Raw genomic sequence first — 57,671 nt, forward strand, 5'->3', positions numbered from 1 at the left:
TTCCTGTATCGATTAAATTAGTTTTTACAAAAGGAAAAATATGCGTTGCGAAATGTGCGCAATGTGAACAGGTTAAAGAAAACCACTCGTCTACAATCACTGGTGCTTTAGGATTTCCGAGCGTTCGAGGGGATAGGAGCTTATCATCTAAATGAGATGATGGGTGAGCCAAACTATGCTTAGCCATTGTTAAGATTACTGGTGATGCCAGCAGAAACAGACGGCGTTTTAAAAACATAGTTTGAACTCCTTATATTAATCGAAAATGATTATTAAGAATTATGGTCGTCATCTTGCTGGGAGTGTGGAAGGGACTTCTTCTCCCAGTTTTCAGGAACGCGCATGCGTAAAGCACGAATGTGACGTGCATCTGCATCCAGAACCCTAAACTCTAAACCACTTTCATGTGTCAGAACTTCGTCACGTGCTGGAACATGTTCTGCTAAGCGGAATACAAGACCACCAACCGTTTCTATCTCTGCTTCTCGCTCAGCATCCGTGAGGACAGCTCCTAAACGTTCTTCAAGTTGTTTAATGGGCAGGCGGGCATCTATATCTGAAGAGCCATCTGGCCTCTCGGTCCATAAGGCTGTAACGGGATCATCATGTTCGTCTGAAATATCACCAACGATGGTTTCAATCAGGTCTTCAATGGTCACCAGGCCGTCAATGCTGCCATATTCATCAATGACAAGTGCCATATGAATACGCCTTTGCCGCATCTGTAAAAGGAGATCTAGCACCGGGATGGTTGGCGCAATCATTAAGGGTTGGCGTAAGAGGTTCCGGATATCAAATGCTTCTGGGGAATCAACATAAGCGACTAGGTCTTTAACGTGAATCATCCCAGAAATTTCATCGAGCTGTTCACGGTACACCGGCATGCGTGAATGATTTTCGCGTCGCATGTGATTAAGCGCACTTTCAAGAGAGATATTTTCAGGCATGGCAATAATGTCTGCCCGGGGAATCATAACATCATCTGCTGTAATGTCCCGCAAGTTCAGGACATTCATGATAAGGGCGCTTTCTTGGCGGTCTAACTCGGGCGTATCTCCTGTTTCGTGAGCGAGTTGAGCAGAGTCCCGGACAAGAGTAGCAATGGAATCACGAAGCTTCTGATCTCGACCACGTCTATTGAAAAGACCAAAAAGCCCTCGTGAATTTTTTCGAGGTTCTTCAGAAGGCTCTAATATATCGTCACTCATGATCGTTTGATTCCCTGTTTCCATGGATCTCCAAAACCAAGCTGGCGCATTGTTCGTGTTTCAATGCCTTCCATTTCTCTTGCCTCTCCGGGGTGATGATGGTCATACCCGGAAAGGTGAAGGACACCATGAACGACAAGATGTGATAAATGAGCACGCATGCTACGCTGGGCAGAAACAGCTTCTTTATGAACTGTTTCATATCCCAAAATAATATCTCCTCCATGGAGAGGAGAAAGGGGCTCAAATGTTAATACATTTGTAGGTTTGTTTTTATTGCGAAAACGCGAATTGAGCCTCTTAACAACGCGATCTGTCGATAAAAGAACAGTCGGCATTGGAGTATTTTCAAAGTCTGCCCCTTTTTGACGGGTAACAGCTTGAAACGCACGATAAATGGCACGTTTAGTATTAGGTATAGAAAACCGCCATCGCGGGTCTTCTATAATAATATCAATATCGGCGCGAGTACTTGGAGGTTCCATTGTTTTCCTGGCGGGCTCGATCTCGATAAGAATCACGAGGGAGCGGCGCTCTCTGATCATAGGCATCAACAATACGGGCAACCAAAGGATGGCGGACCACATCGCTTGAATGAAAACGGGTGATGCCGATTCCCCGAATTCCGTCTAATGTTTCAACAGCTTCTCTTAATCCAGATGATACACCGTTTGGCAAGTCAATCTGGCTAAGATCTCCTGTAACAGCCATGCGCGTTCCTTCGCCCATACGGGTAAGAAACATTTTCATTTGTGCAGGAGTGGTATTTTGGGCTTCATCAAGAATAACATAGGAGTGTGCTAAAGTACGACCTCTCATAAAGGCAAGAGGCGCAACTTCAATTTCCCCAATTCCCATTCGACGAATAACCTGATCTCCCGGCATCATGTCATGGAGCGCATCATAGAGGGGACGCAGGTAGGGGTCAATTTTTTCTCGCATGTCTCCGGGAAGGAAGCCAAGCTTTTCTCCAGCTTCAACCGCCGGCCGAGAAAGGATAATACGATCCACTTGCCCTGCGAGCAGCATGGAAACAGCTTGCGCTACCGCAAGGTAAGTTTTTCCCGTCCCAGCTGGGCCAATCCCAAAGACCAGTTCTGTGCGTGCTAACATAGCCATATATTCTGCTTGGCCATGGGAGCGAGGCTCTATAATGCCACGCTTGGTTCTAATTGTAGGAAGATCGACTACTCCACGTGGTGAGGGAGGAGTATTCTTGGAGTGGGAGTTAGCAACGACCTCTCTGCGGGTGTTCTTTGCAGTATGATCCCGAGTGTAAGGGTGTTGGGGGAGAGGGGAGCGAGGCAGGGCCGTTAATCGAATAATCCCATCGATTTGGGAGCTATCAATAGAACGGCCTTCTTCAAGTTGATTATATAAAGAGACAATAGCCGCCTGAGCACGCCCTACGGCTTCATTCTCACCTGAAATGGCAATTTTATTGCCGCGGCACGATAGATGGACATCGAATCCGGCTTCAAGTTGAGCGAGGTGCCGGTCGTGGTCTCCAAGAAGGCGTTGGAGTAAAATGTTGTCATTAAAACGTAATGCAACAGTACGGTTTCCGTCTGGTCCTTTAGAGGAAGGAGCAGAACTATGCGGAGGCGTTGTTAGCAAGCGGCAGCTGTCTCCTGAACAATGACGCCGCCAAGTGAGTTTGTCCGGCGTGTTGTGATAGCAACTTTTACGATGGAACCGATCAGTTCTTCCGGGCCATCGAAGTGTACGGGTTGTAGATAAGGGGAACGACCGGAGAGCTGTCCAGGTTTCCGACCTTTTCCTGTTATCAAGACTTCTTGGGTTGTGCCCACAAGTTGTTCGTTAAAAGCGTCCTGCTGCTCGCGTAACAGAGCTTGCAATTGTGCAAGGCGTCGGTCTTTTACATCTTCTGCCACTTGAAGAGGCTGTCCAGCAGCAGGAGTGCCAGGGCGTGGAGAATATTTAAAGCTGTAAGCACTCGCAAAGCCAATATCTCTGACGAGTTGCATTGTGGCTTCAAAATCCTCCTCTGTTTCACCGGGATGTCCTACAATGAAGTCAGATGAAAGAGCTAGATCTGGTCTGACGTCTCGTAAACGGCGGACGATATTGCGGTATTCATCTGCGGTATGGCCACGGTTCATGGCTTTTAAAACATTGTCTGAACCACTTTGGACAGGTAAATGTAAAAAAGGCATCAAGGCAGAGTTTGTGTGGTGTGCATCAATAAGTGATTGATCCATATCTCTTGGGTGGGACGTCATATAACGAATACGAGCCAGACCAGGAATTTGGGAAAGCACTTCAGCGAGATACGCTAAGTTAGCGCTTTTCCCAGATCCATCATCTCCATGATATGCGTTTACGTTTTGCCCCAGTAAGGTAATCTCTTTTACACCACTTGCGACCATTCGCTCCGCCTCAGCGAGGATGGACAGAACCGGTCGGCTGGTTTCAGCGCCTCGTGTGTATGGAACGACACAGAACGAGCAAAATTTATCACACCCTTCTTGAACGGTAAGAAATGCGGTTAAATTACCGGCTGTTTGTGGCGCGGCCTCCGTAGGGAGGGCATCAAACTTTTCATCTGTAGGGAAGTCTGTTTCAATAACAGCTCCACCGGCACGTGCTGCACGTGCCACCATTTCTGGAAGTTTGTGATAGGTCTGAGGGCCTAAAACGAGATCGACATAAGGCGCTCTTGCCAGAATTTCTTTGCCCTCAGCTTGAGCAACACATCCTGCAACTGCAATGATTGTGCGTGGGTGACCTTGCTCAATACGTTCGTCTCTAATTTTACGAAGGCGCCCAAGCTCTGAAAAAACCTTTTCTGTCGCGCGTTCGCGGATATGGCAGGTGTTTAGAATAATCATATCGGCTTCTTCGGCCGTTTCTGCCGGTCCATAGCCTAATGGACGTAAAACATCAGCCATACGCGCGCTGTCATAAACATTCATTTGGCAACCCCATGTAATAACATGAAGGCCATGAGTGTTACGTGCGGGGGATGTTTTTGTAGATTCTGGCGAAGAAGCAGTCACAGTTTCGATCCGGGGTTGGCAAAATCACGGCTAGTCATCAAGGGAGTGGCTTGTAAGGTCAAGCCTATAATTGAATTGATGCAGTTAAACATGACTGTCCCATTCATGCTTAAGAAGACCCAAGGATGGGTTATCACACTCAATGTGATTGGTCATTATTAAAAGCAGAATATTCAAAGAACAAAAAATACGGGCAACTCCAAAACCTTACTCTGCTTTTAGAGTAAGGTCTTGTTGAGGGAGACCGCGGCGTAGGTCGATTGATCCTTGGCTAACGGCATCAAATGTTGCTTGAGAGAGTTCTTTGCGGGATAGAAAATCATCAGGGTTGAGAGGTGGGTGGAGGATCAGGGTTGCACGCATAGAGCGCCATTGACCAAGCGCCCACAGGTGGGGAGCAAACCCCATATCACCATACCACGCAAAAAGTTTACGTTGATTTCGGCCAACCGGTAACCCCTCTAATTCGTCATAAACAAGAGAGACAGGCTGAATTAAAACAGGAGGCGGTTTGGGGGTATTATCTTGTTCTCGTTTGCTCGGTTTAGCGATGGCAAAAAATGAAGACATGAAAGGGAGTACTTGTGCGCCATCAGAAGTGGTGCCTTCAGGGAAAAGAATAATGTTATCCCCGCTCCATAAGCGATCTGTCATGCTATGGAGTTCACGTCCGGTACTGCGTCGATTACGACTAACAAAAATGGTGCGTCCCAAGCGTGCGACCATACCAATCATAGGCCATGTGCCAACTTCGCCTTTTGAGATGAATACGGCCTCAAGAACACTGCCAATGCTTAGGATATCTAACCAAGAGGTATGGTTTGAAACGTAAATAACTGGCCTTTGGCCCTCTTTCACGTTTTGAGGTGAGAGCATTTTGCCCGCAGGCTTGCCAATAACTCGGATACGCAAACCAAAAATACGACTAACAACAGACCAGAAGACACGAGGAAATTTAACTTTTCCAGTCCCTGGGAGTTGGATCAAAATGTACTGAAAAATACTTGATCCCAAAGTCCAGAATACAATAACTCCGAGCCGGACAAGGAAGAAGCTCTTACTAAAAACAGAAGAAATTTGGTTTTCTTTTGTCGGGGGAGCAAAAGCATCACCGTCAAGCGCGGGTCTACTTTGGTTGCGGCGATTGGGAGCCTGAGAAGGAGTTCGGTAAGACATCGGATTTTAATGATACGAATTTTCATCATCAGAAACAATCTAGTTTCATCTTCTTACGTTAATAAAATCTAATGCTGCTCATAAAAGATACGCAGCTCTTTCTTAAAATTGGCGTTGTGGGTTTCTTGGTGAAAACAAGCCGTTACTTAATTATTTTTTGCTCTCTTGTTGTGAGTAGCCTGTCAGGCACTTGCTTTCCCTTCAGAGGTTACGCCGATTCTCTGAAGGAGGAGGGCACCGAAAAAACTAAAACCTTAGGATATAAGGTTGCAATTGAGCCAACTAAAGACAGTGCTTTAGATGCAGCGATTGCGGCCTCATCACAGCTTTCAACATTGCAGGAAACCCAAAAAGTGGGAGCGTATGCTCTTACAGGACGGATTAATGGTGATTACGATCGTGTAGATGCCGCTTTGCAGTCACAGGGGTATTATGCCGGGGCGGTAGCGATTAAGGTACAGGTTGATGGCCATGAATTGGACGGCAGAAGCCCACAGCTACCAGAAGCTCTTCAAGCTGCCCGGGATAATCAGAAAATAAAAATTTCAGTTTCTGTTGAGGCCGGCCAGAAGTTTCATTTAGGTCGTATTATTTTAACCACCCCTCCCAAGGTTTTAGAAAAATCGGGCACTAAAAACGATAAAGGGCAACAAGTCTCAGTAAAAACGTCTGATCAGGCTGAAAAACAAGGGGAGCCAGTCACTTTATCCTCAGAAGAACAAAAAGCATTTAATTTAGTATCTGGGCAACCTGCCGTGGCAGGAGATGTGTTAGCCGCACAAAATAATTTGCTTAATCAGCTGCAAGAAGAGGGGTACGCCGTTGCGTCTGTCTCAACTCCTTTGGCGTATCTAAAACCGGCTTCCCATAGTTTGGATGTTGTGTTTCGGGTAGGGCGCGGGCCAAAGGTCGTTATTGGACCGATGAGTATGAGTGGATTAAAGAAAGTCCATGAAACATATTTAAAGCGTCGTTTAACGTTACAAGAAGGACAGCTTTATCAACCGTCAAAAATTGAACAGGCGCGTCAGGATCTGACCTCAACGGGTGTCTTTTCAGCGGTTCAGGTGAAGAATGCTCCTCCTATTATTACGCTTGCATCAGGAAAATCTCTTGTTCCGGGGATAGTGCAGGCGATGCCTTTGGATTTTGATTTTCATGAGACCAAAAGACACACGCTAACAGCAGAAGCCGGATACTCAACAGATTTGGGTGGGCGTGCTGGCGTAAGTTGGACGCATCATAATTTATTTGGCAATGCGGAACAATTGAAACTAGCGGTTCTGGCAACGGGATTAGGTGGGTCGGCTCAGCAAGGCTTAGGGTATGATGCATATGCGGATTTCACGAAACCTGACTTTTTAAGAAAAGATCAAAGCCTCAATCTTCGTATCGAAGCCGTGCGGCAATTGCTTTATTCGTATCATCAGAATGCTATTTTGGCGCGAGGTGGTATAGGGCGGCATTTTGGTAAGTATTGGTATATTTCAGCGGGTTTGATGGGGATACAGGAACAGATCAAGCAGTTTGGTGATAAGAGAAATTATTTTATTGCTTCCATCCCCCTTGTCGCAACATATGATAGCACAGGTCTTTCTAACCCGATTGACCCTGCAACGCATGGGATACGTGCTTCTATTACAGCTAGCCCGTCTATGTCTTTTGAGCACAAAACATCGTTCTTTGCTCTTCTGACGGCGCAAGTTTCAACATATTATGACCTAGCCCGACTTGGATGGACGAAGCCGGGAAATAGTATCATAGCGGTGCGTGGAATTGTTGGATCAGTGCAGGGTGCATCAACCTATGACATTCCACCTGATCAGCGCTTATATGCGGGTGGTCCTGCGACTGTTCGTGGTTTCCGTTACCAAGGTGTCGGCCCCCAGTATGGGGATACGAAATACGCAATTGGCGGAACATCCATGGATGCAGGAACTCTTGAATTTCGTCAAAGGTTACCAAAAAATTTGGGGATGGCCGCTTTCGTTGACGCTGGCCAAGTAAGTACAAAATCAACGCCAGGGCATGGTACTGTTCGCGTCGGGTATGGAGCGGGTGTGCGTTATTATACCCCAATTGGCCCCGTACGTGTGGATGTGGCTCTTCCTGTTAACCGTCCTCCGCATGGTGGAAAATGGGAGCTTTATATTGGTTTGGGGGAGACATTCTAATGCATATTGTTAAGAAAATTCTCCGAATATTAGCAATTATTATTGCTGTTTTATTAGGCGTGCTGGGGCTGGCGATTGGTGTTGTTCTTATCGGCATTAATGTTGGAGCGGGGCAGCGCTACATAGAAGAAAAGATTGATCCATGGACAGGCGGAATGGTTCAAATATCAGGCCTGTCTGGAACCTTGCCTCAAAATCTAGGGCTAGATACTCTTAAAATTAAAGATGCCAAAGGCGTTTGGCTGGAAATAGATCACCTACATCTGAAGTGGTCCCCGCTTGCATTAATCGGCATGGACGCCAAAATCCACACGCTAAGTGCAGACCGTTTGGTTTTTTCGAGGCTGCCCTTTTCCTCACCTGAGCCACAAGCTCCGACAAGTTCTGCCCCTTCTGGGCCAACGAAATTAAAAATAAAAGTTGATCTAACGCATCTGCACATAGGACGTTTGGAAATAGGGGATGCCTTAATAGGTCAGTCAGCGGCATTTACTGCGGATGGGAATGCAAATATCTCATCCATTGCACCGTTTATCGATGGTGTGACGCTGAAAAACCTTCCGAAGATGAAGATTGATTTGCACATCAAACGTCTTGATGCTGACGGAGACCTTAATCTTTCTGCTGCTACCCCAAGTCAACAGGTTCATTTAGCTTTAGATTATCATGAAGGCATAAATGGCTTTGTCAGTTCGTTAGGAAAACTACCTCAGCTGGATCCGATAGACCTTCATTTGGCGATGCAGGGCCCTTGGACAGGCGCTGTTACAGAGTTTGGACTGCATTCTGGAGCAATACAAAGCCACTTAAATGGAACGATAAATCTTGTTTCGAATAAGGCTGACCTGCATGTAACTGCTCATGCCCCCACAATGACGTTACAACCGGGTATTGGATGGAATGATATTTCTCTTGAGACCGATTTGCATGGCCCCTTTATTGCTCCTGTAGGAACAGGGAGTTTAAATATTGATAGTCTAGCTATTAACGATATTTTGGTAGGCCATTTACATACTTCCTTTCAGGGAAGCGCTGGTAAGAAAGCAGAAGATACTGTTGCTTCGTTACAAACCGTTATTGATGGGTTAAGAATTCCGGGTAGTGCGCCCACTTTGTTGGCTGCTGCACCTATTAAAGTAAATGTTATATCTTATCCATTGCGAGATACGCAGCCCGTTGAGGCTGTTTTAGACCATCCATTGGTGCACTTAGGTGCTCAGGTTAATGTAAAACCTGCCGCGCATGGCCATGTGACCTTAGAACTACCTAATGTAAAGCCGCTGGCAGCATTAGGAAAAACGGATCTGCAAGGAAAAGTAGCGTTGAAGGCAGATTTTGCTTTGCCAGCAAAAGCGCAAGATGACTTAACGCTTACGACTACAGGAAAAATAGCAATTACAGGGGGGCAAGAGCAGGCAGTCCATTTGATAGGTAAAGAGGGAACCCTCTCTTTAGATTTAAAAAAATCAGCTAATAATATCATTACAGTCAAACGCTTGGCGCTGGATGGAAAAGCATTACATGTTTTAATGTCAACTATTGTCGATCTAGCACATCAAAACCGTATGCAGACCATTGCAAGTGTTGCTTTACCAGATTTGTCTCAGGTTGCACCAATGCTGTGTGGAAATATTAATCTAGACGCGCAGGCTAATGGTCCAACAGATGATCTTGCCGTAAAAACAGATATTAAAGGTGAGTTTGGAACCAAAGATGTTCCTAAAGGGCCATTGGCACTTAATGCTGATTTTCAACATTTACCTTCTGCACCTCAAGGAACGTTAAAGGTGCAGGGTGTATTGGATCGACGCCCTCTTATTTTAGCCACTCGTGTTGAGAAAGATCTAAAAGGTGTGATGCATGTTCAATTGGATCAGTTGTCTTGGAATAGTTTGCTAGGAAAAGGAGCGTTGCGCTTACCTGTAGGGGCGAAAGTGCCTCTGGGTGATCTTGATCTAAAAATTTCCAACTTGGCTGATTTTCAAAAGTTTGTTGGACAACCGGTAAAAGGACGGTTGGCATTAGCCATTCATACAACGGAGGTGCCATCCGCTCCTCCGGTCGTTGCTTTAGGGTTGGATGGTTCTTTGGGGACACAACAAGTTACGATCAGCTCTCTTAATTTAAAGGGGAAAGTAACAAACCCTCTTGATAACCCTACGCCTGATTTAAGTGTGGCTGTTGCTGGAATTCGAACTCAAGATATTTCTGGTCAAGCAAAGGCAACGGTTAAAGGCCCACAGTCTGCAATGGCCATTACTCTACAAGGCGCGTTTCAAAATGTGATGGGTTCGCCGGCGAATATAGATACTGCATTGCTGTTGGACCTCTTAAAAAAGACAGTCCGTATTGATCGTTTGGCAGCGCTTGCAAAAGAAGAGTCTATCCGGTTAGGAGCCCCTGCCAAGGTCTCTTTTGGGGATATTATGGGGGTAGACCGTCTGCGTTTAACCGTCGCGCCTCGTGGAGTAGCGCCTGCTACTTTTGATATTGGTGGAACGTTAAAACCACGATTAGCTTTGAATGCAACGATTGATCATGTCACGCCTGCAATAGCAAAGCCTTTTTCGCCTGAATTAGATGCTCTTGGTGTTATTTCTGCACAAGCAAATTTAACGGGAACGCTAAATAACCCAAGTGGGAAAGTGTCGCTTGTTGGCCGAGGCTTGCGTATGCGAAGGGGAGTGGCTGCGTCACTTCCTGCAGCAGAGATATTGGCCAATGTTGGATTGGCGGGGCAAACAGCTAGAGTTGATACAACCCTCAAGGCTGGCTCTAAAATTGCTTTAGCTGTGCGCGGTGTGGCTCCTTTATCAAAGGATGGAAATATCGCTTTAGATACAACGGGGCATGTAGATCTTTCTGTTGCCAATTCTGTTTTGGGCGCAAACGGGATGGAAACGCGTGGGCACATTGCTTTGAATATGCATGTGGGAGGGTCTGCTGCTCAGCCGCGGGCAACAGGACAGATTGGCCTTCATAACGTGGCATTCTCACAATATGCTCAAGGAGTGTATCTGACATCGATTAACGGAAATATTTCAGCCCATGGTGACAGCATAACTCTTGATCATATTTTAGCGCATGCAGGATCAGGCGATATAGCTTTAGACGGATATGTTGGTGTATTTCGCCCAGGTTTGCCCATGGATATTAAGGTTATATCCAAACAGGCACGCGTTCTGTCCAGTGATTTGATTACGGCTCTTATAGATACAGACCTGCATATTCATGGTCAGGCAACCACTCGTCTAGATGTTGACGGGAAAGTTGTTTTGCCAAGGGTTATGATTAATATTCCAAACTCAATGCCTGCGTCTGTTCCTCAGTTGGATGTTGTGCGTCCCGGACAAAGTGCTCCTGTTTCGAATGGGACAAATCTGGTTATTGGCTTGGGTTTAGATGTGATTTCCCCCGGACAGTTCTTCGTTCAAGGGCACGGTCTGGATGTTATTATGGGGGGAACATTGCATGTGAAGGGAACAAGCCAAGCACCAATTATGACCGGTGGATTTGAAATGAGAAGGGGTAATTTTAATCTGGCGGGCATTAACCTGAACTTCACACATGGAATAGTGTCTTTTAACGGAGCAGGGGTAAATCATCGGCTTGATCCAACTTTGGATTTTAGAGCTGATCGGAATGGCAAAGGCGGCTTGGCCAGTTTGTTGGTGCATGGGTATGCCAGCGCGCCTAAAATTGATTTTACGTCTGTTCCAAGCTTGCCCCGTGATGAAATTTTGTCCCTCTTGTTATTTGGGACAGATTCTCATTCACTATCTACGACACAGCTTGCGGAACTGGGGGTGGCTGTGGCTCAGCTCGCTGGAGGCTCAACGTTTGATCCATTGGGAAAAGTACGGAACGTTTTAGGGTTAGATCGTTTGGCCGTTGGTGGTGGCAGTGGGGTGAATAAGGGGGGAAGCAGCATTGAAGCCGGAAAATACGTTATGAAAGGCGTATATGTAGGGGCAAAACAAGCTATGTCTGGAACCGGAACGCAAGCCCAGGTTCAAATTGATTTAACGCAACGACTAAAGTTAAAAACAACGGTGGGGACAGGGGGGCAAGTGAATGGCTTTACCACGCCAGAAAATGACCCGGGCTCAAGTGTGGGCCTCTCCTATGGATTTGATTATTAGTGTTGTGCAGCTGCTTCTTGGAGAAGGTCTTTCACTTGAGAGATGACGTCTGACCAATCCCTAAAGTGAGTTTGCCTAACGATACGCATGAAAGGATACCAAGGGCTGTCCTCACGGCCTTGCTGCCAGCGCCAACAATTATTGAATCGATCCATCATGATGACAGGTTTTCCAAGACCGCCAGCGAGGTGCACCATGGAAGTGTCAACGGAAACGATAATGTCTAAACACGAGACCAAAGCCGCTGTGTCATCCATATCAAGGCATTGCGGCATATAGTCTATGAGGGGGCTTGGGAAATCTGATATCTGAGAAGCGGGCTCATCTTTTTGTAAAGAGTAAAAAGTTATTCCTTTAAGCTTTGCTAAAGGGGCGAGCAATGCAAGTGGCATCGATCGTTGGCGGTCGAGCATATAAGCGTTCGTGTGTTCTGGGCGTGCTCCACCCGCCCATACAAGCCCAACACGAAGTTGACGATCGGGGCGTAATATTTTCTTCCACTGAGCAACTTTATCTGGAGAAGGGATTAAGTAAGGAACGGGTACGCCCATAGGAGTTTGTGTTGCCGAAAACACTCTGGGAAGGCTAATGAAAGGGCAGTGGTAATCATACTCTGGTGTTTCTCCGCCATGTTGAACGACGGACACTCCTTCCATCCGTTGGCATAAATCAGCGAGCGTTGATGTTCCCCAAATATGTACGATTGCGCCTGTTCTTCCAAGAAGAGGAATATAGCGAAGGTACATAAGAGTATCCCCCAGTCCTTCTTCTTGAGTAACAAGTACACGTTTGCCTTTTAAATTAAGGTTAGGAGTTATGTTGGGAAGGAGAGTTGCTTTGGGTAGGCTGGTATGACCAGGGACACCGAAACGCCATTCATGCTCTGTCCATCCTTGAGCCATTCTACCGCTTTTCAGCATAGTGATGGAGTGGTTTAGCCTAAGAACGGGCTCATGGGGCGCTAAGGGGATTGTTTCTCTATAAACGTTTGCAGCCTCTTCTAAGCGGCCAATGTTATTGAGTATGCAGGCCATATTGCAACCAGGCCCCCATTCTTCTGGAGAAGCCGTGCGAAGATATTGCATGATTGATAAAGCCTCATCGAACCGTCCTGCTTCAGATAAGACCATGGCTAGAAAATTAAGTGTTTCTAGATTGTTGGGGCGAATGCCTAAGCTTTTTTTAAGTGCTATCTCTGCTTCTTGAAAGCGTCCCAAATGCATTAAAACCAGTCCTTGAGCGTCAAGTAAGCGAGGGTCTCTAGGGGTTAGTTTTTGCGCTTCTGATAGGACATGCAGGATATCTGGCCGACGACGCTGCAGGACGGCTTCGTCAATGAAGGTAGTAATGGCATGTCCGCCAACAGGAGGGCTGGCATTGTTAAGTTCTTGAGCTGTATCTGAGTATTGATTTAATTGAAAAAAGGCACGGCTGCGCATTAAATGTACAGCAGGAGAGTTCTTGAAATTTTTAAGGGTTTCAAGTGCTTGTGAGGCGTTACCCTGTTTGATGAGGGTTTGAATTTTATTTAATTCGTGGTCTGTTGGGGTGGATAAAGGCTCAGTATTGTGGTGAGCTAACATGAAAGCCTCTTTTTTGACCGCGTGTAAAATGTAAGCTTGATTTTAATAGATATTAAGAAATGGAATATTAAAAAACTTCACTCCCCCTTATTATTTGTAAAGGGGAGTGAATTTAAAACTGAAAAATAGATCTTAGACCTTACGAAGACCAGTTCTTTTCAAAGTCAGCATAAAGAGTTAGCCCACCGTCAACAAATAAGGTCTGTCCGGTAATATAGGTGCTGTCTTTTGCTGTTAAAAAAGCCACTGTATCAGCGATTTCACGGCTTTCACCTGGGCGTTTCATTGGAATGTGGCTCGCTACATTCTTGTATTGCTCAGGGTCATTGATCCAAGACATATTAATTGGCGTAACAATCGCTCCAGGAGCAACTGCGTTTACGCGAATGCCTCGGCTCGCATATTCTAGAGCTAGTGTGCGAACAATATTGCCTACAGCGCCTTTGGAGGCAGAGTAGCCAAGGTAGTGAGGTTTAGGAATAATTTGATGGACTGATGAGTTAACGACAATCGCAGCTTCCATCTTGTTTTCCAGCCAGTATTTAATGGCTTCACGACATGGCAGCATAACGCCTGTAACGTTAACAGATAAAACACCTTCAAAGTCTTCTGTTTTAATTTCTTCTGAAGGAGAGGGGATTTGATACCCTGCATTGCAGACAAGAATATCCAAGCCACCCATGCCATCAATGCTTTTTTGCATTAAGCGACGGACATCGTCTTCTTTAGAGATATCACCCGCTGCGATAACGTGTTCACCACCATCGACTTTTGGGAGTTTATCACGAACGGCAATCAGTTTCTTCTCATCACGTCCGTTTAAAGCAACTTGTGCGCCTTCTTCTGCATAAAGAAGAGCAATTGCTTCACCGATACCTTGAGAAGCTCCCGTAACGAGAACTTTTTTGCCAGCAAAACGGTTTTTATAAGGAGTAGTCATAGAGTTTTCTCCTTCACTAGAAAGTTACAGATCAACTAAATAAGCCAATACAGTGTGAACTGTATAGCCTCTCGTAGGAAATAATATCCATGATTTATTATTAAATTAAGGTAACCATGGATATTAATGGAACTTAAGCAGCTTTCATTGCTTCTGTTAGTTTTTGCAATACTTCGTTTGGATCAGTATTTTCTAAAACAGCAACTTCTGCAACAAAACGTTCTTGAGCCGCTTCAAAGAGTTTCCTTTCTGAGAAGCTTCCGTCTAAACTGTCAACGTTTCTACGGAGATCACGTAAAACTTCAGCAATCTGAATAAGGTCACCAGAGTTGATTTTCTCTTGATAAGCGATCGCACGACGAGCCCACATGCCTTTACTGACATGAGGCTTTCCTTTGATAACGGTCATGGCTTTGTCAACAATTTCCCGCGTGACAATTTTGCGCAGTCCAGCCTTGCGTGCTTTTGCAAGTGGGATACGCAATGTCATTTGATTGCCAGGGAAAGAAATTTGTACCATTTCGATCATGGTATCTGCGACTTCAACCATACCGATCTTATCAACACGGCCCACTCCATGAGCGGCATAGACAATTGAGTCTCCCTCACGGAATGGGTCTGAAGCTTGTTCTGGATCATTTTGACGGGCGGTATTTTTGGCTGCTTTACGCGCCATTTCATCAGTCATACCGCCCCGGGGAGGAGTCTTAAAGGTGTTCATGTACAGTATAGTAACATAAAAACCTTATCCTGTCCTGCTTTTATAATATTACGGTTGAACCCCTTTGGTCGGTTGAATAGCTGGGGGTGGCTCTATTCCAATCGGTTGAAGGAGATCGCGTTCGATCGTCCGTGCGATTGTTTTCATGGGAAGGGCATGCGGGCCGGGCTTGAAGGGTTCTTGAAGGTTGCGTCCACTCCGATCGAGTGTTTGAAAAAGAAGACCAATAACACTTGACCCAAGAGGAGTAATCCATCCAAGGGTTTGAACAGCTGAAAGAGGAAGTAAAATACAGAACAGATGGGTCGTGATTTCTGGTAAAATAGAATATTGTACTGGTAATGGTGTATTTTTAATACGTTCCAAGCCACCTTGTGCATTGGCAATATCAGATAAAATACGATCAACCGTTCCGTGAACGGCACCATCAATATTTTTTTCTTTTACTTCGCGGCTTACAGCAAGACCAATTTCATAGAGAAGGGCATTCGCTGGATTAGAGAAAGAATAAATTTTCTTTTGTAGGTCCTGCGATAATAAATGATTGAGGCTATCGGCTTGGAGAGGTTCGCCGCGCAGGGCTGCTCTTAGAACATGAGGGTATGCCGCCATTGATTGGACGATCGTGGGGGCTCCATCAAGAAGGGATGCGGCTTCTCGACCAAAAGAGCGGCAATTATTTGTGATGGCCCCCCATAGAGTGCGCCCCTCCCACCAACGAGCATAGGCTGCATTGTTGCGCATACCTAAGAAAAGCGCCAAGGCAGACCCCATCAGAGAAATAGGTAAAGCTGGCTGCTCCATCCATACTTGATGGTAAACTTGGAAAAGGACGACAACAAACACATCCCACAACGCTAGGATAATGAGAGGAGGAGCAGATTCCTGCAACAGAATGGCTAAGCCATGTTTGCGTTGAACGATCAAATTTGTAGTTCCTAAGGGTTAGAAGTTTAGAGGTTATGAGGTGAGATTTTTTTTACATATTACACCGTGATCGGCTATGTGTATGGATAAGAAGTTTTTATTACAGCTTGTAGGGTGAAGACGATGGATGTGATAGCAGCGCTTGCTATAGAATCAGGTAAACCATTGATTGTAGATAAAGTTCAACTCGAAGGGCCTAAAGCAGGGGAAGTTCTTGTTGAAATCAAAGCAACAGGCTTATGCCATACAGATAAATATACGTTATCTGGCAAAGATCCTGAAGGGTTGTTCCCAGCTATTTTGGGCCACGAAGGTGCAGGAATTGTGCGTGAGGTTGGGGCTGGTGTAAAGCATTTACGCCCTGGGGATCATGTTATTCCACTATATACGCCTGAATGTCGTGAATGCCCATCCTGCTTGTCGCGCAAAACCAATCTGTGCACCTCTATTCGGGCGACGCAGGGTAAAGGTCTTATGCCGGATGGAACGTCTCGTTTTTCCTATAAAGGGCAGCCAGTTCATCACTATATGGGATGTTCCACATTTGCGAACTTCACCGTTTTGCCAGAAATTGCTTTGGCAAAAATTCGTCCCGATGCTCCGTTTGATAAGGTTTGTTATATTGGCTGCGGCGTAACAACAGGCATTGGTGCCGTTTTATTTACGGCTAAAGTTGAAGCAGGTTCAACCGTTGCTGTTTTTGGACTTGGTGGCATTGGATTAAATGTCATTCAAGGGGCGAAGATGGTAGGCGCTAACCGTATTATCGGGATAGACCTTAATCCAGAGCGTGCAGAAATTGCCCGTAGTTTTGGCATGACGGATTTTGTTAATCCAAAAGACTTAGGACCTAATGGAGATCTTGTCGGTCATTTGATTGAGATGACTGGTGGTGGTGCAGACTATACTTTTGAATGTGTGGGTAATGTGACGTTAATGCGCCAAGCCCTTGAAAGCGCACATCGCGGTTGGGGTGTATCGTGTGTTATCGGCGTTGCCGGTGCCGGACAGGAAATTAGTACACGTCCATTTCAATTGGTGACAGGGCGCCGTTGGATAGGTTCAGCTTTCGGTGGGGCACGTGGTCGAACGGATGTGCCAAAAATTGTGGATTGGTATATGGAAGGCCGCGTAAATATTGATGCGTTGATTACACATAAATTACCTTTGTCAGAAATCAATTATGGTTTTGAGCTGATGGAGAAGGGTGAAAGCATTCGTACGGTTGTGGAGTTTTAAAATGACAGTCACAACATTAAGCGAACATGCTTGTTTTGATGGTGTCGTACGGTTTTTGGAGCATCAATCGTCGGAACTTGGGGTGGGTGCAAAATTGGGTGTTTTTCTCCCGCAAGAGGCTTTGTCAGGGAAAGTCGTTCCGGTCATTCATGTGCTTGCAGGGTTAACGGCAAATTACGAAACCTTCCTAATAAAATCGAACATTATCCGCTTTGCAGCTCAGCATGGTATTGGGGTCGTTGCCCCTGATACTTCCCCTCGAAATACGGGAATTGAGGGGGAAGATAAGGATTACGATTTGGGGAGCGGTGCTGGATTTTACGTGGATGCAACAGCAGAACCATGGTCCAAGCATTATCGTATGGAGAGCTATGTTGGAAAAGAGCTACCTCTTTTAACGGAGAGCCTTTTTCCTTTTGACGCAACGCGGCGGGGTATCATTGGGCATTCTATGGGTGGAATGGGCGCGCTTATTCAAGCTTTGCGCTACCCAGAGCGTTGGAAAACGGTCTCGGTTTTTGCGCCTATATGCGCTCCAAGCCGTATTCCATGGGGTAAAAAAGCTTTTGATGCTTATTTTGGAGGGGATCTACAAAAATGGGAAGAATATGACCCCACGATTTTATTGGAAAATGGGTATAAGCCCCCTTCGACAATCTTATTGGATCAGGGGTTGAAAGATCAATATTTAGCGGACTTAAAGCCGGATGCGTTAGTCGCCGCTGCCCAACAGACAGGGCAGCGTTTGCAGGTTCGTACACATGAGGCATATGATCATGGCTATTGGTTTATCCAAAGCTTTATTCATGACCATATTGAGCATCATGTAAAAGGTTTAAAAGGATAAAATCGTTAAGCTTTTTTATATAGCTCTTCTGCACTGATTTCTGGTTGAGAAGTGTCTTTTAAGCCGCTTGGGGTGACGCCGTGGTAAAAGCAGCTGCGGCGTCCAGTATGGCAGGCTACTCCTTTCTGATCTACAATGAGCAGGATTGCATCCATGTCACAATCTATACGTGCCTCAAGGAGGTGCTGTTGCTGGCCGGACGTTTCTCCTTTTCGCCAAAGCGTTTGGCGACTACGAGACCAGTAACATATTCGACCTGTTGATAGCGTTTCTTTTAATGCATCTGCATTCATCCATGCGAGCATTAAAATATCGCCATTAGGCGCTTGTGCGATAGCGCTAATTAAGCCTTTGTCATCAAATTTTGTTTGAGAAATGATGTTGTCAATTGTGTTGGATGAAGGGGCTGTATAAGTCATGAACGCATCTCCAAGGGGAACCATTCGGGCCATAAGACGGAAACAGGTGTTTCGTTATAAGTAAGGTTTGGGGCATCCCAAGCTTCTTTGCGAAGCAGGGCAAGAGCTTGGTTTCCGCTGCGTGTGCGAATATCTCCCACTTCTTTATCTGCGATCATCAGCGTTCCTCCCGCCTCAGGGAAATGGCCTTCAGTGAGTGTAACAGGTAGGAGGCGGCGTTTGAGTAGGCCACGATAGTGTGTGCGGGCTGTTAATTCTTGTCCCATATAACAGCCTTTAGACCAAGAAACTCCGTGCAACAGATCCATGTTAGCTTCTAAAGGAAGTGTTTTTTCACTTATGAAATCGACATAATCGGGCAAGCCTAGGTTTAGGCGATGTTTTATCCATTGTGTGGTGTTTGATGGAATGGAGGGGGATTGATCCTGAGGAAGAATTGCTCGCCAACCTGCGTTAGGTAATCGTGGGTCAGAAGCGGTTAAGATGATGTCTTTAGGAGGAGGGGCATCATGGCCAACGATAACCAGAAAGTCCGTTAATTTAATTTGAACATAAGCTCTTAAGCGGAACCGTGATAAGTGTTTTATCAGCATCTCTGCATGAGATGAGGGGCAGTCCATAAGAATTTCAGAAGATGTACTATAAAGGAAAAACTCACTAAGCCATCGCCCTTGGGCGGTGAGGAGTGCACTCCATATACAGCGATTTTCTGTAAGGGATGTGAGGTCGTTGGTGACTAACCCTTGTAGAAAAGAGGTTCGGTCTGTGCCTGTGATGGCTAGGACGGAGCGGTCGGGGAGGAGTTCAATCATAAATTTCTATATTAAGTTATTTAGAACATATTTTGGACGGTAAGATGATTTATGAAATATATCATAGATGGGGTATTTATTAAATGAGGAGAGAGAAAATTATGCATTGCGATCGCAGGAAGAGTAGAAGATAATAAAAAAATTACTTTATATCAGCCTTAAGAAATTGTTTGGGAGTTGATTGGCATTGTCTGGCTCAGAAATCATCGATCCGGCGCGTAGCCCAGCTAATATTCGTCGACGAATTTGGCAGTTTTTAGGGCCGGTTTTGGGGGTTGTCCTAGTCATTGCAACAATCAGCGCTATAAGTTTACATAATTATAGATCCACACGAAATGGGGTTATTTCGTTGTCATCTGATTTGCTTCGAAATTTGCAGCGTTATATTGCTCAGGAGCTGAATAATTATATTTCTCCGGCTATGGAAAGCGCTGGAATAGCGAATGATATGTTTCTGGATCCGATAACGGATCAAGTGCCACAAACATTTATGCTGTATGGGCGCTCCATGCTGGCCCATATGCCGCAAGTTGACAGCTTCTATCTTGCAAATGATCAGGGGCAGTTTTGGTTGGTCATTCGTCATGGCGACGGTTACGATCAAACACATTTGCAAAAAGAAAATGGTCAAATGGTCTACCGCCATGTGTACGTAGATCAAAAGGGCACTTTCAAAGGAACTGGGTTTGATCCTGCATCTGCTCCACCATCATCTAAGCCATGGTTTCGTGGAGCTGTTGAGCGTGCGGGAAAAGGGGACGAAGCCCTATATTGGACAGATCCTTACGCCTATATGGCCACACACCAGTTTATTATAACGGCATCCATAGCTTTCCGTACGAGCGATGGTCACCAAGCTGTTTTTGCAATTAATATTTCGTTGAATCGATTAACTGACTTTCTTAACCACTTGCAGGTGGGGCGTAGTGGGCAGGCCGTTATTGTTGACATGCAGGGCCATATTATTGCTGGCCATAATGCGGAAGCGTTGCGAAAAAGTGTTGGGTTTGATCCATCGAAGGTGAAGCTTGACCCTGACACACAGCCTGTTTTTGTAAGAGCGCTAAATGAATTTCGAATTAAGGGATCAGGCCCTGGTATCGTTAATTCTCGCGGCCGTAATTATGTAACAATCGCGACGGAAACAACGTCTATACATCGTCACTGGGTATTATTGATTAATGCTCCTGAAAGTGACTTTTCGGCTTTCGAAGTAAACGATCGTAAACAAACCATAATCTTCTCAGTTCTGGTTGTAAGCCTTGCGTGTGTGCTCGCGTTGGGGTTGATCCTTCGTGGGCGTCAAGTGGATGGTCTTAAAAAACTACTGGATCAGACGCGGGAACAAATCAGAGGAGAAGATGCGGCGATATATGAAATTGCAAATACGCCGGATCTTTTCGATAGCTCAACAGATGTTCCTATTTTAACTGAAACATTGACGTCCGCTACTGGCGCCCGCAGAGCAAGTTTGTGGCGGTTATTACCCGATGGCGAACGGTTGCTGTGTGAAGATATGTTTGACGCTGCTAAAGATGTTCATAGTACGGGTATAGAAATTCTTCAGCGGGATAATGCGCAGCTTTTTGATGTTTTGAAAGAAGGATATCCGCTTGTAATTGATGATGCGGCTTCAGATGAACGAACAATGCTCTTTCAGCGCGTTGTGATGAAACTAGCAGATACGAACAAGTTAGTATTTCACCCCATAATGCATGGGCATCAACCTGTTGGTGTCGTTATTTTGGAAGATCCAAGCCACATTAATTCCATGGATCATATTATAGCCATGGTGTCTTCTGTTGCGTTGGTACGTTTCTCTCACGCGATAGAAAAGACGAGCGCAATAGAAAATGATCGTGAGGATTTGCATCAAGATCTTCAAGAAACCCGTTATGACCAAGGTTTCTTGGTTCACATGCCAGAGGAAAATAATGACCAGTTTGTTCCGTCAGGTGTATATCCACAAGTGCCGGTAATGGTTATTATTTTTTCGGATCCTTATATTGTAACGCAAAAACAAGCCGTAGCCACGGGGATGTCTATTGTTTCAGCCTTGGCTGAAAAAGTGCAAGATATTGTTCGGGATGCGGGTCTATTTTCGGCACAAGTGATTAGCAATCGTTTGGTTCTTATTGGGGAATGTTCCATGGAACCAGATCCGAATATGGTGTTGCGCCTTGCAGATGTGGCGATTTCCATCCGAGAAGCTAGCCTTACCCTTTTGGCGAATGCAGATATGGCCCCAATATTTAGTATTGGTTTAGATATTGGTCCCGTAATGGCGGCAATGCTTGGAAAAGACCCTGCCGTTTTTAATATATGGGGAGAGGCCGTTAATACGGCTGAATTGTTGGCAAATAGCGTTCAAGATGCAGGAACAATTAAAGTTTCTGAACAGTTTTACATGAAATTAAGGGATCATTTCCTCTTTCGGTCTAGAGGAAATTTTTACTTGCCCGGAACAGGGGTAACGAGAAGCTTTATTTTGGCAGGGCGTCGATGAGTTTCTTAGACAAAATTCCTTTTGTAAGAAACTTTTTGCAGCGTTTGGGAGCCGTTTCCCGTTCGCAAATGCGATTTACGCTTATGTTGATCGGTGTTTCATGGGGGGTCATGCGTGAAGCAGCTTTTCCAACATCATGGCGAAGGACGGTAAGAATTGAGTTTTGGTCGACGCTTAAGCAAGCAATTGGCGGTGGTTTACTCAGTGTTCTAGTAACGGCAGGGTTAACGGGTTTTGGAATTGTTGCTCAAGCTGTTTATTGGCTTGGTTTTGCAGGGATGGCACAGCTTACAGGGTCTATTTTGTCGACTGTGCTCGTAAGAGAAATTGCACCTATTCTTGTGGGTGTTATTTTGCTCGGACGTTCGGGGATGTTGATTTTAACTGAGCTTGGTATGCTGAGTACTGGTGGTCAAATGAGGGTCTTAATGGGGATGGGGATAGATCCCTTTTTCGCTTTCATTTTACCCAGAAGCCTTGCAATGACAGTTGGAGGTTTTACTCTAGGGGTTATATTTAGTTCAGCAGCACTTTTAGTGGGATATGTTGTTTGTAGAGCTGAAGGCGTTATTACAATGTCGCTTTGGTCCTTTCTCGACCAAGTGACAAGTAGCATGCATTTAATTGATTATATTTCTATTTTTGCAAAATTTGTTTTTAGTGGATTTGCCGTTGGTATTTGTTGTTGTTTATCAGGGATTGATACGACAACAGATGATGATCTCGCTTCTTTGATGCCTCGAGGTTTTGCGCGTGGAATGTTATCGATTATGATTATCAATGTTGTTTTAAGCGTTTGGTTATAATCGGTTATGTCAGAGAATAACGACTACCAGAATGAACGACAGATTATAGATCCTATTCTAGAATTAATTGATGCGCGCCCTCAATTTGATGAGGGTGGCTTATCCTCTGTACGTTATAACTTACGTCTCAATCCGGGAGATTGTGTTTTAATTGAAAGCAAGGATGTTCAGCAGGCTGCTAAATTTACGGATATGTGTCTTGGGCTTGTTGACCTAACAGAAGGACAAATCCGGTGTATGGGTTTGGATTGGGCAGATTTGGATGAAAAAAGGCAAGCTGCGTTAAGAGGGCGAGTAGGCCGGATTGTTTCTAATGGCGGATGGATAGACCTTTATGGAACACACATGAACATTCTGTGGCCTCAATTATACCACACAAAAATACCGGAGAAGGTATTAATACAGCGTGCCGTGAAATTAGGGATAAAATTTGGTTTGCCGGGGCTCCCTGTTGATGTTCCTAATAAATTGACGGCATTAGATCGTTCTCGCGCAGATTGTGTGAGGGCTTTTCTGGGCAATCCTTCGCTTTTATTATTGGAAAACCCAATGGGGAATGCTTCAGAAGATTTGAATATAGCTTTTTTAGAGATGTTGACTGAAGTGCGTAATCAAGGATGTGCTGTTATTTGGTTAGCCCCTGATGACAAGGGGTGGAAAAACTATAAAAAGGATACAACTTTTCAGTTGCGTCTTATGGATGATGGATTGGTTTCTGCCAAGAAGAGGTCGTGATGTTTCGGATACGTCGTGTAGATAGTGCTCGTCCTCTTTTTAAAAATCGGTATGCAGATGAATGGGTAGGCCTTCTTGTTCTTGGTGCGCTCATTTTATTTGCAGGAGCTTTGACAGAAGCTGGTTTGCTCAAAAAATGGCTTACACCAGAAAAGAAGATTCATTTTGTTTTGCCAGAGAGTGGTGTAGCAGGCCTTGCGATTGGTAATGATATTGAAATTATGGGTGTCCATGCTGGAGAAATTCGTAATCTGGATTTGAACCAGGAAGGACATATGTATGCAGAAGGTGAGATAGAGCCTCAGTTTATTCCTTTCATTCGTCAAGATAGTTCTGCTGTAATTCGACACCGTTTTGTCGTTGCGGGTGCAAGTTACATTGAATTGAGCCGAGGTGCAGGCCAACCTCTTGATTGGGGGTATGCTGTTCTAAATGCGACGGTTGAACCTAACCCTGCCGATGTCATTACCAAAACAGTAATTGATCTTCGTGGTCTTTTGCTGCCTGCTATGAATAATGTTCAGCAAATGACGAAGCAGCTGAATGATATGCTGACAGATATGCACTCAGGGAAAGGAACTGTGGGTGGTCTTCTCTATAAAGATACGGTTCTTCAGCATGCGAACCAAGTTTTAGAAAATCTGAACGATACGATTGCGAAGTTGAAACCTGTAGAAAATCAATTAAACATCGTTATGAAGAATGCAAACGGCACCGTTGAGAATGTCCGTGCGACGACGGCATCCTTGCGGAAAGATATGCCACAAGTTCATCAGACGTTAAGTCATGTTAATGATGCTACAGCCCAGCTTCCTACTTTATTAACCCAAGCAGAAGCGAGTGCGAATAGCTTGCGGAAGTTAATGGATCAAATAAGAGGGCTTTGGATCCTTGGGGGAAGTGGAAGTGCAAAATCTTCGTCACAGCGTCTTCCAGCACAAGCGGTAAAACCATGAGATATACAGTTTGTGGAGCTTTTTTCTTGCTTCTTGCGAGTTGCTCATCTGGAAATTCCGGCAAACAGCCTGATTCTCAATATGAAGATGCAATGGAGACTGGCCGGAGTGTTTTTGATATGGGACACCCCGATCAGGCCGAAATGCAATATCGAGCAGCAATGAAGCGTGCTTTGCTGCGAGCCGATCCTCAGCAAATACATGATGCAGGGTTTAATTTGGCAACCTCTCTTGTCCGAGAGAAGAAACCGGCACAGGCCATACAAGAAGTAGATAAAACGTTAGCTACGCTTAGCTTGTATAATTATAATAATAATTTGGATTTTTATCTCATTAAAGCCGCCGCCGCCGCACAACAGAAAAATTGGGTGATGGCAGAAGGTTTTTCTTTAAAAGCTTTGAAATCATCGGATGGGTCAACGCACGATCAAGCGGCTTATCTCGCTGGAATAAGTGCTGATGCTCTAGGAGATAGAAATTTATTAGCCCAAATGAAAGAGGCGCTAAGTCCGGCTAAAGGAAAAACGACAATTAGTCTGGATTATCAAGAGTTGTCGGCTCGTCTGGATGTTAAAGATCATCATTATTCGCAGGCTTTAACGCAAGCTATGCAGCTGGTGCAGGAGCGACGAGATGCCTTGGATTATGACGGGATGCGCAATGCATTACTGATTGGGGCGTATGCAGCAGAAGGAATGGGTAATATGCAAGAAGCTGCAAATTTACGGCAACAGGAAAATTTAAGCGCGCAGAAATAAGAATTAGAAAAAGTTTTAGGGCATTTTATGATGATAAAATGCCCTAGGCTTTTTATGCGTGTAAAGCTTCCGTTGTGGTGTTTGTCGCCACTTGAGGGCGTAGAGATCCCATATCTTCTTCGGATTGAACCATTGGTGTCATTCCAAGAGAAGATAAAAGCTGTCTATCTCGATGCTCTGCCGGATTGGGTGTTGTGAGGAGTTTCTCTCCACAGAAAATAGAATTTGCTCCAGCAAGGAAACACAAAGCATGAGCTTCATCAGTCATGTTTTCACGGCCAGCAGCTAAGCGAACGTGGCTTTGAGGCATCATAATACGTGCAGTGGCAATCATTCGGACAAAAGTAATCGGATCAACTTCTTCCGCATCTCCTAGCGGGGTACCTTCAACTCTTACCAATAAGTTGATAGGAACGCTTTCTGGATGTTTAGGGAGGTTAGCAAGAGTGGCTAACAAGCCAGCACGATCTGAAAGATCCTCTCCCATCCCTACAATGCCACCACAACACACGTTAATTCCGGCATCGCGAACATTGGCGAGTGTATCTAACCGCTCTTGATAGGTCCGTGTTGAAATGATGGTGTCGTAAAATTCTTCAGACGTGTCGAGATTATGATTGTAATAATCAAGCCCAGCGTCTTTTAAGCGTTGCGTTTGATTTGTGTTAAGCATCCCTAACGTAACGCATGTTTCAAGCCCGAGGGATTTGACGCCTTTAATCATATCACACACAGCGTCTAAATCATGCTCTTTAGGTGAGCGCCACGCTGCTCCCATACAGAATCGACCTGCACCTGCAGCTTTGGCGGCGCGTGCTTCGGTTAAAACTTTTTCAACTGCCATGAGACGTTCAGCTTTGACGCCTTTTTCATGTCTTGCACTTTGAGGGCAATAGGCACAATCCTCAGGGCAACCACCTGTTTTGATTGAAAGGAGTGTAGAAATCTGCACTTTTGTCGGATCAAAATACCGATGATGTAAGGTTTGCGCTCGGAACATGAGTTCAGGGAAAGGGAGGCGAATCAAGGATTCGACTTCCTCTTTTGTCCAATCATGGCGGATGTCTGATTGTGTGACTTTTGGTGCCGTCATGTTGTAATCTCCAACGTTATTGCGTCACACCTACCCAAAATGGTTCTGACGTGCCATCTCATTATCACGCATATGAGCAGGGAAATGGACGAGGCAAAGTAATGAAACACTGGCGAATTGAGCAGATGGATTGGAATTCTTTTGATCCATCTAAGGTAGATCCGAATATTATTCCACTAGTAAAGTCAGCATCAGTGGTGGAAAAAAACGGTTTGGACTATGCAGAGTACCTCAAACATGTGTTTGTAGGGGACCCAGATTTTAGTGAGGCCGCAGCAAATTGGGCTGTTGAAGAGGTCCAGCATGGGGATGCTTTAGGGCGCTGGGCCATGCTTGCTGATCCTGAGTGGGATTATGAATCTGCTGTGACGCGGTATCGTGCTTCCTATACGATTGAAGCCGATGTGGACGCGTCTATTCGTGGCTCGCGGACAGGAGAATTGATCGCGCGCTGTATGGTGGAGACAGGGACATCGTCTTTTTATACGGCACTGGCTGATGCAACGGAGGAGCCGTTGTTAAAAGCAATTTGTAAGCAGATTGCCGCCGATGAATACAGACATTTTAAACTCTTTTATGACCATATGCACCGTTACTTAAAACGGGAGAAACTAAGCGTATGGGAAAGAACTCGTATTGCTTTGGGCCGTGTGACCGAAAGTGAAGATGATGAGCTTGCATCGGCTTATCATACGACGAACGAACCTGTTGGTGTGCCGTATGATCATAAACGGTGCATTGCGGCCTATATGTCAAAAGCGATGGGTTTTTATCAGCCGAAACATATTGATCGTGTGACGGCCATGATTTTTAAGACCATTGGTTTTACACCACATTCGCGTTGGCAAAAACTTGCCGCTAAGGGTGTGTATCGTTTGATTAAGTGGAGACAGAAAAGCTTTATCCGGCAGGCTGCGGTATAAGGGCGAGGGGCTGTAAATGATTATGCAAAAAAAGACATTTCGTCAGAGTTGGTTAAAGATTGTATTAGGAACGTCTTTATTGATTTTGGCGCAACACGGAGAGGCTTCGGCCGCTCCGTATTATTTGCCAATTGCTGGGTATGGCCCCACGGCACCGAATGCACTGAGTGCTGAAGGTTTGTCATTGCAGCAATATGCTCATCAAGTTGGATATGCAAAATTTACAGCCCCAGATTGGCAGGAGGGGAATGTTCGTCATGTGGTAATGCTTCGGTATAAAGAAGGCACCACAATGGACCAACGCAATGAAGTGACACGCCGCTTTTTACACTTGGCACAAGATAGTCGACGCCCGAACGGGAAGGCCGTCATTAAATCGATTGAATATGGTGATCAAAGTACGGGGTCTGGCTTAAGCTACGGGTTTCAACAAATTTTTGTTGTAAGCTTCAGGTCGGAAGGAGATCGGAATTATTTTATTGGAAAGCCTGTCGTCACCGATCCTCAGTATTTTGACCCTGCACATGAAGCTTTTGTGCAGTTTTCTGCACCTTATATCGAGAAAGTTTTAGTGTTTGATTATAATGTTCGTGCTGTGATGAATAAGGATGTTTCATCTAAAAAGCGGAAGCATTGAGGACGTGAAGAATAAAATAAACTTCATTTCATAAATGTCTCTTTGACGGAATGATCTTTTTGACCTCATGATGGAGCATTACTCAAGATCAAGAGGTCAAATGTGAGATTAAATTCATTCAAGAGAAAAAATCTTAAGCTGGGCGTAAGTAGTTTAGCGCTGGCTGTCAGTATGATCTCTTTTAGCGCTCAAGCAGCAGGTTATAATGCGGGGTGGGGCTTTGATGAAGCTGGAATGAATCGAGCTGTTAAACCGGGGAATAATTTCTTTGAATATGCGAATGGGACATATTTGAAAAATTTGCAGATCCCTTCGGACATGAGCAGTTATGGCCCTTTCCGTATTTTATATGAATTGTCTCTTGAGCGCCAAAAAGCGATATTGGAAGATGCTGAAAAACATACTTCTGAAAAACCAACAGATGATCTTTCAAAGATTGGTACATTTTACGCCAGTTATCTTGATCAGGGTGCTGTAGACCGGTTGGGCGCGAAGCCTCTGGCGCATGATCTTGCGGCTATTCGGGCCGTTAAAACACCGACTGATTTTGCAAAAGCCTTTGGATCTTCAGCGCATTCATTCGGTTTCAGCACGTTCCAGTTTGGTGTGGAACAGGACCAAAAAGATCCCTCTCGTTATATTTTAATGCTGGATCAAGGAATGAGTATTGGGGTGGAGGGAGGTTTAGAGCTTCCTGATATTAGTTATTATACAAACCCCAAATTGAGTGAAAAGAAAAAGGCGTATCAAGCTTATATTGCAAAGATACTTACGTTGGCAAAATGGCCAGATGCTGCACATAATGCACAGGCCATTGTTGATTTAGAAACGACTTTGGCAAAAGTGGAAGTGCCAAGGGATCAAACACGTGATCCGTTGAAGATGTATAATCCAATGTCGGTTGCGAAGTTAGGGAGCATTGCGCCTGATTTCGATTGGATGAGTTTTTTTGCAGCGGCAGGCTTACCTAAAGAAGGCTTATCTGAACGGCTGGTTGATGTAAGAGAGCCTCAGGGGATTGCAGCCATAGCGCGTGTTTTAAAACATACAGATAATAATGTGTTACAGGCGTGGCTTGCTTTTCGTTTAGTGGATAATGCTGCTGGCTTCCTTTCACATGATTTTTCAGATGCCGCATTTGATTTCCATGGAAAAACGCTATCTGGGATTACGCAGCAATCACCGCGTTGGAAACGCGCTGTAAATGCGACAAATAGTTCGATGGGGTGGGCGTTAGGGAAAATATATGTATCCCGCTATTTCCCGCCATCTGCGCAAGAGCAGATCACCGCTCTTGTCCAAGAGGTGAAAGCATCCTTCCACGAAAGATTAACGCATAATACGTGGATGGATGAACCGACCCGTAAAGCAGCGCTAAATAAGCTGGATCATTTTGCTATTCAGGTTGGGTATCCCAAAAAATGGTGGGATTATAGCCATTATGTGGTGCAAAAAGGCGATGTATATGGCAATGCCATTCGAGGGATCGCGTTTAACTGGCAGCATGAGTTAACGAAGCTTGATCATCCAGTTGATCGTGATGAGTGGGATATGACACCACAAACGGTCAATGCCTATAATGATCCAACCATGAATGAAATTGTTTTCCCCGCAGCAATTTTACAGGCTCCTTTCTTTGATCCTAAAGGAGATATGGCGGTTAATTACGGTGCGATTGGTGGCGTGATTGGTCATGAAATGAGCCATGGTTTTGATGATCAAGGCCGTCATTATGATGAGCATGGGCGTTTGCATGATTGGTGGTCAAAAGCATCCAGTGATGCTTTTCAAAAACTGGCCGATCGTCTTGGAGCGCAATATGACGCTCAGGAACCTTTACCGGGTGTTCATGTGAACGGTAAAATGACGATGGGTGAAAACATCGCTGATTTGGGAGGGATGAACTTAGGTCTACAAGCCTATCGTGACTCGCTGCATGGAAAACCAGAGACGACGGTTCATGGCTTAACAGGGGATCAGCGGGTATTTTTGGGATGGGCTCAGGTCTGGCGGGAGAAAGATCGTCCCGATGCGCTACGCCGACAGATGCTCTCAAATGAACATGCTCCCGCTGTAACACGGGTTAATATACCAGCGCATAACATTGATGCATGGTATGATGCTTTTGGCGTAAAAGCGGGTGATAAACTTTATCTCGCTCCTGATCAGCGCGTAAAAATCTGGTAAGGACGTGACAAAAGGTGGCGTGGGGCTTACGAAGGCCTCACGTTTTTCATTTATTAATTGGGTTTTTCATTATGACACAAATGACAATTGGACATCTGTATACGTCTCTTCATGCAGGGTGTGCGAGTGCCGTAGCCCGTGTGCTTGAGGCTCATGAGGTGGACGTGGAGTTTGTTGATTTAGATGAAGAAGACGTAATTGATTCGATTAAACAAAAAGAAGTTGATGTTCTTGTTTCAGCCTGGTTCCCGCGAGATGATAAATTGTCTCAGTTGAATACAAGGGTCATTGGAGATTTGTATCAACCTCAAGTCGTTTTTGCTGGTTTGTCAGATCTTCCTCCTGTGAAAGAAATCACAGAGAAGAATGTTGAACGTATTATTGTTACCGATGATAGCCATGATGTTCTTCAAGAAGCATTGAAGAAATTACCATTGTTGGCGGAACTTCCACTTGAAGTTGTCGGAGAGGCAGCATTAATCGATCGTTTGAGAGATGCGCAGGAGAGTAATGAAAAAGTACTTGTAGTGGTAACGCAACCGCACGCTGTTTTTCATACGTCCTTATTAACCCCTGTGGCAGATCCAGACTTTTTATTAGGGAAAGAAATGTCCGCTCGCATCGTTATCCGCGAGGAGGTTGCCCGTCACGCTGATAGTGATCTTTTGGATGAACTTTCTGAGATGATGTTGGGTAATAAGGTGATGAGCGCTTTGGATTATATTATTGGGGTTGAAGGGCAAGATCCTGATGATGCTGCAGAGGCGTGGCAAAGAGGAAGACTAATTCCACGTGATGCTTAAAAGAAAATAGACCTTTTTGTGTGTATTGTTTTAGAAAATTGATGGGGAGAGGGAAAATGAAAAAAAATATATCTTCAGGTTTAGTGGCTGGTGCTTTCTTTTTCTTAGCAGGCTGTGCAACCGAATCTTCTCGCTCTGTGGAGGTGCCACAGGTTGCTTCAGTAAACAGCGTTTATACCGGGGTTCGCCAACCTGTTTCTATCGGACAGTTTGATAATCGCTCAACATATATGCGCGGCATATTTTCTGGTGGAACAGATACATTAGGAAGCCAAGCCAAAACACTTTTGGAAACTGATCTACAGCAAACGAACCATTTTGATGTATTGGATCGGGATAATTTGGCCCAGCTTACTCAAGAAAATGGCTTCTCGCATACGAAGGCTCAAATCCACGGAGCTCGGTATGTTATTACCGGTGATGTAACAGAATTTGGCCGTAAAGAAGTAGGAGACCAAGAGTTATTCGGTCTTTTAGGGCGCGGAAAAGCTCAGGTCGCTTATGCCAAGGTTAATTTGAACATTGTTGATACGGCTACGTCTTCGGTTGTTTATTCAACGCAAGGGGCAGGTGAGTACCAGTTATCAAATCGAGAAGTTGTAGGGTTTGGTGGCTTTTCTACTTACGATTCAACATTGAATGGAAAAGTACTGGATTTAGCTATTCGTGAAGCCGTTAATCATCTGGTGAAAGCCATTGATGGTGGTGCTTGGACACCTTCTCGATGAAAATGTGTGCATTTAAATATCTCTTTTTCCCGTATTTCCTTATTGCGGGGTTAGTTTCTTTAACGGGGTGTTCTGGAGGGGAGCGCCCTTTGTATTATTGGGGGGATTATCAGAAACAACTTTATTCATACTTTGAGAAAAAGACCTCTCCTGAAGAACAGATTATTGATTTGGAAAAAAACATTCAAAAAGCTCAGAGTAAAAATTTGAGTTTACCTCCAGGGTATTATGCTCATTTGGGATTGTTATATTCTGAGACAGGGCAATACGAAAAAGCTCAAACAGCTTTTTTAACGGAAGAGAAGATTTTTCCAGAATCAAAAACATATATGGATTTTCTGTTAAAATCCTCTGCAAATCTGCCTCTATCGACCCAACCATCCGGGGCAAAAACACCTTCCTCTTTAAAGAGCGGGAGTTAAAACTTTGCGAAAACTAAATGGCTTTTTGTTACTTAGTGCTTTTCTGTCTGGATGCGCTGGGCAGGCTCCTTATGATTATACGGCCTATCATAGGAGCAATCCTTCATCGATTTTGATTATGCCTCCTGTTAATCATACCGTCGATATTAAAGCGCCTTATGGTGTGATGTCTCAGTTGAGCATGCCTTTAGCGGAAGCAGGATATTATGTATTTCCTGTGAGCGTTGTAGATGAGACGTTTAAGCGTAATGGTGTTACCACCCCGGATGATGCAGCCGGGATCCCGTATCAAAAATTACGTCAAATCTATGGAGCAGATGCCGCTTTATACACCTCAGTTGAGCGATATGGTACTTCTTACATGGTCGTTGCAAGTAATACGACTGTTGCGCTTAATGCACGGTTGGTTGATCTGCGGAATGGTGTAACGATTTGGGAAGGGAGCAGTAACTTCATTAATGAGAATAATGGTTTAATAGGGGCTCTTTTAAATCAAATTATTTCATCAGCCTCGGATGCTTCTTTTCCTGTCGCAGGTGCTGCAGCGAATCAATTGTTAGATGCCCATTCGGATAGAGGTATTTTGTTAGGGCCGAGGGCTCCTAATTATGGTCAACAAAAGTAAAATCAACTTTTTTTCTGTTTAAAAATGAAAAAAAGTTGATTTTATATTGGTTAATATTTGCCGCATAGAATGACTTAAGCAACACTGGGTATTTTATGCGTCATTTTCAACGATATTCTTTATTTGTATCAGCCTGTGCCTTTGTATCGTGTATCGGGTACCAGCCTGTATTTGCACAGGTTATGGATAGGAATATTGGTAGTGCACCAAGTATCTTGGTGGAAACTCCATTGACACATAGCGCTCCATGGAAAACGAGTGTTCCTGCGTTTTCTACGCCTGAAGAAATCTATTCCAATCCACTGTCGATTTGGCTTCGTGCAAGAGGAATAAATTTTCTTCTTGATAATACAAATGAATTTGCGGGCGCTATCACTTCCCCCACAAAAGGGAATACGCCGGGTTTTGAAAATTATAACCAAGGGGCAAGTGATGCTGGGCAATATGCTATGCAGCTTGATCTTAACTGGGAAAAATTAGCGGGTTTGCGTGGTTTTGCAACTCATATGATTACAGTGGGTCGTTACGGAACAACCGCTAACAGAATGTTTGGGGATTGGTTAAACCACGCATCAGAAGATTATGGCGGTGGTGGGAACGTTGTCGTTCACTTGGTATATATGTACGGAGAAGAGACTTTATTGGGTGGTCGTCTGGCGATTGCTGCTGGACGAATGGCTGAAATCTCCGATTTTGCAGCAAGTTCATTATTTTGTAACTTTCAAAATGGAAGTATGTGCGGGCGCCCTAAAGGTATAACAGACACGAATTACGCAGCAGGTTACCCAGCTTCAACGTGGGGGTTTCGTGTTCGTGGGCGTCCTGCACGGTCGCTTTATATTCAAACTGGTGTTTATCCGATTGAAAATGGCATTTATCAAAACTATCAACATAGAACAGGATTTAAATTTAATGGTGCGAATATTATTGGTTACACAGCACCATTGGAAGTAGGGTTTGAGCCTGTTTTAGGGCACGGTACTTTACCCGGGCATTATAAGTTTGGAGCGCAGCTTTTCAGCACTCCTCAAAGTGATAATTTTTATGATGAGGCAGGAATGCCTTATGTTTTAACAAAAGACAAACAAAAACAACACAGTGCATCTTGGTCAACGTGGGGAATGTTTGACCAAAGAATTATACATTATCGTGCAAAAGATTCAGGTTTAACGGCGCTTACTGGTGTGATCTATAATGATCCGCAGACATCTCTTCGAAAATATGAAGTTTATGCTGCGCTTATCAATCGTGGATTTATAGAATCAAGACCTTATGACAGCCTTAATCTATCATTTACATATACGAAAATAGCGAGTGGAGTGACGCGCTCAGAAGGGTATTTTTTAACAAAGGGAGAAAAATTACCAAACCATGCAACGGGTGTTCAACGCGATGCCATGGTTTTAGAGTTGAACTATGCTATTCACGTCATGCGAGGGGTTATTTTTACGCCACTATTTGAGTATTATATAAACCCGAATGCGCAGAATAATTTAAAAGATGCGGCATTGTTAGGCTTTAAAAGTCATATTCAGTTTATGTAAATATGTTTCGAAAATAGAATTAGATTGTAAATGGGATGGTATGAAACGACTTTATAAAGGGGCTTTGTTGATTGCAGCTTTGTCTTTTGCAAATGGCTCGTTTGCAAAAGATGAGGTTATTAATGTGGTTGGGGATAGGGCTATAAAAGTAGCCCAATATAGCGATATTGAGCATGTTTATGAAAAGTTTAATCAATTTCCGTTAAAAGATCGCGTAGGATTCTCTTTGCGGTTTATTGGTGACTTATTACCAAACCACGATATCCCTTCATTAGCCGATTTGGTTATTCATAGTCGCCATGGAGATATCCCATTATTTTTAGGAAAAGATAGAGACTTACATTTCCCTCGGAGTGCGGAGTTAAAACAAGAGAACCCACCTATTTTACAGAAAAAATACATTCATAATCGAGTTCGTATGGAACTTTCGATGGTAATAAAAAAGGCAGATATAAAAGAGTTCAGTGGTGCTGAAGCTAGGCGGTGGCTTGGGCAGGTTGATAATTGCATAGAAGATGTAACGGGCGTGGTTTTTTCTTGGTTTATGCCAGATGCTCATTACTTTAAAATAGATCTTGCCCCTAATTCTCAGCTTATTGCTCAAACTCAAGGGAAAACTCAAACGTTAGATGAAAACCGCAGTTTAGAACCCATAACGGTTTCTTTACGTCCACAATCATACCCTAAAGAGACAATCTTTTATTCGAACAAACCCTTCCGGCGGATAAGAGTGAAAATTCCAGGAGATGCGTACGTTACTTTTATTCCTCAAGAGTGAGTGAGGGTTTGACAGATTGGGTAGGAGCTAGCATCAAACAAAAGATTTTTTTAGGGTATTAGGGATATCCATGTCAGTTCATGCTTTTGTTTTTCCAGGTCAGGGTAGTCAATCTGTTGGAATGGGAAAATCTCTTTATGAGACGTTCTCTGCCTCACGAGCTGTTTTTCAGGAAGTTGATGATGCTCTAGGTCAACATCTTTCAAAGCTGATGTTTGAAGGAGATGCAGACGAGCTTACAAAAACAGAAAATACACAACCTGCCTTATTTGCCGTTTCTTTAGCCGTTGTGAGAGCGCTTGAAACAGAAGGTGGCTTCTCTTTACGAGAAAAAGCTCGCTTAGTAGCGGGTCACTCCTTGGGGGAGTACTCAGCATTAGCATCGGTAGGTACTTTAGGGGTTGCTGAAGGGGCGCGGTTACTGCGTTTGCGAGGGCAAGCGATGCAAAGAGCTGTTCCTGCGGGAGAAGGTGGGATGGCTGCTCTTTTGGGCGTAGATGCGGAGCAAGCTAAACTCATCTGTGAAGAAGCGGCTCAAGGACAGGTTTTAGAAATAGCGAACGATAATGGCGGGGGACAAATCGTTATTTCTGGGCAGATGGCTGCGATTGATCGTGCCGTTCAGCTTGCTAAAGATAAAGGAATCAAAAGAGCGCTAAAGCTTCCTGTGTCAGCGCCGTTCCACTCGTCGTTAATGGCACCTGCTGCACGGGAAATGGAAGAGGCTCTTGCTCAAGCAAAGCTAAAGAATCCAGAAGTTCCAGTCGTTGCGAATGTTACGGCACTCAAAGTAACAGACTTTAATACAATTCGTGAGTTATTGGTTCAGCAGGTGACAGGAAGCGTACGTTGGCGTGAAAGCGTTATGGCCATGGTTGAAGATGGTGTTGAGAAGATGCATGAGCTCGGTTCTGGGAAAGTGTTATCTGGTCTAGCTCGGCGTATTGCTCCTGATGTGGCGGTAGATAATGCAGGCAATCCAGCTGAATTAGAAGCTTTGTTGAAGGCACTTTAAGGAATAAAATGATGTTCTCTCTTTCTGGTAAATTAGCATTAGTAACAGGCGCGTCTGGAGGAATAGGCGCAGCAATTGTTCGGCATTTACATGCTCAAGGTGCTACGGTTGTTTTGAGTGGTACGCGTGAAAGTGCGTTAAAAGAGTTAGCGGATAGTTTAGGTGAACGTGTTCACATCGCTGTAGCTAATCTTTCAGATGCTTCTGAAGCGGATGGATTGGTCGCTAAAGCTGAAGAAATTGCGGGTATGCCTTTAGACATTCTTGTAAACAACGCTGGTTTGACGCGCGATACCCTTGCTATCCGCATGAAAGACAGTGACTGGTCTCAAGTGATGACAGTTGATTTAGAGAGTCCGTTCCGTCTCGCACGTTCTGCCTTAAAAGGAATGCTCCGTCGCCGTTCAGGGCGAATTATTTCAATTGCTTCTGTTGTCGGCACGACAGGAAATGCGGGGCAGGCGAATTACGCAGCTGCTAAAGCTGGAATCGTGGGCATGAGTAAATCTCTTGCTCAAGAAGCGGGGCCTAGAGGGGTTACCGTGAATGTCGTAGCGCCTGGTTTTATTGAAACACCAATGACGGATGTTTTGCCAGAAAATATCAAAGAAAAGCTGGTAGGCTCTATACCTCTTGGTCGAATGGGGAACCCAGAAGACGTAGCTTCAGCCGTGGTTTATTTGTCTTCTGAAGAAGCTGGATGGGTTACAGGAACGACGTTGCATGTGAATGGCGGAATGGCCATGGTGTAATGTTTAATAGTCAAGACTTGGCGTTTTAGGTAAAATTGTGCTAAGCGCCCCGTGCTTTGCTTGGCTGATGAATGTTTGATGTCTCCTTCGGTCGGCAGCAGCATTTCTCTGGAGAGAAATAGCCGACCGAAAATGGTTTGCAAAAGACCATCAAACTGGTAGGCAGCAGTTTAGTTTTACAACGCCCACTATGGGCAAAAGGAATGAACAGATGAGCGACATTGCTGATAAGGTGAAGAAAATCGTAGTTGAACACCTCGGCGTTGACGAAAGCAAGGTTACACCAGATGCATCATTTATCGATGATCTAGGTGCAGACAGCCTTGATACAGTTGAGTTGGTAATGGCTTTTGAAGAAGCTTTTTCTGTTGAAATTCCTGAAGATGCAGCAGAAAAAATTGCCACAGTAAAAGATGCTATTGATTATATCGAAAAACAAAAAGCTGCTTAAAGAATGAAAAAAGGGTCAGTCTTTACTGACCCTTTTTATTCTATTGTGAGATGAAGCTAAAAACGATATATTTCTTACAAAAGAATTAAAAATCGAAAAATAAAGCTATAATGTGAGGCTAGAAGCATCGATGAGCGGGACAACAACAAACGGAAGACGTGTCGTCGTCACGGGTATCGGTGTCGTGAGCCCATTAGCGGTAGGCGCAGAACGGACTTGGAAACGCCTAATTGAAGGCCAGTCTGGTATTCAGCGGATTACACATTTCGATCCTTCTGAGTTGCCTGCCCAAGTTGCAGGGCAAGTCCCTGAAGGCCCAACAGATGAAGGCGGTCTGACCTTATCAGATTGGATCCCCACTAAAGATCAGAAGAAGATGGATCGGTTTATCCATCTAGGATTGGTTGCTGCGATTCAAGCAGTTGAAGACTCGGGATGGAAACCAGAGAGCGAAGATGATCGCTGTGCTACAGGGGTTATGATTGGCTCTGGTATTGGCGGCCTTCAAACGATTTATGAAGGCTCGTTAACGGTTTCGAGTGGGAAAGCCCGTCGTTTATCACCATTTTTTATCCCTTCGGCATTAATTAATCTGATTTCTGGCCACCTTTCGATCCGGTATGGATTTAAAGGTCCCAACCATGCTGCTGTAACCGCTTGTGCAACAGGCGTACATGCGATTGGGGATGCTGCTCGTCTCATTCAGTATGGGGATGCAGATGTCATGATCGCTGGCGGTGCAGAAGCGGCTATCTGTGCTTTAGGAATTGCTGGTTTCTGTTCAGCAAGAGCCTTATCGACTGGCTCTAATGAGGACCCTACAAAAGCGTCTCGTCCATGGGATAAAGACCGTGATGGTTTTGTTATGGGTGAGGGAGCTGGCGTGGTCGTTTTAGAAGAATACGAACATGCTAAACGACGGGGCGCCAAAATTTATGGCGAAGTCGCCGGCTACGGTTTGTCAGGAGATGCTCATCATATTACGGCGCCAGCAGAAGGGCATGAAGGTGCTTTCCGCGCGATGAAGGCAGCTCTTAAAAACAGTCATATGGCTCCATCAGACATTGATTATGTGAATGCTCACGGGACATCAACGATGGCTGATGACCTTGAGTTAGAGGCTGTAGAGCGTTTCTTTGGTGATCATGCGAAGAATTTAGTGATGTCTTCTACAAAATCTTCTATCGGGCATCTTTTAGGCGCTGCTGGCGCGGTAGAGGCAATTTTCTGCTTACAAGCTATTCGTGATGGGGTCGTTCCTCCAACGTTAAATCTAGAGAACCCTGCCCGTGAGAGCGTGATTGACCGGGTTCCTCTGAAAGCGCAACAAAGAAAAATCAATGTTGCCTTATCAAATAGCTTTGGTTTTGGCGGGACGAACGCCAGTATTGTATTGAAACGTGTTGAAGATTAATGTGGGTGTATTAAACTAATGCCAGAAGACCAATTGGAAGAAGATGAAGAAGTAAAAAAGCCACTTCTTCCTCCTAAGTTTGGTCGTAAGGCATTATTTTTTTTAGCCCCAGTATTTGTAATTATCGCTGGTATGGCTGGTTATGGTCATTATACTGACCCCGGCCCATTACCAGAGAATAAAGTATTTGTTGTGCCTCACGGCAGTAATTTAACTGTTGTTGAGGCTCTGCAAGGGGCTGGAATAGTCTCTCCAACGTGGACATCGCGTGTTTTTTTTCGCGGCGCAGCTTTTATAACTCATAAAGAGGGGTCCATACACGCGGCGGAGTTTCAATTTCCTGCGCATGTTTCTATGGCGCATGTTTTAGAAATTTTGCGTCATGGAAAGCCTATCTCGCATCAATTAACTATTCCTGAAGGAATTACGTCTAAAAAAATTGTAGACATAATAAATAATGCGCCTTTTTTATCTGGAAAATTGACGGAAATTCAAGAAGGAACAGTTTTTCCTCAAACGCTAGCGTATGTTTTGGGAACACCCAGACAAAGCATTGTGGAGCGCTTGCATAGCATTATGGAGAAAAATCTTAATGATGCTTGGAATAAGCGAGATATGCTTGCGTTGGATGGATTAGTTCAAACACCACAAGATTTGTTAATTATTGCTTCGTTGATTGAGAAAGAAACAGCTCTGCCGAATGAAAGGCCAAGGGTTGCGCGTGTTTTTTTGAATCGTTTAAAACTTGGCATGCGGTTACAGACCGATCCAACTGTGATATATGGTTTAAGCGATGGGAGTGGGGTGTTAGATCATCCCCTTACGCATGCTGATCTGATGACCCCTAATCCTTATAATACATATTTAGAAACAGGATTACCGCCAGGGCCAATTTGTGCGCCCAGTAAAAGTTCTCTATTCGCAGCAGCCCACCCTGCTGATGGTAAGGAATTATATTTTGTTGCAAATGGGAATGGAGGACATAATTTTTCAGAAAATTTAAAAGAACAAAATAATAATATCCGAGCCTATCACCATAAAGTTTTGTCCTCAGGTAGTCATTAGCTTCTCCCCCAATCTATTAATTGGGAGAGAGCCCTATCAATCGCTTATCGGTGACGATGTTGAATAGGTGCTAAAGATTGACTGGTAATGCTTGATCTCTGCGTAGACGGCGCATTGTCTTGTACTGGGTCAATATTCGTTTCTGACGTGTTGGCGGAAGCCGTTGAAGCACTCGCATTGGATGCCGCAGGTAGTTTAGCGGCGTTCATCATAGCGCGGCGCAAAGGGTCTGCGGCAGGGTTATTCACCCTCATCGTTATAATAATATCTTCAGGGCCAACACTTTGGTTGTAGTAGGCACGGTTTGCACCACTATCCGATGTTAGCTTTGAACCACCTATCGCTGCACCTGCATACAGTCCTTGGGCTTTTTGAGCTGCGTAGATGTCTGTATTTTTTGCTCCAGCGGTACTGTCTTCAAGGCCTGTGCCAATGGATGCGAAAGAAGCAGAGGCCGAAGCATCAAACTTGAATTGGCTATCTAATAGAGCCTGAATGCCACGCTTGGACATAATGAAGAAGATGAGCTCTTCATTTTGAACCCCTAGTTGCAGGCCGAAAGAACCAGAGTGTAGGCGGTAAAAAGCAGGGTCTGACCAAGAACCACGAGCATCACGGCTCATAAGCACGCATCGACCGCCCGAACCACCAAAAGCGATAGACATATTAAAGATCGATGGGCAGATCATGACGGCTTTTGCTTGGGCCAACAGCTTCTGGGAGCGAGAGTTGGCGGTTGTCTTAGCAAATAGATCCTGCACAGCCAGCGTCGCATGATCAACTGTGATTTGCTGATCACTTGCTGTTGTTTGAGGTTCATTCGAGCAGGCGGTGAGTACTGACAATCCAACAGTTAGAAGAGTTGTTGAACGAAAAAGACCAGATAAGGTCATGGGATTACCTTTTAACATATTTAATTCATGCGAGTGTAACAGACATTCCAAGAATACGTATAATGTCGGAATGCGTTTAAAATTTAACGTTCACTGCTTGGGATAAGGCTTCAGAAATACCGGGTGCTGCAGCCAATATGGTAGCGCCTCCTGTTAATCCACCTGTCTGAAGGAAGGGTGAGGTACGTGCTCCTGCCTCTTCAAGGATAATGAGGGCAGCTGCAACATCCCATAGTTGAATAACGATTTCTAGGTATCCATCGCTTCTGCCACAGGCAACATCAGCCAGAGCGAGCGCGCCAGAACCACCGGAGCGAGGCATGGCACCTAACGACATGATTGCATTAATTTTTTCTTGAAATAACTCTGTTGAAACACGGCTCGACCATCCCATTTCAATCATGGATTCTTGTGGATTAGAAATAGGGGATGCTTGAATGCGTTTTCCATTAAGAAAAGCACCATAGCCTTTGCGGGCTGTAAAGACTTCTTGGAGAGCAGGAGCATTAATAACGCCGGCCACCGGGGTATCTTGTTCTAAAAGGCCAAGAGAGACACACCAGCGGTCTCTGCCTCGGGCAAAATTAGATGTTCCATCAATGGGGTCAATTACCCAGCGGAAACGACCTTGGCGTGTAAGGCCGCCTTCTTCTCCTTGAAAGCCATCCTCTGGAAAGAGCTCTTGAATACGTTGGCTCACTAAAGCTTCGACAGCACCATCTGCTTCTGTAAGATAGTCTTGTCTGCCTTTAAGTGTTCCAGTCGGGCCACCTGGAGGAGGACGCATGGATAGAGCGAGTGCTGCCGCATCACTGACAACACTTCGAGCGGCTTCTAAGCGAACAGCAATTGGGTCAAAACTCATATATATCCTATTTCGTATGATGAGTTGTTTGAGAGAACGTTATGATTGTCATAAGGTATTCTGCTGACAACTCCTTTAAGAAGAAGTAGCATAATTTCGTTAGCGATTGTGTATTAATACGCATCATTGCTTTTAAGTCTTCATCTTAAGCGTTATCTGCTGTGCTACGTTAAGTCTCATTTTTGGGATAAAGATCACAAAGTTATATGACGATATGTCATTTGGAGTGCATCTTTTCTTTGATATTGTGATGTTGTTTTATGCTTAGAGGAGGTCAGTATGCCGTTTTTGCGTACAGATCATTGGCGATGTGCTATTATCCATGCTCCATTAGCTGAGTTGCTTCGTGCGGGAAGCTTGAATGGATTTCAGGTCACAACTTTACCTGATATTGGCGACCATCGGTTTTTGGCTGATCCATTTGGTATTTGGCGTGATGGGCGGCTGTATATTTTTGCAGAAGCGTATGATTATCGGAACCCTAAAGGGGTTATAGAAGTACTGATTTATGATCGTGATGGCACTTTGTTAACACGTGAGGAAGTGCTGAGCGAAGAATGGCATTTGTCATATCCATATGTTTTTGAACATGATGGTGAAATTTTCTTATTACCAGAAGCACATGCCTCTGAGCGTTTATCCCTCTATCGGGCTAAAAATTTTCCGTTTGCTTGGGAACGTGTTGAGGAATTTAATTTTCCGATAGGGGCTGTGGATGCCACTCCGCTTCATTATGCAGGGCGCTGGTGGATGTTTTGGACACCTCCTGAAAAATCAAGCCGACAGGATACGTTGAATATTTCTGTAGCGGATAATTTGATGGGGCCTTGGAAATCATTAGGGCTTTTTTTGAAAGACCGAGCAGGGGCACGTCCTGGAGGATCCCCTGTTGTGGTTGATGGCGAAATCTTTTTGCCTACGCAGGATTGTCGGGAGACATATGGCCGGGGAATTCGTCTTTTGAAGGTCGAAGGGCTGGACGGGGACTATCCGAAGGTAACTCCGGATGTACCTTTAGAGCCCCCAGCTGTTTTACGTAATCGCTTTCCTGATGGTTTCCACACGCTTTCTGCTGCTGGTCAGGTGACGTTAATTGATGTTAAGCGGATTGGGATTGGTCCAAAACGGGACTTGATGAATATGAAGCGTCGTCTTTTAAAACGTTAAATCCCGGGATTTGATTAATGGCTTCGTGACCGTGTTTTATAAACGCTTCAGGGCCGAAGCGTTTAAAGACACGTTGTCTTGATTGCCTCCCCATCAACTGTAATTTTTCAGGTGTTTGGAGCAGTTTTGCAAGAGCGGCGGCTAAAGCCGGGGCGTTATTAAAAGGAACGATTATTCCTGAACGGCCATCATCGACAGTTTGTGGAATTTCTCCTGCAGGTGTTGCGATGATCGGTAAGGCACATGACATTGCTTCATGTGCTGCAACACACATTCCTTCCCAATGTGAAGGTTGTACATAGAGATGAAGGCTGGAGAGAAAAGAAAAAGGCTCATCACAATGCCCAACAAACTGCACGGGCAGTTTCTTTTCGGAGACTATTTTCTCTAGCTTTTCACGTTCGGGTCCATCTCCTGCGAAAAGTAGCTCAAACTTGGGGAGGTTGGGGTGGTCTTTGAGGAGATGAATGGCCTCACAGAGTATGTCATAGCCTTTAACGGGATGCAGCCTGCCTAAAGAACCGATGCGAATGGGTTCCTGATCGTTATATGGTTTGGCAATGGGGGCAGAGGGATCTGCTCTAAAAATGGGCCAATAGGTAAGGTTATTTTTTAGATTAAGGGCTTTGCGTGTAAAATCTTCTACACTGGGAGAGTCTGCTATCCATAGAGCCGTGCGCTTACATAAGAGTTTGAGTAAAAGCGCATTGCTTGGTTTGAGACGAGCCGAATGTTGCCAATGAACGATGGGCAGGTTCATTTTATTTGCGACTATTTGCCCCAATAAGGCGGCTCTCGTTAAAGAAGTCCAAATAAGATCAGGTTGAAATTCTTTTAATTCGTGCTTGAGCCACTGAAGGGCTGAGAAATGATCTTTAAGGGAACCTGTCCTTACTCGATAAGGAATATGATGGCGCTCAAGGTGCGGTATTGCTAGGCCATTTCGTTTCTCTAGTCCGAAAACGGTAACATCTCCGCCGCGTGCACGAATAAGAGAAACAATATTAGGGATTGGAAGTTGAGCTCCCCCACATTCAAGGGAGTTTATAATATAAGCTATTTTCATAAGGAACGCTGCGAAAGAATGTTTTGAACTAAATAAAAATCGGAAGGCTTATCAACGTCCACAGCAGCTCTACCATCAGAGAGTGGGACCAAGCGAATTTTTGCCCCGGTTAATTTTTCTATACGTCGATATAGGGACTGGCTATCAAGACGTCTAGTCAGAGCACGGAGAAGTGTTCCCCATCCCAATGTTTTTGCCATTTTCAAAGGGTGTTTTCGGTTTTTTTGCAAGTCTTTCCAAAGGGCAACAACAGCAGAAGCTTTGTCTGTTTTCATTAAAAAAAGATTACACCCTGAGAAAGTCATATCGGACAAATGGATATATGTTCTTTTGGTGTGTGGAACATCACGTTCGATCGTAGATTTGAGGGCGATTGCTGCAGCGAGATCACAATCAGGCGCGTTATTTATAAATTCTGAAATCCATTCAGAGCGTAATAAGGCGTGGTCTGCTGTTGTTATCAAGCATGGGGTGCCGAGGGTTTTTAACCCGTCATAGACGCTTTCGCTAGGGGATGGGAGTGAAGGTAAGATATGCAGAGCAGGGAAATCTGATTTTATAAGATCAGGCGCTTCGATGCTAACAGTAATAGACCCGAGTTCAGTTGCTGCCTGAAGGGCATTCAGAACGCGCGAAAGCATAGACTGCCCATGGATAGGCAGCAATGCTTTGTGGGAGACACCCCCTAATTTTGCTAAGGGGTCGTGTTCTCCATCACGGGAGCCAGCTAAAACGAGAACAGGAAGCTTCACGCTGCGTGGCTATTTTGATTTGCAGATTGTCGAGCTGAGTCAGGGCGGTCTTTCGGAGGAGCGCCAGTTAACTTCATGACCCAAGGAAAGCGTTTGGCCTCTTCGAGATCATAACCCAGATTAAAGACGTTTTTGCTACGCAGACGCTCCCGGGATTCTTTATAAAAGCTTCCAAAAATACGGTCAGGAACGTAGTTGGTAATACCATAATTACCGTTTTCATCATGAAAATGATGCAAGACATGAAGCTGTTTTATATGAGCAACCCATTTCCATTTGGGTTTATAAGCTAAATGTTGAATGCAATGGAAGAATTCGTAAATACAGGTCATAACGAGTGCTGTTGCAAAAGCAGATAATGCGCCTCCCCATCCATTAATCAGATATCCAACAGGCATTGTAATGATTGCCATTGTTGGAACGGTATTTAGGGGAGAACCAAACAGCACATCAAGCAGGTGAGGGTCTTGGTGGTGGTCAAAATGAATGCGTTTCCAGAGGCTTGCGGTCCAATGGTTCCGGTAAAGCCAACGGCCATGCAGAATGTAACGATGGATAAGGTACCAAGCGAGCGGGTAAATTGCGATAACCGTTGGGATGGTTAAGAAGCTTTTCCATAGAGGATGAGACAGATACACCCCGCTAATCGTTGAGGCGATAATGAGGGCGAAATAAAATAAAATAGTTGGATAAGTAAGGTAAGCGAACCACAATTGAGGGAGAGACATTTTCCCCAGATCAAAACTACGGCCCGTTCGAATAGCTGACATATTATGCCATGGTTTAGACTTGCTCATATTTCCTCCATTCGCAAAAGCCAGGTCATTCCTATAAGTGCGCCTAATAGCGGTTCCGAGCCAGCCGCTAAAGGTGCAGCAATTGTCCCGGCATTGCCAAGAGCAGAAATCATTCCTTGCAGGATTATCAAGCCCAGCCCTCCCGCCAGAACATAGATTGGAAGAGGGGTTCGTAAGCCTGCTCTTGGGGGAATATAGATCACTGGGAGGGCAAATAGAAGCATTACCGCAACCTGAAAAGGAAGAATTATGCCATTTAACACAGCCATTTTATAATTTGCCCGTGGAAGACTGGCTGGAGCACCTTGATGAATAATAGCGAAAAGCTGTTTAGGTGTAAGGATAGCGTTGTCTCTGCTTAGAGCCATAATCATGGTGGGTGTGAGCGGAATGATAAAATGATCGTTCCCGGGAGTTACGTTTGCAAAAGACTGATCGTCGGTGAGACTTAAGTTTTGTGTTCCAGTAGGAACCCAAGCTTTATCTTTATAAAAAAGCGTATCTGCATGTTCTGTCTGGGTAAGAAGACCGTTTTCATCGCGGTGATAAATCGTAACGTTTCTTAGGAAAGCCCCCCCTTTGGCATATTGCCCAATACTGATAATGCGAAGGCCTGCGCGGAGCCATAAAGTATGTTGGTCAGGGTTGTTGGGGTTTTCTGCGTTAGGGTCTGTTTTGTTCCACCATGATGTGAGGGCTGTTTCACAAGGGGGAACAACCCAATAATTAATGATTGAGCCACTTAATCCAACGATGAGTATGGCGGGGATAAACTTTTTATAAAGCCCGCTGGTTGACAAGCCTGCTGCTCGCAGGGCTGATATTTCGCTTGAGAGTGTAATTTGAGTTAAAAAGAACAGTCCGCCGACAAGAAAAGAAAAAGGAATAACTTCTACATATAAGCTTGGCAGATGAAGAAAGAAGAAGGTCAGGATCCCTTTAAAGCCGAGATGCCTGTTTAAAATAGGAGTTGTTTGCTCGAGAAGGGCTAAAATTTCGAGCAACGAGATGAGCACACCTTCACAGATGAGAAAGCGCCCAAGCAAGGATCGATTAAGGTAATAATCAAGCACAGAGATGAAAGGGAATTTGTTCATGAACGGCGAACCACTTTTCTGCGAACCCATGACCCTCGGGAACGACGAAGCAATGTTGCAGGGCATCCAATACAGAAGATTGCAGTAGGAAGCCAGATCGCTACCCAGATAGGCAATCGACCTGTGGCGGCAAGGCTATGGCCAAAAAGAAGAATTTGGTCAAATCCGATGAGAATGCCAGCAACGGCAATTAAACCAAAAATAGACCGACGTCTGCGGGAACTAATCCCTAGAGCAACAGCAATTGCAGAGATAAAAGGGATGCTGATGGCATGGGCAATACGGAAATCCAGCTCAGCTCGGATGGTTCTATACTCAATTCCTGGGACACCATGGCGCAGATCATGTGCAAGCTCAAGAAGAGTTAATTCACGTTCATCTGCACCGCGTGAACGGAAATTTTGTTTTTGATCAGGGCGGTCGATAATACGCACAGCATGAGCAAAATGTGTAACCATTAATTTCCGAGAGCTGTTGGACGGGAAAGGGTCATCCACTATTTCTCCATCCCAAAGGTCCAGTTGCGTTGTGCGGGTTTTATTGGAGATAGTGAGCATTCCTCTTTGGGCAGTGATTAAACGAGCTGTTTCATTCGTTTTATTACTTACACGGAGGAAAACATGTTTCATCATTGTGCCAGCATGGCTGACATTATCTGCTGTGATGGTTGATGTATCAGATGTTGAAGCAAACATGCCCGCTTGAAGGTGTGGCGCCCAACCCGCATGGGCTGCAAAATAGAAACCTGCACGATAATCGTACCGTGCGACAGGTTGTACATAGCCATAAAGAAGAAAACTAATGGCTGACAGCAGGAAGCCCACAGCCATAAAAGGGCGGCTGATTTGTAAAAGAGAAATTCGTCCTGCTTGTAGAGCGTCTATTTCATGATGATCGCTCATACTGTGTATCGTCATGAAAACGGAAATGCACAGAGCGGCAGGGAGTGCGATACCGATATAGTGGGGTAACAGGTCTGTCAGTAGAGATAGAACAGTAGAGAGTGAGCTCCCAGCAGACGTCAGGTAGTCAAAAAGGACGAGAAGTCTTTCAAGAAGTAATGCGACCATCATGACAATCAGTGCAATGATGAAAGGCGGCATCATTTGGCGTAGAAGATATTTATCGAGAAGAGTAATGCGAAAATGTTTCATTTAACGTGTGCCTCGCGGCCTCTCCCATGAAGCACGCTCGGATATGCTTCCGTCGGCTTTATGCCGGCTGAGGTTTATCGTCCAAGTTTTGTGTTGAGGGGTAATTGTAATTTTATTCCAGCAGGCTTGGCGATACGCTTTGATATCTGAGAGAGACGCGGAAGCGACGCCAATTAAAGGAATATCGGTATCTTTAATGTGTGTCAGGGTTGCATTATGGGAATGGCCATGAAGGACAATTTCAGCACCAGCTTTTTGAATTACTTTTGCGGTTGCTCGGTGATCCAGAAGAGATTTCCGCCATGGGACAAGACCCTTTTTGGGGGGATGGTGGATCATAACAACCCGACAGAAGTCATATTTTTCAAGCCAGAGTAAAATTTTCTCAAGTGTATTTAACTGCCTTTTTCCAACACGTCCATAAGCCATAAAAGGGGCCGTCGGAAGGGCGGAGTTGATACCGATAATCGCTATTTTGTTAATGAATTTCACATAAGGGTAAACTTCTGAAGACCATGGGTGCCATTTTTTTAGAGTTTCATCGTAAGGGGCTTTTACCATGCAGTCATGGTTACCTGGGATAACAAAAGGTTGTGCTGGTAAATTATTGAACCACTGTATTGAAGATGAAAATTCTTGAGGCGTCCCAAAGTTAGTGACGTCTCCGCTGACGAGAAGAGCGTTCACAGAATGAAGAGTAATGTCGTTAATAAGAGCAGAGCAGGTCTCTTCTAGGTGGACTTTTTTACGGTGAATTTTCCATGACAATAGGCTAAGGGCACGTTTATTAATAATTTGGCGCCACTGAATAGGTGGGGGCGGTAAATGTGGATCTGAAATATGAGCTAAAACAGTTTCTTTTTCATTCTGCATTGGAGGCTTGTGGGTTGATGACAGATTAAACATGAGAAGAGTTAAGCCTTAATGCGGTATTTTACAAACAATGTGTGTTTTTAATGCTGCTGGTCGAATTAACATAGCCGTGCTAATCTCGCTAGCATAGCGCCGACCACCTGAATAAAGATTTTTTTTATAGTGTCTTTTGCTCTGATTCATAATTTTAGAAGCCGTAAAAACCGTCGTAATGGAGAAGCTTTTTCGAAAGAAGCTGCGCGTATTTTAAAAGATAATTTTGTTTTATCTGATAGTCGCGAATGTATGACAAAACGCGTTCAGCTTTTATATGAACGTGGCATTAAAACAATTGCTATTGATGGTGGGGATGGAACTGTTAGCACGGTGTTAACAGCGATTGAACGTATTTATCCTTCCAATGCATTGCCAGATATCGCAGTTCTGGCCTCGGGGAATACCAATTTAATTGCTGGAGATGTTGGCTTTGGTGTGCGTGGGATGGAGGCGATTCGTCGTTTGCAGAAGCGTGACATGATAAGATCCAGCATTCGCACCCCCATAAAATTGTCATGGCCTGATACCAATAGAGCGCCTGTTTTAGGTCTTTTTGGAGGGTGTGCCGGGTATGCACGAGCGGTTCAGATTGCGCATTCCCCCAATGTTTTAAAGTTTGCACCTCATGATTTGGCTGTTGGTTTTACATTGGCAAGTTCTATTACAAGTCTGATGTTTGAGAAAAGCCGTTATAAATGGTTGAAGGGAAATCCACTAAAGGTGGAGATTGATGGTCAACTGTATGATGGCAACAGTTTTATGTTTCTTGTGACAGGCTTATCACGTTTGTCTCAAGGGATATGGCCTTTTTGGGATGCAGAACCGAACATTAAAGGGCTAAGATATTTGGATGTTAGTGCATATCCACAAAACTTGATGCGCGCGACGAGTGCTCTGCTGCGTGGAAGAGCGCCTCGTTGGTTGCGGCTACATCCTGACTATTTGAGTGGTCGTGCTGACGATATTATGATTGAGACAGATAGTGAATTTATATTGGATGGAGAGGTTTTTGCTCCACCTGAGACAAAGCGTTTGCGGTTAGAGCGTGCTCCAGCTTTTCGTTTTTTACATGCGTGATTTTATATGACTGAATTGATTGAAGACATATTAATTAGTGAATTGACGACATCTGTTAGAAGTGAGGTCGTAGAGTTCGCAGCATCTTTAATCAATTCTTTTCCAAAGATGCCTTTAGGAGTTTTATTTTACGGCTCTGTTTTAAGAAAAGCAGATCCTGAAGGGATCTTGGATTTTTATATCATTACGGAGAGTAACAATGATTTTAAAGGCAATACATTTGCACGAGTAGGGAATGTTCTTTTACCACCTAATGTAAATTATGCTGAATTTAAAGCCGATGATGGTATTCTTTGGAGAGCTAAAATTGCAGTTATTTCTGCAGAGCAATTCAAGAAAAGAAATAGCCTTTCAAGTTTGGACTCAACTTTATGGGCACGTTTTTGTCAGCCTGTAAGGTTGGTTTGGGTGCGTGACGCATCCGCGGCAGATATTATTTTAAATTTAATTATTCAGTCCGTTACCACCGCTTCATGCTGGGCCGCATTATTGGGTTCTTCCGGTATGACTGCGATTCAATACTGGCAAAATCTGTTTGCCCACACATATGAATCTGAAGTTAGGGTAGAGCAAAAAGGGCGTGGTAACAGTTTAATAAAAGATAAAGAAGAACGGTTTTCTAAATTGCTGCTCTTGGGGTGGAAGCGGGCCCATTTAAACTATGCTCAACAAAAGGATTATTTGCAGCCGTTGATACCAAAGAGTTTGATAGAGCGTGCTTATAAACGATGGGGATTGATAAGAAGAACAGGAAAAACACGAAATATAGCGCGTCTCATCAAAGCATCATTTACGTTTGAAGGAGGCGGAGATTATTTGGCGTGGAAAATAAAGAGGCACGCAGGGATAGATCTAAAACTATCTTCTTTTGAAGCAAAACATCCTCTGATTATGCTGCCTTTTTTATTATGGCGTATGTATTCTTTACGGAAGGCAAAATAAAAGCCCGGCCTTTAATTAAAGAGCCGAGCTTTAGGGGCTGTTTATTTGAACATATTATAAACAGATTTAAATATTGAAATTGCTTTATCTATTTCTTGTGGTGAGTGTGCTGCCATGACCGAACAACGCAATAGTGGTCGCTCATCAGGGGTTGCTGGTGGTAGTGAAAGGTTAACGTACAGGCCGCTCTCTAAAAGTGCATTCCAGAATGTTAAGGCTTGCGCAATATTATCAAGCGTTACCGCAATAACTGGAGATATATGGCTTCCTGTGTTCAACCCGATATCTTGCAAGCCCGCGTGTAGTTGAGCCGCATTTTTCTGTAATTTAACCCGAAGTTCTGGATGTGCTTCCAAGTCTTCTAAGGCAGCAAGGGTCGCTGCAATAATTTCAGGAGGAAGGGAAGCTGTAAACATATATGGACGCGAAGCGAGACGCATCAGGTTGATGCCATCATTATCTGATATGCAATACCCGCCAACGGTACCAAGAGATTTAGAAAATGTACCGACGATAAAATCGATGTCATCTTCACAATTTTGAAGTTCAGCCACACCACGGCCATGCTCTCCAAGGACACCAAATGAGTGTGCCTCATCAGCCATGAGATAGGCACCATGACGTTTTTTGATGTCGACAAACTCTTTTAGAGGAGCAATATTTCCAGTCATGGAATAAATGCCCTCAGCAATAATGAGTTTAGCACCGGTATGGTTTTTTAAGCGTGCAAGCCTTTTTTCAAGATCCGCCGGATCATTATGTCGAAAGCGGATAACCTGCGCACCTGAGAGTTTAGCTCCATCGTAAATACTTGCGTGACTATCTGCATCAAGCAAAAGAACATCATCTTTATTTACGAGCGCAGAGATGGTTCCTAAATTAGCTTGATATCCTGTTGAAAATATCATGCAGTGTTTGCGGCGGAAAAAAGCAGCTAATTTTTTTTCTAAAGTTTGATGAAGGCCGAATGTCCCGTTTGCAATGCGGGAACCAGTCGTGCCAACGCCCATAGTTTGCGCTGTTTCAATCGCAGCTTGGGCTGCTTTTTGAGACTGGCTTAAACCGAGGTAGTTATTGGTCCCAAAGAGAAGGGTTTCTCTTCCTTCAATTATTCCAACAGTCGCAGAAAGGGGTCTTTCAATAACGACATGAAAAGGGTCACGAGGAGAGAGAGTGATGAGATTTTTATAAGCTTTTTGGAGAGCTTCGTGTTTCGCAAAAATATTATTCATGACTGTTCTGCTTTTAGGGAATGAAGGCATAACGTCAAATCATTGATCGTTCTAATATCTGCGAGTTTGTCTAAAGGAACAGAGACGTCCAATTCATCTTCAATTTCCATCACAAAGTTCATGACGGCTAAACTATCGAACGCAAGGTCTTCGACTATTTTACTGTCGCCATTAATGTCCCGAGGCACCTTTGGGTTCGCAAGAAGCTTCTCGATGATCATATTTGAAATATCGGCGACATTATCAGACATGCGTTTCACTCTCAGTTAATTTGAATTTTAAGGCCTTAAATACGCAGAGCGTATCATGCCTTCACTCTGTTCTATTCTGTGAAGAGAATAGAACAGAGTGATAAGAAAAAAAAGTCGTTATGCTACAGACAAATCGGCATTGTCAGACACATCAAATTCTCCAGAGAGTAACATGGCTTTTGCTTTAGCTCGTGTTAGTTTTCCAGAGGAGGTTTGAGGTAGGGTTTTGGGAGGAACCAGAATCACTCGAACGTCCACACCATGCTGACGCCTAAATAAACTGGCTATATCATCCTGTAATTGCTTACGGCTATCTTCTTCTGTTGCTCGACATTGAACAAGAGCAACGATGTTTTCGCCTGTTTGTGTTTCTAAAGAGAATACAGCAACATCATTCGAGCGAAGGCTAGTGATTTCACTTTCAGCCGACCACTCAAGGTCTTGCGGCCAAATATTGCGCCCATTAACAATGATAAGATCTTTAGCGCGCCCTGTAATAACAATCTGCCCATTGAGGAAGTAACCAAGATCACCCGTATCTAGCCAACCATGCTGATCGAGGACGGCGTCGGTTTCATCTTGGCGTTTGAAATAGCCTTTCATAAGGCTAGGGCCTTTAACAAATACTCTTCCAAGATGACGGTCGGATAAAACTGCGCCTTCTGGGTTGCGCACTTCAATTTGATGATCTGGCAAAACAGTTCCGCATAGAACAAAGGTCCGTAAAGCCTGAGATTGATCATCCGATTTTTGTGCTAACCCATCATGTTCAAGAGTGCGTAAATCAATGGTATCTGTTTGTATGCCTTCATTTAAAGGAGCAAAGCTAATTGCTAATGTTGCTTCAGCCATTCCATAGCTTGCAACAAACGCGCGCTGATCAAAATGGTTAGGGGCAAAGCGCTCAGCAAAACCCTCTAAAATATGATGGCGGATCATATCACCACCGATTCCAGCGATACGCCAACTTGATAGATCAATCTCTGGAGGGGCGTTGCGACGAGCGCATAACTCATAACCAAAAGAAGGGCTATAAGAGATCGTTCCTCGGTTGCGCGATATGAGATCCAGCCAAACATGTGGACGACGAGCAAACTCGCGTGTTGGAAGAAGGTCAACGCTAAGTTGGCATGTGAGAGGGGTTAAGAAAAACCCAACTAGCCCCATATCATGATAGAGAGGAAGCCAAGAGACACAACGATCATCACGTGTATCTTCAGATGGGAAAACCTTTAACCCGTCTTTTGCAATGGCTTTAGCGTTGGCAAGCCCTGCTTCTTGTGTAACGGCGACCCCGACAGGAAAGCGTGTACTGCCTGATGAAAACTGGAGGTAAGACAAATCATCAGATTTTATATCAGGGAGTTGAATGTCTATAATGGGTTTTTCAGATAAAAGTGCTGGTGAACCACCAAAAGCAAGATCAAGGTCTTTAATAATGTCATCCGTCCAGCTTTGAATAACATCTGGAACAATGACAGCACGTGCTTGAGCACTTTTAATCATACCACGTAGGGTAGCGACGTAGTTTTCTTTTCCACCAAAAGCGACAGGTAATGGAAGAGGAGCCGGAACAAGGCCAGCGTACTGACAACCGAAGAATATACGAGCAAAATCGCCATCACTCTCGGCAATAATTGCTACACGATCTCCAACGTTCAAGCCTGAACCAAGGAGACGTTTTGCTGTTGATATAGCTTGCTCACGTAACAGACGATAAGGCAAAGCCTCTAAGAGCTTGCCTCGGCCGGAATAGATATTAAATCCGCTTTCCCCTTGTGCTGCGTAATCAAGCGCAGCGGAAAAGCTGGAAAAATCACCATATCGTCGCGTTAGACCTGAACGGCTAGGCGTTGGAACAAGGTGGTCGGTTGGTTTCTGGTTGTCCTCGGTCAAACCTAGACTAGCTCCGTTTGGATCATCAGGAATTAAGACAATCCTTTGCAGAAAAACAAAACGGCATCTCTACAGATGCCTACGAGTGCTTCACCCAAAGTTGAGGGCGTTTTAATACAGTTTAGGAAGTTTTCTCAAGTGTGATAATGTTGAGTTTATAACAATCTGTAACTTCTATATAAATTAAGCCTCATTCTTACAAGGGGAAAGGGTGGTTTTCCATTTTAGCTTGGTCGCTCAAATTATATGGTATTTCGCTAAAAAACAGGAATGATTTTAAATATAAATTCTGAAGGGAGTAGGTTGGGTTGCGCAAATGAGTGTGGAATATATACAACACAAAGACAAGGTTTTGTCTGTTAGCGAACAATCAGAGGTGGAGAAGACCTCAATTGTGGAGTGCGATTCGAATTGGTTTTTTATGTTTTATCATGGTTGGGTTTGAGAAAGATTTATTTCCAGTGTGCTTGCCGTTAAAGGGCAAGCTGTTTGACATACTTTTAAAAGGCATCTGCTGAGAAAACTATATGGATTATGAAATGGCCTTATCTGATGCTGAGCAGGGTTGGTTCCCTATATCACTTCGTTTGAAAAACGAGCGCGTGTTGCTGGTTGGAGGAGGTGAGGTTGCTGTTAATAAAGGGCGATTGCTTTTAGATCATGGGGCTAAAATTGAAGTTGTTGCAGAACATTTAAATGCGATTATTCAAGGATGGGTTGACCTTGGGGTTGTTGATTATATTGGTCAGAGTGTAAAAGAAGATATTTTAAAAGAGATCATTCCCGGTTGTCGATTGGTTTATGCTGCGACGGATGATCGAGCGGTTAATCGTGTTGTTGCGCGCTTAGCGGATGAATTAAGGGTTCCAGTTTGTGCTGTTGATGACCCGGCTCCATCGAGTTTTATAACGCCTGCACAAGTGAGGCGTGGTTCTGTTAGAATTGCTATATCAACAGCAGGCGGAGCTCCTGTTTTAGCACGACGTTTAAGAGAGGAAATAGAAGGCTGGCTTCCAGAAGGGACTGGGAGTTTGGCTTCTTATATGCGTTCCCGGCGGATGAAAGTGTCAACCCGGTATCCGGATGTACAAAACCGTAAGCGCATATGGGAAGATTTTCTGGATGGTCGTGGTGCGGAGTATGCTCGATCAGGGGATGCAGAAAAAGCAGATCAGATTTTAGATAATTTATTGGATGGTTATGCAAAAAATGGTGAGGTGTGGATCGTGGGGGCCGGGCCTGGGGATCCGGATTTATTAACGTTAAAGGCCTTGCACTGCATGCAAAATGCAGATGTTGTTTTGTATGATAATCTTCTTCCCAAGGTTCTGTTAGAGCGTGTGAGGCGGGATGCGGAGCTGATTTTTGTTGGGAAACAAAAAGACCGGCATGCGATGCCTCAAGATCTTATTAATGAAGAGATTATAAAGCATGCACGAGCAGGGCAAAGAGTATTAAGACTAAAAGGGGGAGATCCTTTTATTTTCGGTCGAGGAGGAGAAGAAGTTGAATCTCTTATGCAGGCCGGTGTTGCATTTAAAGTTGTTCCAGGAATTACCGCGGCGAGTGGTTGTGCTGCGTATGCCGGAATCCCATTAACCCATCGTGATTGTGCTCAAGCCTGTTTGTTTGTGACGGGGCATGCACGGGCAGATGGTCAGTTGGATCTGCCATGGTCTGATATGGCTGACCGGCGCCAGACGGTCGTTATTTATATGGGAATATCCACTCTTCCTTTGTTGATGGAAGGGTTGAAAGAGCATGGTTTGCCTTCAGATTGGCCTGTAGCGGTTGTTGAGCGCGGCACGCAGACAACACAACGCGTGGTGGTTGGAACGTTAGGTGATATCGCTCAAAAGGTACGAGAGTTGGATGTTAAATCCCCAGCGTTAATTATCGTTGGAAAAGTTGTGGGCCATAGGGTCGTTTCTCTTTAAAGGATTATATCGTGTCTTTGGCACAAATTATTTCTGAAATTTCGTATGAGATGCAGGGTGAGAAAGACCGAGGGAAAACCGCAAGTTACATTCCTTCTTTAGCGCAAGTAGACTTGCATCATTGGGGAATGGCAATCGTTGATCGAGATGGCAAAATGTATGCCTCTGGAGATTCCCATAAGCAATTCTCGATACAAAGTGTATCGAAGGTTTTTGGCTTGAGTTTGGCCCTTGACTTAGAGGGAGATGATTTATGGGAGCGTGTTCGGCAAGAACCTTCAGGAAGTCCGTTTAACTCAATCATTCAGTTAGAAAGTGAGCATGGCATTCCTCGGAATCCGTTTATTAATGCGGGTGCGATTGTTGTTTCTGATATTTTGGTTTCAAAATATGGGTTTCAAGGAGCGCAAGGTGCTCTTTTACAGTTGTTGAACCCATTGGTGTCTAACATTGATGGAATGTTTATTGATTATGAGTTAGCGCAAGAAGAGGATGAGACAGGGTTTAGAAACCGGGCATTAACGAATTACATGAAAAATTTTGATAATATTCATAATTCCGTTGATGAGACATTGGGGTTTTATTTTAGGCAATGCGCTTTATCGATGAATTGTCAGCAATTAGCTGAAGCAGGCGCATTTCTTATGTCCGCCGGAATAAACCCTCGAAATGGTAAACGTGTTTTGTCGACAAGACACACGCAAACAACACTCGCACTAATGATGATGTGTGGTCATTATGATGGGTCTGGGGCTTTTGCCGTTCGCGTTGGTCTTCCCGGAAAGTCGGGGGTAGGGGGAGGTATTCTGGCTATTGTTCCGGGGGTAGCGTCAATTGCGGTATGGTCGCCCGGGTTAAATGAAAAAGGAAATTCATTATTGGGAACAAAATCCTTAGAACGCTTGGTTCAAAAGACGGGGTGGAGTGTATTCCGATATTAAAACATATGTTTATGTAAAACTATCAATGATGAGCTTAATATTGAGTATAATAATAAATATAGAAACAGCCCATGAAAGAAAGGCTATGGGTTTTGGTATTACAAATTCTTTCATAATATTTGTTTTTGAAGAAAATAGAACAAGAGGGATAATGGCAAATGGCAGCTGGAAAGAGAGAATGATTTGACTGAGCATTAACAGAGAGTCAATTTTTTGCTCTCCATAGAGGAGTATAACAAAAATTACAGGAATAATGGCTAGACTTCGGGTGATTAATCGTCTTGCCCAGCTAGGAATTTTTAAGTTTAAGAAACCCTCCATAATAATTTGACCAGCGAGAGTGCCTGTTACCGTAGAGTTTGTTCCAGCAGCTAATAAAGCAACAGCAAATAATGTAGAGGCTGCGCTTATTCCAAGGGCTGGAGAGAGCAAACGGTATGCTTCGCTAATTTCAGATACATCTTTGTGGCCTGTCGTATGAAAAGCTGCGGCCGATACGATGAGTATGGCAGCGTTGATAAAAAGAGCAAACATAAGAGCTATAGAACTATCCAAGGTCGCCCATTTTATAGCTTCTGTTTTTCCTTCAACAGAGCGTTCATAAGCGCGTGTTTGCACGATGGAGGAATGTAAATAGAGATTATGCGGCATAACGGTCGCGCCAATTATGCCAATGGCAATGTAGAGCATGCCGGGGTTTTTAATAACCTGAGCAGACGGAAGAATATTCTGGAAGATAGATGGTAGTGGAGGAGAAGCCGCAATAAGCTGAATGAAAAAACAAACAGCAATAATACTTATGAGGCTAATCACAAAAGACTCTAAGTATCTGAATCCTTTTCCCATAAGAAGTAAAACAAGAATGGCATCAAAAGCAGATATTAAGGCGCCCATTATTAAGGGGAAACCAAATAAAAGCTGTAATGCCACTGCTGTGCCTATAACTTCAGCAAGGTCACAGGCGATAATGGCAATTTCACATGCAAACCAAAGAGGAATATTAATAAAAGGAGGAAAGTAAGCTTTACAAGCTTGAGCTAAGTCTTTTCCTGTCGCAATCCCTAAGCGGGCTGCTAAAGCTTGTAGGAGGATAGCAATTAAATTTGAGAGAATAATACTGCATAGCAAAGTATAGCCGTATTGAGCTCCGCCTTGGATATCTGTTTCCCAGTTTCCTGGGTCCATATAGCCAACCGATATCATGTATCCGGGACCAACAAACGCTAAAAATCGTTTAAACCAAACTGTATTTTTTTCTGGTAGGCGTATACTTGAAAAAACTTCAGATA

The 57,671-nt window shown here is 44.4% G+C and carries 53 protein-coding genes (2 of these 53 cut by a window edge); 28 read left to right on the forward strand and 25 right to left on the reverse strand.

The features are described from left to right. From E3D00_RS08940 to E3D00_RS08965, 6 genes are all read right to left on the reverse strand, one after another. Positions 1-238, reverse strand: the start of a protein-coding gene (locus E3D00_RS08940) for a thioredoxin domain-containing protein (RefSeq protein WP_141461852.1). 383 nt of this gene lie to the left of the window's left edge; only the first 238 of its 621 coding nucleotides appear in the window; its start codon is at positions 236-238; its stop codon lies off the left edge, out of view. A gap of 34 nt (positions 239-272) precedes the next feature. Beyond that, a complete protein-coding gene (locus E3D00_RS08945; protein ID WP_141461854.1) occupies positions 273-1,208 on the reverse strand; it encodes a hemolysin family protein in 936 nt (311 codons plus the stop codon). Continuing rightward, entirely contained in the window at positions 1,205-1,693 is a 489-nt protein-coding gene (gene ybeY / locus E3D00_RS08950) for an rRNA maturation RNase YbeY (protein ID WP_141461856.1), read from the reverse strand. Before ybeY ends, E3D00_RS08945 begins: the two co-directional genes overlap by 4 nt. Continuing rightward, entirely contained in the window at positions 1,662-2,825 is a 1,164-nt protein-coding gene (locus E3D00_RS08955) for a PhoH family protein (RefSeq protein ID WP_141461857.1), read from the reverse strand. The genes ybeY and E3D00_RS08955 overlap by 32 nt, the downstream gene beginning before the upstream one ends. Continuing rightward, a complete protein-coding gene (gene miaB, locus E3D00_RS08960) occupies positions 2,819-4,144 on the reverse strand; it encodes a tRNA (N6-isopentenyl adenosine(37)-C2)-methylthiotransferase MiaB (protein WP_408909372.1) in 1,326 nt (441 codons plus the stop codon). Before miaB ends, E3D00_RS08955 begins: the two co-directional genes overlap by 7 nt. A gap of 291 nt (positions 4,145-4,435) precedes the next feature. Next, on the reverse strand, positions 4,436-5,404 hold the full coding sequence (locus tag E3D00_RS08965) for a lysophospholipid acyltransferase family protein (RefSeq protein ID WP_141461861.1): 969 nt from the start codon (positions 5,402-5,404) through the stop codon (positions 4,436-4,438). Positions 5,405-5,475: 71 nt separating this feature from the next. On the opposite strand from E3D00_RS08965, the gene E3D00_RS08970 reads away from it, so the two are divergent. Together E3D00_RS08970 and E3D00_RS08975 are read left to right on the forward strand one after the other, a co-directional pair. Then, a complete protein-coding gene (locus E3D00_RS08970) occupies positions 5,476-7,578 on the forward strand; it encodes an autotransporter assembly complex protein TamA (RefSeq protein ID WP_141461863.1) in 2,103 nt (700 codons plus the stop codon). After that, positions 7,578-11,720: a translocation/assembly module TamB domain-containing protein gene (locus tag E3D00_RS08975; RefSeq protein WP_141461865.1), complete on the forward strand. Its 4,143-nt coding sequence runs from the start codon at positions 7,578-7,580 to the stop codon at positions 11,718-11,720. The genes E3D00_RS08970 and E3D00_RS08975 overlap by 1 nt, the downstream gene beginning before the upstream one ends. On the opposite strand, the gene E3D00_RS08980 is transcribed toward E3D00_RS08975, so the two are convergent. The 4 genes from E3D00_RS08980 to E3D00_RS08995 form a co-directional block, all read right to left on the reverse strand. Beyond that, a complete protein-coding gene (locus tag E3D00_RS08980) occupies positions 11,717-13,303 on the reverse strand; it encodes a tetratricopeptide repeat protein (RefSeq protein WP_141461867.1) in 1,587 nt (528 codons plus the stop codon). The two genes, E3D00_RS08975 and E3D00_RS08980, sit on opposite strands and share 4 nt — an antisense overlap. Positions 13,304-13,442: 139 nt before the next feature. After that, positions 13,443-14,243, reverse strand: a complete 801-nt coding sequence (locus tag E3D00_RS08985; protein WP_141461869.1) for an SDR family NAD(P)-dependent oxidoreductase — start codon at positions 14,241-14,243, stop codon at positions 13,443-13,445. A gap of 133 nt (positions 14,244-14,376) precedes the next feature. Beyond that, a complete protein-coding gene (locus E3D00_RS08990) occupies positions 14,377-14,964 on the reverse strand; it encodes a CarD family transcriptional regulator (protein ID WP_141461870.1) in 588 nt (195 codons plus the stop codon). 48 nt (positions 14,965-15,012) lie between these two features. Next, a complete protein-coding gene (locus tag E3D00_RS08995; RefSeq protein WP_141461872.1) occupies positions 15,013-15,891 on the reverse strand; it encodes a bestrophin family protein in 879 nt (292 codons plus the stop codon). Positions 15,892-16,014: 123 nt separating this feature from the next. Between E3D00_RS08995 and E3D00_RS09000 the strand changes: the two genes are divergently transcribed. Both E3D00_RS09000 and fghA read left to right on the forward strand, forming a co-directional pair. Beyond that, positions 16,015-17,130: an S-(hydroxymethyl)glutathione dehydrogenase/class III alcohol dehydrogenase gene (locus E3D00_RS09000; protein ID WP_141461874.1), complete on the forward strand. Its 1,116-nt coding sequence runs from the start codon at positions 16,015-16,017 to the stop codon at positions 17,128-17,130. A gap of 1 nt (position 17,131) precedes the next feature. Beyond that, on the forward strand, positions 17,132-17,977 hold the full coding sequence (gene fghA, locus E3D00_RS09005) for an S-formylglutathione hydrolase (RefSeq protein WP_141461876.1): 846 nt from the start codon (positions 17,132-17,134) through the stop codon (positions 17,975-17,977). 5 nt (positions 17,978-17,982) lie between these two features. Here the strand turns inward: fghA and hisI are convergent, their stop codons facing one another. Both hisI and ygfZ read right to left on the reverse strand, forming a co-directional pair. Further along, positions 17,983-18,396, reverse strand: coding sequence for a phosphoribosyl-AMP cyclohydrolase (gene hisI / locus E3D00_RS09010; RefSeq protein ID WP_141461878.1), 414 nt, complete (start codon positions 18,394-18,396; stop codon positions 17,983-17,985). Then, the gene (gene ygfZ, locus E3D00_RS09015; RefSeq protein WP_141461880.1) at positions 18,393-19,208 is read right to left on the reverse strand and encodes a CAF17-like 4Fe-4S cluster assembly/insertion protein YgfZ; all 816 of its coding nucleotides are present in this window, start codon (positions 19,206-19,208) and stop codon (positions 18,393-18,395) included. The genes hisI and ygfZ overlap by 4 nt, the downstream gene beginning before the upstream one ends. A gap of 187 nt (positions 19,209-19,395) precedes the next feature. Here ygfZ and E3D00_RS09020 point away from each other — a divergent pair, with 187 nt between their 5' ends. Genes E3D00_RS09020 through E3D00_RS09040 form a run of 5 tightly spaced genes read left to right on the forward strand, consistent with a single transcriptional unit; the run spans position 19,396 to position 24,969 of the window. Beyond that, positions 19,396-21,714, forward strand: coding sequence for a cache domain-containing protein (locus E3D00_RS09020; protein ID WP_141461882.1), 2,319 nt, complete (start codon positions 19,396-19,398; stop codon positions 21,712-21,714). Beyond that, positions 21,711-22,520, forward strand: coding sequence for an MlaE family ABC transporter permease (locus E3D00_RS09025; protein ID WP_141461884.1), 810 nt, complete (start codon positions 21,711-21,713; stop codon positions 22,518-22,520). Before E3D00_RS09020 ends, E3D00_RS09025 begins: the two co-directional genes overlap by 4 nt. Positions 22,521-22,526: 6 nt before the next feature. Next, positions 22,527-23,255 carry a P-loop NTPase family protein gene (locus E3D00_RS09030; RefSeq protein ID WP_141461886.1) on the forward strand — a complete coding sequence of 243 codons (729 nt, stop codon included), beginning with the start codon at positions 22,527-22,529 and terminating at the stop codon, positions 23,253-23,255. Continuing rightward, positions 23,255-24,211: an MlaD family protein gene (locus E3D00_RS09035; RefSeq protein WP_141462454.1), complete on the forward strand. Its 957-nt coding sequence runs from the start codon at positions 23,255-23,257 to the stop codon at positions 24,209-24,211. The genes E3D00_RS09030 and E3D00_RS09035 overlap by 1 nt, the downstream gene beginning before the upstream one ends. Beyond that, the gene (locus tag E3D00_RS09040) at positions 24,208-24,969 is read left to right on the forward strand and encodes a hypothetical protein (protein ID WP_141461888.1); all 762 of its coding nucleotides are present in this window, start codon (positions 24,208-24,210) and stop codon (positions 24,967-24,969) included. The genes E3D00_RS09035 and E3D00_RS09040 overlap by 4 nt, the downstream gene beginning before the upstream one ends. 52 nt (positions 24,970-25,021) lie before the next feature. Here E3D00_RS09040 and bioB read toward each other — a convergent pair whose 3' ends face one another. Next, entirely contained in the window at positions 25,022-26,062 is a 1,041-nt protein-coding gene (gene bioB / locus E3D00_RS09045) for a biotin synthase BioB (protein ID WP_141461890.1), read from the reverse strand. Positions 26,063-26,163: 101 nt separating this feature from the next. On the opposite strand from bioB, the gene E3D00_RS09050 reads away from it, so the two are divergent. From E3D00_RS09050 to mltG, 14 genes are all read left to right on the forward strand, one after another. Next, the gene (locus E3D00_RS09050; protein WP_141462455.1) at positions 26,164-26,985 is read left to right on the forward strand and encodes an acyl-ACP desaturase; all 822 of its coding nucleotides are present in this window, start codon (positions 26,164-26,166) and stop codon (positions 26,983-26,985) included. Positions 26,986-27,007: 22 nt separating this feature from the next. After that, complete coding sequence (locus tag E3D00_RS09055) at positions 27,008-27,622, forward strand: Dabb family protein (protein WP_246091420.1); 615 nt, start codon at positions 27,008-27,010, stop codon at positions 27,620-27,622. A 171-nt stretch (positions 27,623-27,793) separates the two neighbouring features. After that, entirely contained in the window at positions 27,794-29,809 is a 2,016-nt protein-coding gene (locus tag E3D00_RS09060; protein WP_141461894.1) for a M13 family metallopeptidase, read from the forward strand. A 71-nt stretch (positions 29,810-29,880) separates the two neighbouring features. After that, positions 29,881-30,612, forward strand: a complete 732-nt coding sequence (locus E3D00_RS09065; protein ID WP_141461896.1) for a glycine betaine ABC transporter substrate-binding protein — start codon at positions 29,881-29,883, stop codon at positions 30,610-30,612. Positions 30,613-30,668: 56 nt separating this feature from the next. Further along, on the forward strand, positions 30,669-31,340 hold the full coding sequence (locus tag E3D00_RS09070; protein ID WP_141461898.1) for a CsgG/HfaB family protein: 672 nt from the start codon (positions 30,669-30,671) through the stop codon (positions 31,338-31,340). Positions 31,341-31,342: 2 nt separating this feature from the next. Then, positions 31,343-31,762 (forward strand): DUF4810 domain-containing protein, encoded by a 420-nt coding sequence (locus E3D00_RS09075; protein WP_141462456.1) that lies wholly within the window; start codon positions 31,343-31,345, stop codon positions 31,760-31,762. Between the two features lie 4 nt (positions 31,763-31,766). Continuing rightward, the gene (locus tag E3D00_RS09080; protein WP_141461900.1) at positions 31,767-32,387 is read left to right on the forward strand and encodes a DUF799 domain-containing protein; all 621 of its coding nucleotides are present in this window, start codon (positions 31,767-31,769) and stop codon (positions 32,385-32,387) included. 95 nt (positions 32,388-32,482) lie between these two features. Further along, a complete protein-coding gene (locus E3D00_RS09085; protein ID WP_141461902.1) occupies positions 32,483-33,931 on the forward strand; it encodes a carbohydrate porin in 1,449 nt (482 codons plus the stop codon). A 40-nt stretch (positions 33,932-33,971) separates the two neighbouring features. After that, entirely contained in the window at positions 33,972-34,709 is a 738-nt protein-coding gene (locus tag E3D00_RS09090; RefSeq protein ID WP_141461904.1) for a DUF2987 domain-containing protein, read from the forward strand. Between the two features lie 70 nt (positions 34,710-34,779). Continuing rightward, entirely contained in the window at positions 34,780-35,724 is a 945-nt protein-coding gene (fabD, locus tag E3D00_RS09095; protein WP_141461906.1) for an ACP S-malonyltransferase, read from the forward strand. Positions 35,725-35,735: 11 nt separating this feature from the next. Next, on the forward strand, positions 35,736-36,476 hold the full coding sequence (gene fabG / locus E3D00_RS09100) for a 3-oxoacyl-[acyl-carrier-protein] reductase (protein WP_141462457.1): 741 nt from the start codon (positions 35,736-35,738) through the stop codon (positions 36,474-36,476). A gap of 211 nt (positions 36,477-36,687) precedes the next feature. After that, positions 36,688-36,927 carry an acyl carrier protein gene (locus tag E3D00_RS09105; protein WP_011253554.1) on the forward strand — a complete coding sequence of 80 codons (240 nt, stop codon included), beginning with the start codon at positions 36,688-36,690 and terminating at the stop codon, positions 36,925-36,927. A 130-nt stretch (positions 36,928-37,057) separates the two neighbouring features. Then, positions 37,058-38,341, forward strand: a complete 1,284-nt coding sequence (gene fabF / locus E3D00_RS09110; RefSeq protein ID WP_141461908.1) for a beta-ketoacyl-ACP synthase II — start codon at positions 37,058-37,060, stop codon at positions 38,339-38,341. Positions 38,342-38,359: 18 nt separating this feature from the next. Then, the gene (gene mltG, locus E3D00_RS09115) at positions 38,360-39,406 is read left to right on the forward strand and encodes an endolytic transglycosylase MltG (RefSeq protein WP_141461910.1); all 1,047 of its coding nucleotides are present in this window, start codon (positions 38,360-38,362) and stop codon (positions 39,404-39,406) included. A 44-nt stretch (positions 39,407-39,450) separates the two neighbouring features. On the opposite strand, the gene E3D00_RS09120 is transcribed toward mltG, so the two are convergent. Both E3D00_RS09120 and E3D00_RS09125 read right to left on the reverse strand, forming a co-directional pair. Then, positions 39,451-40,299: a lipid-binding SYLF domain-containing protein gene (locus E3D00_RS09120; protein ID WP_141461912.1), complete on the reverse strand. Its 849-nt coding sequence runs from the start codon at positions 40,297-40,299 to the stop codon at positions 39,451-39,453. Between the two features lie 76 nt (positions 40,300-40,375). Further along, positions 40,376-41,164, reverse strand: a complete 789-nt coding sequence (locus E3D00_RS09125; protein WP_141461914.1) for an inositol monophosphatase family protein — start codon at positions 41,162-41,164, stop codon at positions 40,376-40,378. 279 nt (positions 41,165-41,443) lie between these two features. Between E3D00_RS09125 and E3D00_RS09130 the strand changes: the two genes are divergently transcribed. Next, positions 41,444-42,331: a glucosamine inositolphosphorylceramide transferase family protein gene (locus E3D00_RS09130; protein ID WP_141461916.1), complete on the forward strand. Its 888-nt coding sequence runs from the start codon at positions 41,444-41,446 to the stop codon at positions 42,329-42,331. On the opposite strand, the gene E3D00_RS09135 is transcribed toward E3D00_RS09130, so the two are convergent. Genes E3D00_RS09135 through E3D00_RS09160 form a run of 6 tightly spaced genes read right to left on the reverse strand, consistent with a single transcriptional unit; the run spans position 42,264 to position 48,103 of the window. Next, a complete protein-coding gene (locus tag E3D00_RS09135) occupies positions 42,264-43,397 on the reverse strand; it encodes a glycosyltransferase (RefSeq protein ID WP_141461918.1) in 1,134 nt (377 codons plus the stop codon). The two genes, E3D00_RS09130 and E3D00_RS09135, sit on opposite strands and share 68 nt — an antisense overlap. Further along, a complete protein-coding gene (locus E3D00_RS09140; RefSeq protein WP_141461920.1) occupies positions 43,394-44,149 on the reverse strand; it encodes a nucleotidyltransferase family protein in 756 nt (251 codons plus the stop codon). Before E3D00_RS09140 ends, E3D00_RS09135 begins: the two co-directional genes overlap by 4 nt. Then, entirely contained in the window at positions 44,146-44,946 is an 801-nt protein-coding gene (locus tag E3D00_RS09145; protein WP_141461922.1) for a sterol desaturase family protein, read from the reverse strand. The genes E3D00_RS09140 and E3D00_RS09145 overlap by 4 nt, the downstream gene beginning before the upstream one ends. Next, the gene (locus E3D00_RS09150) at positions 44,943-46,043 is read right to left on the reverse strand and encodes an LptF/LptG family permease (protein ID WP_141461924.1); all 1,101 of its coding nucleotides are present in this window, start codon (positions 46,041-46,043) and stop codon (positions 44,943-44,945) included. Before E3D00_RS09150 ends, E3D00_RS09145 begins: the two co-directional genes overlap by 4 nt. Then, complete coding sequence (locus E3D00_RS09155) at positions 46,040-47,197, reverse strand: LptF/LptG family permease (RefSeq protein WP_141461926.1); 1,158 nt, start codon at positions 47,195-47,197, stop codon at positions 46,040-46,042. Before E3D00_RS09155 ends, E3D00_RS09150 begins: the two co-directional genes overlap by 4 nt. Beyond that, positions 47,198-48,103: a metallophosphoesterase family protein gene (locus E3D00_RS09160; protein WP_141461927.1), complete on the reverse strand. Its 906-nt coding sequence runs from the start codon at positions 48,101-48,103 to the stop codon at positions 47,198-47,200. A gap of 129 nt (positions 48,104-48,232) precedes the next feature. Here E3D00_RS09160 and E3D00_RS09165 point away from each other — a divergent pair, with 129 nt between their 5' ends. Both E3D00_RS09165 and E3D00_RS09170 read left to right on the forward strand, forming a co-directional pair. Then, entirely contained in the window at positions 48,233-49,183 is a 951-nt protein-coding gene (locus tag E3D00_RS09165; RefSeq protein ID WP_141461929.1) for a diacylglycerol/lipid kinase family protein, read from the forward strand. Between the two features lie 6 nt (positions 49,184-49,189). Further along, complete coding sequence (locus tag E3D00_RS09170; RefSeq protein ID WP_141461931.1) at positions 49,190-50,125, forward strand: hypothetical protein; 936 nt, start codon at positions 49,190-49,192, stop codon at positions 50,123-50,125. Positions 50,126-50,166: 41 nt separating this feature from the next. Here the strand turns inward: E3D00_RS09170 and spt are convergent, their stop codons facing one another. The 3 genes from spt to E3D00_RS09185 form a co-directional block, all read right to left on the reverse strand. Next, complete coding sequence (gene spt, locus E3D00_RS09175) at positions 50,167-51,357, reverse strand: serine palmitoyltransferase (RefSeq protein ID WP_141461933.1); 1,191 nt, start codon at positions 51,355-51,357, stop codon at positions 50,167-50,169. Next, positions 51,354-51,608, reverse strand: a complete 255-nt coding sequence (locus E3D00_RS09180) for an acyl carrier protein (RefSeq protein WP_141461935.1) — start codon at positions 51,606-51,608, stop codon at positions 51,354-51,356. Before E3D00_RS09180 ends, spt begins: the two co-directional genes overlap by 4 nt. Positions 51,609-51,725: 117 nt before the next feature. Then, positions 51,726-53,504, reverse strand: coding sequence for a fatty acyl-AMP ligase (locus tag E3D00_RS09185; RefSeq protein ID WP_141461937.1), 1,779 nt, complete (start codon positions 53,502-53,504; stop codon positions 51,726-51,728). Between the two features lie 539 nt (positions 53,505-54,043). Between E3D00_RS09185 and cysG the strand changes: the two genes are divergently transcribed. Next, positions 54,044-55,441 (forward strand): siroheme synthase CysG, encoded by a 1,398-nt coding sequence (gene cysG / locus E3D00_RS09190; protein ID WP_246091421.1) that lies wholly within the window; start codon positions 54,044-54,046, stop codon positions 55,439-55,441. Positions 55,442-55,452: 11 nt separating this feature from the next. Continuing rightward, positions 55,453-56,382 carry a glutaminase gene (locus E3D00_RS09195; RefSeq protein WP_246091422.1) on the forward strand — a complete coding sequence of 310 codons (930 nt, stop codon included), beginning with the start codon at positions 55,453-55,455 and terminating at the stop codon, positions 56,380-56,382. A gap of 9 nt (positions 56,383-56,391) precedes the next feature. Here E3D00_RS09195 and E3D00_RS09200 read toward each other — a convergent pair whose 3' ends face one another. After that, positions 56,392-57,671, reverse strand: the 3' portion of a protein-coding gene (locus tag E3D00_RS09200) for an Nramp family divalent metal transporter (protein ID WP_141461943.1). It continues 19 nt past the right edge of the window; 1,280 of the gene's 1,299 nt are visible here — the last part of the coding sequence; its start codon lies off the right edge, out of view — the gene reads right to left on this strand; its stop codon occupies positions 56,392-56,394.

Source organism: Swingsia samuiensis, assembly GCF_006542355.1.
In the GTDB taxonomy this organism is placed as follows: domain Bacteria; phylum Pseudomonadota; class Alphaproteobacteria; order Acetobacterales; family Acetobacteraceae; genus Gluconobacter; species Gluconobacter samuiensis.

What these genes read in the sequence shown, in the direction of transcription:
- E3D00_RS08945 (WP_141461854.1), bottom strand. Translation starts at nt 1,208, where the DNA reads ATGAGTGACGATATATTAGAGCCTTCTGAAGAACCTCGAAAAAATTCA.
- ybeY (WP_141461856.1), bottom strand. Translation starts at nt 1,693, where the DNA reads ATGGAACCTCCAAGTACTCGCGCCGATATTGATATTATTATAGAAGAC.
- miaB (WP_408909372.1), bottom strand. Translation starts at nt 4,144, where the DNA reads ATGAATGTTTATGACAGCGCGCGTATGGCTGATGTTTTACGTCCATTA.
- E3D00_RS08965 (WP_141461861.1), bottom strand. Translation starts at nt 5,404, where the DNA reads ATGTCTTACCGAACTCCTTCTCAGGCTCCCAATCGCCGCAACCAAAGT.
- E3D00_RS08970 (WP_141461863.1), top strand. Translation starts at nt 5,476, where the DNA reads ATGCTGCTCATAAAAGATACGCAGCTCTTTCTTAAAATTGGCGTTGTG.
- E3D00_RS08975 (WP_141461865.1), top strand. Translation starts at nt 7,578, where the DNA reads ATGCATATTGTTAAGAAAATTCTCCGAATATTAGCAATTATTATTGCT.
- E3D00_RS08980 (WP_141461867.1), bottom strand. Translation starts at nt 13,303, where the DNA reads ATGTTAGCTCACCACAATACTGAGCCTTTATCCACCCCAACAGACCAC.
- E3D00_RS08985 (WP_141461869.1), bottom strand. Translation starts at nt 14,243, where the DNA reads ATGACTACTCCTTATAAAAACCGTTTTGCTGGCAAAAAAGTTCTCGTT.
- E3D00_RS08990 (WP_141461870.1), bottom strand. Translation starts at nt 14,964, where the DNA reads ATGAACACCTTTAAGACTCCTCCCCGGGGCGGTATGACTGATGAAATG.
- E3D00_RS09000 (WP_141461874.1), top strand. Translation starts at nt 16,015, where the DNA reads ATGGATGTGATAGCAGCGCTTGCTATAGAATCAGGTAAACCATTGATT.
- fghA (WP_141461876.1), top strand. Translation starts at nt 17,132, where the DNA reads ATGACAGTCACAACATTAAGCGAACATGCTTGTTTTGATGGTGTCGTA.
- hisI (WP_141461878.1), bottom strand. Translation starts at nt 18,396, where the DNA reads ATGACTTATACAGCCCCTTCATCCAACACAATTGACAACATCATTTCT.
- ygfZ (WP_141461880.1), bottom strand. Translation starts at nt 19,208, where the DNA reads ATGATTGAACTCCTCCCCGACCGCTCCGTCCTAGCCATCACAGGCACA.
- E3D00_RS09025 (WP_141461884.1), top strand. Translation starts at nt 21,711, where the DNA reads ATGAGTTTCTTAGACAAAATTCCTTTTGTAAGAAACTTTTTGCAGCGT.
- E3D00_RS09030 (WP_141461886.1), top strand. Translation starts at nt 22,527, where the DNA reads ATGTCAGAGAATAACGACTACCAGAATGAACGACAGATTATAGATCCT.
- E3D00_RS09035 (WP_141462454.1), top strand. Translation starts at nt 23,255, where the DNA reads ATGTTTCGGATACGTCGTGTAGATAGTGCTCGTCCTCTTTTTAAAAAT.
- E3D00_RS09040 (WP_141461888.1), top strand. Translation starts at nt 24,208, where the DNA reads ATGAGATATACAGTTTGTGGAGCTTTTTTCTTGCTTCTTGCGAGTTGC.
- bioB (WP_141461890.1), bottom strand. Translation starts at nt 26,062, where the DNA reads ATGACGGCACCAAAAGTCACACAATCAGACATCCGCCATGATTGGACA.
- E3D00_RS09050 (WP_141462455.1), top strand. Translation starts at nt 26,164, where the DNA reads ATGAAACACTGGCGAATTGAGCAGATGGATTGGAATTCTTTTGATCCA.
- E3D00_RS09055 (WP_246091420.1), top strand. Translation starts at nt 27,008, where the DNA reads ATGCAAAAAAAGACATTTCGTCAGAGTTGGTTAAAGATTGTATTAGGA.
- E3D00_RS09060 (WP_141461894.1), top strand. Translation starts at nt 27,794, where the DNA reads ATGATCTCTTTTAGCGCTCAAGCAGCAGGTTATAATGCGGGGTGGGGC.
- E3D00_RS09065 (WP_141461896.1), top strand. Translation starts at nt 29,881, where the DNA reads ATGACACAAATGACAATTGGACATCTGTATACGTCTCTTCATGCAGGG.
- E3D00_RS09070 (WP_141461898.1), top strand. Translation starts at nt 30,669, where the DNA reads ATGAAAAAAAATATATCTTCAGGTTTAGTGGCTGGTGCTTTCTTTTTC.
- E3D00_RS09075 (WP_141462456.1), top strand. Translation starts at nt 31,343, where the DNA reads ATGTGTGCATTTAAATATCTCTTTTTCCCGTATTTCCTTATTGCGGGG.
- E3D00_RS09085 (WP_141461902.1), top strand. Translation starts at nt 32,483, where the DNA reads ATGCGTCATTTTCAACGATATTCTTTATTTGTATCAGCCTGTGCCTTT.
- E3D00_RS09090 (WP_141461904.1), top strand. Translation starts at nt 33,972, where the DNA reads ATGAAACGACTTTATAAAGGGGCTTTGTTGATTGCAGCTTTGTCTTTT.
- fabD (WP_141461906.1), top strand. Translation starts at nt 34,780, where the DNA reads ATGTCAGTTCATGCTTTTGTTTTTCCAGGTCAGGGTAGTCAATCTGTT.
- fabG (WP_141462457.1), top strand. Translation starts at nt 35,736, where the DNA reads ATGTTCTCTCTTTCTGGTAAATTAGCATTAGTAACAGGCGCGTCTGGA.
- E3D00_RS09105 (WP_011253554.1), top strand. Translation starts at nt 36,688, where the DNA reads ATGAGCGACATTGCTGATAAGGTGAAGAAAATCGTAGTTGAACACCTC.
- fabF (WP_141461908.1), top strand. Translation starts at nt 37,058, where the DNA reads ATGAGCGGGACAACAACAAACGGAAGACGTGTCGTCGTCACGGGTATC.
- mltG (WP_141461910.1), top strand. Translation starts at nt 38,360, where the DNA reads ATGCCAGAAGACCAATTGGAAGAAGATGAAGAAGTAAAAAAGCCACTT.
- E3D00_RS09120 (WP_141461912.1), bottom strand. Translation starts at nt 40,299, where the DNA reads ATGACCTTATCTGGTCTTTTTCGTTCAACAACTCTTCTAACTGTTGGA.
- E3D00_RS09125 (WP_141461914.1), bottom strand. Translation starts at nt 41,164, where the DNA reads ATGAGTTTTGACCCAATTGCTGTTCGCTTAGAAGCCGCTCGAAGTGTT.
- E3D00_RS09130 (WP_141461916.1), top strand. Translation starts at nt 41,444, where the DNA reads ATGCCGTTTTTGCGTACAGATCATTGGCGATGTGCTATTATCCATGCT.
- E3D00_RS09135 (WP_141461918.1), bottom strand. Translation starts at nt 43,397, where the DNA reads ATGAAAATAGCTTATATTATAAACTCCCTTGAATGTGGGGGAGCTCAA.
- E3D00_RS09145 (WP_141461922.1), bottom strand. Translation starts at nt 44,946, where the DNA reads ATGAGCAAGTCTAAACCATGGCATAATATGTCAGCTATTCGAACGGGC.
- E3D00_RS09150 (WP_141461924.1), bottom strand. Translation starts at nt 46,043, where the DNA reads ATGAACAAATTCCCTTTCATCTCTGTGCTTGATTATTACCTTAATCGA.
- E3D00_RS09155 (WP_141461926.1), bottom strand. Translation starts at nt 47,197, where the DNA reads ATGAAACATTTTCGCATTACTCTTCTCGATAAATATCTTCTACGCCAA.
- E3D00_RS09160 (WP_141461927.1), bottom strand. Translation starts at nt 48,103, where the DNA reads ATGTTTAATCTGTCATCAACCCACAAGCCTCCAATGCAGAATGAAAAA.
- E3D00_RS09170 (WP_141461931.1), top strand. Translation starts at nt 49,190, where the DNA reads ATGACTGAATTGATTGAAGACATATTAATTAGTGAATTGACGACATCT.
- spt (WP_141461933.1), bottom strand. Translation starts at nt 51,357, where the DNA reads ATGAATAATATTTTTGCGAAACACGAAGCTCTCCAAAAAGCTTATAAA.
- E3D00_RS09180 (WP_141461935.1), bottom strand. Translation starts at nt 51,608, where the DNA reads ATGTCTGATAATGTCGCCGATATTTCAAATATGATCATCGAGAAGCTT.
- cysG (WP_246091421.1), top strand. Translation starts at nt 54,044, where the DNA reads ATGGCCTTATCTGATGCTGAGCAGGGTTGGTTCCCTATATCACTTCGT.